At 74.3% G+C, this 55,710-nt stretch carries 51 protein-coding genes and 1 pseudogene (1 of these 52 only partly in view); 19 read left to right on the top strand and 33 right to left on the bottom strand.

What is annotated here, in order from left to right:
* Positions 1–409, top strand: the 3' portion of a protein-coding gene (locus BM237_RS22670) for a dioxygenase family protein (RefSeq protein ID WP_093851569.1). Its footprint begins 407 nt before the window's first position; the window shows 409 of its 816 coding nt (coding positions 408–816); its start codon lies beyond the left edge, outside the window; its stop codon occupies positions 407–409.
* 79 nt (positions 410–488) lie between these two features.
* Here the strand turns inward: BM237_RS22670 and BM237_RS22665 are convergent.
* The 3 genes and pseudogenes from BM237_RS22665 to BM237_RS22655 all read right to left on the bottom strand — a co-directional run.
* Positions 489–986: pseudogene (locus BM237_RS22665) on the bottom strand (NUDIX hydrolase); the annotation flags it as partial.
* Between the two features lie 140 nt (positions 987–1,126).
* Positions 1,127–2,275: an acyl-CoA dehydrogenase family protein gene (locus BM237_RS22660; RefSeq protein WP_093851567.1), complete on the bottom strand. Its 1,149-nt coding sequence runs from the start codon at positions 2,273–2,275 to the stop codon at positions 1,127–1,129.
* Positions 2,272–3,453 carry an acyl-CoA dehydrogenase family protein gene (locus tag BM237_RS22655; protein ID WP_093851566.1) on the bottom strand — a complete coding sequence of 394 codons (1,182 nt, stop codon included), beginning with the start codon at positions 3,451–3,453 and terminating at the stop codon, positions 2,272–2,274. The genes BM237_RS22660 and BM237_RS22655 overlap by 4 nt, the downstream gene beginning before the upstream one ends.
* Before the next feature lie 242 nt (positions 3,454–3,695).
* Between BM237_RS22655 and bdeA the strand changes: the two genes are divergently transcribed.
* Positions 3,696–4,655, top strand: coding sequence for a bis(hydroxyethyl) terephthalate hydrolase (bdeA, locus tag BM237_RS22650; protein WP_093851565.1), 960 nt, complete (start codon positions 3,696–3,698; stop codon positions 4,653–4,655).
* 183 nt (positions 4,656–4,838) lie between these two features.
* Entirely contained in the window at positions 4,839–5,867 is a 1,029-nt protein-coding gene (locus BM237_RS22645) for an aspartate-semialdehyde dehydrogenase (protein WP_093851564.1), read from the top strand.
* A gap of 119 nt (positions 5,868–5,986) precedes the next feature.
* Here the strand turns inward: BM237_RS22645 and BM237_RS22640 are convergent, their stop codons facing one another.
* The 3 genes from BM237_RS22640 to BM237_RS22630 form a co-directional block, all read right to left on the bottom strand.
* Complete coding sequence (locus BM237_RS22640) at positions 5,987–7,060, bottom strand: S1 family peptidase (RefSeq protein WP_093851627.1); 1,074 nt, start codon at positions 7,058–7,060, stop codon at positions 5,987–5,989.
* 258 nt (positions 7,061–7,318) lie between these two features.
* On the bottom strand, positions 7,319–8,218 hold the full coding sequence (locus BM237_RS22635) for a S1 family peptidase (RefSeq protein WP_093851563.1): 900 nt from the start codon (positions 8,216–8,218) through the stop codon (positions 7,319–7,321).
* A 206-nt stretch (positions 8,219–8,424) separates the two neighbouring features.
* Positions 8,425–9,648: a DUF5685 family protein gene (locus BM237_RS22630; RefSeq protein WP_245793935.1), complete on the bottom strand. Its 1,224-nt coding sequence runs from the start codon at positions 9,646–9,648 to the stop codon at positions 8,425–8,427.
* Positions 9,649–9,956: 308 nt separating this feature from the next.
* Between BM237_RS22630 and BM237_RS22625 the strand changes: the two genes are divergently transcribed.
* Positions 9,957–10,397 (top strand): cell division protein SepF, encoded by a 441-nt coding sequence (locus BM237_RS22625; protein WP_093851562.1) that lies wholly within the window; start codon positions 9,957–9,959, stop codon positions 10,395–10,397.
* A 37-nt stretch (positions 10,398–10,434) separates the two neighbouring features.
* On the opposite strand, the gene BM237_RS22620 is transcribed toward BM237_RS22625, so the two are convergent.
* Positions 10,435–11,622, bottom strand: coding sequence for an acyl-CoA dehydrogenase family protein (locus tag BM237_RS22620; RefSeq protein WP_093851561.1), 1,188 nt, complete (start codon positions 11,620–11,622; stop codon positions 10,435–10,437).
* Between the two features lie 41 nt (positions 11,623–11,663).
* On the bottom strand, positions 11,664–13,514 hold the full coding sequence (locus BM237_RS22615) for an MFS transporter (protein WP_093851560.1): 1,851 nt from the start codon (positions 13,512–13,514) through the stop codon (positions 11,664–11,666).
* Positions 13,515–14,116: 602 nt separating this feature from the next.
* Between BM237_RS22615 and BM237_RS22610 the strand changes: the two genes are divergently transcribed.
* The gene (locus tag BM237_RS22610) at positions 14,117–15,148 is read left to right on the top strand and encodes a phosphatase PAP2 family protein (RefSeq protein ID WP_245793933.1); all 1,032 of its coding nucleotides are present in this window, start codon (positions 14,117–14,119) and stop codon (positions 15,146–15,148) included.
* A gap of 132 nt (positions 15,149–15,280) precedes the next feature.
* On the opposite strand, the gene BM237_RS22605 is transcribed toward BM237_RS22610, so the two are convergent.
* Entirely contained in the window at positions 15,281–15,496 is a 216-nt protein-coding gene (locus tag BM237_RS22605) for a proteinase inhibitor I78 (protein WP_093851558.1), read from the bottom strand.
* Between the two features lie 307 nt (positions 15,497–15,803).
* On the opposite strand from BM237_RS22605, the gene BM237_RS22600 reads away from it, so the two are divergent.
* From BM237_RS22600 to BM237_RS29410, 6 genes are read left to right on the top strand one after another with little or no spacing between them, the layout of a single operon-like run.
* Positions 15,804–16,127, top strand: coding sequence for a gas vesicle protein GvpO (locus tag BM237_RS22600; RefSeq protein WP_093851557.1), 324 nt, complete (start codon positions 15,804–15,806; stop codon positions 16,125–16,127).
* 31 nt (positions 16,128–16,158) lie between these two features.
* Complete coding sequence (locus BM237_RS22595; RefSeq protein ID WP_093851556.1) at positions 16,159–16,584, top strand: gas vesicle structural protein GvpA; 426 nt, start codon at positions 16,159–16,161, stop codon at positions 16,582–16,584.
* The gene (locus BM237_RS22590) at positions 16,581–17,348 is read left to right on the top strand and encodes a GvpL/GvpF family gas vesicle protein (protein WP_093851555.1); all 768 of its coding nucleotides are present in this window, start codon (positions 16,581–16,583) and stop codon (positions 17,346–17,348) included. The genes BM237_RS22595 and BM237_RS22590 overlap by 4 nt, the downstream gene beginning before the upstream one ends.
* Positions 17,349–17,354: 6 nt before the next feature.
* On the top strand, positions 17,355–17,612 hold the full coding sequence (locus tag BM237_RS22585) for a gas vesicle protein GvpG (protein ID WP_093851554.1): 258 nt from the start codon (positions 17,355–17,357) through the stop codon (positions 17,610–17,612).
* A gap of 1 nt (position 17,613) precedes the next feature.
* Positions 17,614–18,327 carry a hypothetical protein gene (locus BM237_RS22580; protein ID WP_093851553.1) on the top strand — a complete coding sequence of 238 codons (714 nt, stop codon included), beginning with the start codon at positions 17,614–17,616 and terminating at the stop codon, positions 18,325–18,327.
* Positions 18,320–19,000: an SRPBCC family protein gene (locus tag BM237_RS29410; RefSeq protein WP_093851552.1), complete on the top strand. Its 681-nt coding sequence runs from the start codon at positions 18,320–18,322 to the stop codon at positions 18,998–19,000. The genes BM237_RS22580 and BM237_RS29410 overlap by 8 nt, the downstream gene beginning before the upstream one ends.
* A gap of 25 nt (positions 19,001–19,025) precedes the next feature.
* On the opposite strand, the gene BM237_RS22570 is transcribed toward BM237_RS29410, so the two are convergent.
* The 3 genes from BM237_RS22570 to BM237_RS22560 all read right to left on the bottom strand — a co-directional run bounded on the left by BM237_RS22570 (position 19,026) and on the right by BM237_RS22560 (position 22,326).
* Positions 19,026–20,018, bottom strand: a complete 993-nt coding sequence (locus BM237_RS22570) for a helix-turn-helix transcriptional regulator (protein ID WP_093851551.1) — start codon at positions 20,016–20,018, stop codon at positions 19,026–19,028.
* Between the two features lie 110 nt (positions 20,019–20,128).
* On the bottom strand, positions 20,129–21,049 hold the full coding sequence (locus BM237_RS22565; protein WP_093851550.1) for a hypothetical protein: 921 nt from the start codon (positions 21,047–21,049) through the stop codon (positions 20,129–20,131).
* Positions 21,046–22,326, bottom strand: a complete 1,281-nt coding sequence (locus BM237_RS22560; protein ID WP_093851549.1) for a glycosyltransferase family 4 protein — start codon at positions 22,324–22,326, stop codon at positions 21,046–21,048. Before BM237_RS22560 ends, BM237_RS22565 begins: the two co-directional genes overlap by 4 nt.
* A 675-nt stretch (positions 22,327–23,001) precedes the next feature.
* Between BM237_RS22560 and BM237_RS22555 the strand changes: the two genes are divergently transcribed.
* Positions 23,002–23,814, top strand: coding sequence for a DUF8842 C-terminal domain-containing protein (locus BM237_RS22555; protein ID WP_093851548.1), 813 nt, complete (start codon positions 23,002–23,004; stop codon positions 23,812–23,814).
* A 147-nt stretch (positions 23,815–23,961) separates the two neighbouring features.
* Positions 23,962–24,219: a hypothetical protein gene (locus BM237_RS22550; RefSeq protein WP_093851547.1), complete on the top strand. Its 258-nt coding sequence runs from the start codon at positions 23,962–23,964 to the stop codon at positions 24,217–24,219.
* An 83-nt stretch (positions 24,220–24,302) separates the two neighbouring features.
* Here the strand turns inward: BM237_RS22550 and der are convergent, their stop codons facing one another.
* From der to BM237_RS22530, 4 genes are all read right to left on the bottom strand, one after another.
* Positions 24,303–25,769 (bottom strand): ribosome biogenesis GTPase Der, encoded by a 1,467-nt coding sequence (der, locus tag BM237_RS22545; protein WP_093851546.1) that lies wholly within the window; start codon positions 25,767–25,769, stop codon positions 24,303–24,305.
* 130 nt (positions 25,770–25,899) lie between these two features.
* Positions 25,900–26,613 carry a lysophospholipid acyltransferase family protein gene (locus BM237_RS22540; RefSeq protein WP_245793932.1) on the bottom strand — a complete coding sequence of 238 codons (714 nt, stop codon included), beginning with the start codon at positions 26,611–26,613 and terminating at the stop codon, positions 25,900–25,902.
* The gene (gene cmk, locus BM237_RS22535; protein WP_175541099.1) at positions 26,571–27,302 is read right to left on the bottom strand and encodes a (d)CMP kinase; all 732 of its coding nucleotides are present in this window, start codon (positions 27,300–27,302) and stop codon (positions 26,571–26,573) included. Before cmk ends, BM237_RS22540 begins: the two co-directional genes overlap by 43 nt.
* Before the next feature lie 124 nt (positions 27,303–27,426).
* A complete protein-coding gene (locus BM237_RS22530; protein WP_093851545.1) occupies positions 27,427–28,515 on the bottom strand; it encodes a prephenate dehydrogenase in 1,089 nt (362 codons plus the stop codon).
* 310 nt (positions 28,516–28,825) lie between these two features.
* Between BM237_RS22530 and BM237_RS22520 the strand changes: the two genes are divergently transcribed.
* Positions 28,826–29,554 carry a nucleotidyltransferase domain-containing protein gene (locus BM237_RS22520; protein ID WP_093851543.1) on the top strand — a complete coding sequence of 243 codons (729 nt, stop codon included), beginning with the start codon at positions 28,826–28,828 and terminating at the stop codon, positions 29,552–29,554.
* On the opposite strand, the gene BM237_RS22515 is transcribed toward BM237_RS22520, so the two are convergent.
* The 10 genes from BM237_RS22515 to BM237_RS22470 all read right to left on the bottom strand — a co-directional run bounded on the left by BM237_RS22515 (position 29,545) and on the right by BM237_RS22470 (position 41,861).
* Positions 29,545–30,333 (bottom strand): nucleotidyltransferase domain-containing protein, encoded by a 789-nt coding sequence (locus BM237_RS22515; RefSeq protein WP_093851542.1) that lies wholly within the window; start codon positions 30,331–30,333, stop codon positions 29,545–29,547. The genes BM237_RS22520 and BM237_RS22515 overlap by 10 nt on opposite strands.
* A gap of 74 nt (positions 30,334–30,407) precedes the next feature.
* Positions 30,408–31,580: a pseudouridine synthase gene (locus BM237_RS22510; RefSeq protein WP_093851541.1), complete on the bottom strand. Its 1,173-nt coding sequence runs from the start codon at positions 31,578–31,580 to the stop codon at positions 30,408–30,410.
* A gap of 22 nt (positions 31,581–31,602) precedes the next feature.
* Positions 31,603–32,304: an SMC-Scp complex subunit ScpB gene (gene scpB, locus BM237_RS22505; RefSeq protein WP_245793930.1), complete on the bottom strand. Its 702-nt coding sequence runs from the start codon at positions 32,302–32,304 to the stop codon at positions 31,603–31,605.
* Positions 32,301–33,539 carry a segregation and condensation protein A gene (locus BM237_RS22500; RefSeq protein WP_093851540.1) on the bottom strand — a complete coding sequence of 413 codons (1,239 nt, stop codon included), beginning with the start codon at positions 33,537–33,539 and terminating at the stop codon, positions 32,301–32,303. Before BM237_RS22500 ends, scpB begins: the two co-directional genes overlap by 4 nt.
* A 26-nt stretch (positions 33,540–33,565) precedes the next feature.
* Positions 33,566–34,198: a hypothetical protein gene (locus BM237_RS22495; protein WP_093851539.1), complete on the bottom strand. Its 633-nt coding sequence runs from the start codon at positions 34,196–34,198 to the stop codon at positions 33,566–33,568.
* On the bottom strand, positions 34,195–35,334 hold the full coding sequence (locus BM237_RS22490) for a ParA family protein (protein WP_093851538.1): 1,140 nt from the start codon (positions 35,332–35,334) through the stop codon (positions 34,195–34,197). Before BM237_RS22490 ends, BM237_RS22495 begins: the two co-directional genes overlap by 4 nt.
* A 522-nt stretch (positions 35,335–35,856) precedes the next feature.
* Positions 35,857–36,972: an alanine dehydrogenase gene (gene ald, locus BM237_RS22485; RefSeq protein WP_093851623.1), complete on the bottom strand. Its 1,116-nt coding sequence runs from the start codon at positions 36,970–36,972 to the stop codon at positions 35,857–35,859.
* A 182-nt stretch (positions 36,973–37,154) separates the two neighbouring features.
* A complete protein-coding gene (locus BM237_RS22480; RefSeq protein ID WP_093851537.1) occupies positions 37,155–39,371 on the bottom strand; it encodes an AAA family ATPase in 2,217 nt (738 codons plus the stop codon).
* Positions 39,372–39,485: 114 nt separating this feature from the next.
* Complete coding sequence (locus BM237_RS22475; RefSeq protein WP_093851622.1) at positions 39,486–40,109, bottom strand: NUDIX domain-containing protein; 624 nt, start codon at positions 40,107–40,109, stop codon at positions 39,486–39,488.
* Positions 40,110–40,157: 48 nt separating this feature from the next.
* Positions 40,158–41,861, bottom strand: a complete 1,704-nt coding sequence (locus BM237_RS22470) for a CTP synthase (protein ID WP_093851536.1) — start codon at positions 41,859–41,861, stop codon at positions 40,158–40,160.
* Positions 41,862–42,298: 437 nt separating this feature from the next.
* Between BM237_RS22470 and BM237_RS22465 the strand changes: the two genes are divergently transcribed.
* Positions 42,299–44,110 carry a glycoside hydrolase family 15 protein gene (locus tag BM237_RS22465; protein ID WP_093851535.1) on the top strand — a complete coding sequence of 604 codons (1,812 nt, stop codon included), beginning with the start codon at positions 42,299–42,301 and terminating at the stop codon, positions 44,108–44,110.
* Positions 44,111–44,312: 202 nt separating this feature from the next.
* A complete protein-coding gene (locus tag BM237_RS22460) occupies positions 44,313–45,347 on the top strand; it encodes a LacI family DNA-binding transcriptional regulator (RefSeq protein WP_093851534.1) in 1,035 nt (344 codons plus the stop codon).
* Between the two features lie 88 nt (positions 45,348–45,435).
* Here the strand turns inward: BM237_RS22460 and BM237_RS22455 are convergent, their stop codons facing one another.
* From BM237_RS22455 to BM237_RS22435, 5 genes are all read right to left on the bottom strand, one after another.
* Complete coding sequence (locus BM237_RS22455) at positions 45,436–46,581, bottom strand: glycosyltransferase family 4 protein (RefSeq protein WP_093851533.1); 1,146 nt, start codon at positions 46,579–46,581, stop codon at positions 45,436–45,438.
* A gap of 206 nt (positions 46,582–46,787) precedes the next feature.
* Entirely contained in the window at positions 46,788–48,539 is a 1,752-nt protein-coding gene (recN, locus tag BM237_RS22450) for a DNA repair protein RecN (protein ID WP_093851532.1), read from the bottom strand.
* A gap of 124 nt (positions 48,540–48,663) precedes the next feature.
* Entirely contained in the window at positions 48,664–49,551 is an 888-nt protein-coding gene (locus tag BM237_RS22445) for an NAD kinase (RefSeq protein WP_093851621.1), read from the bottom strand.
* 77 nt (positions 49,552–49,628) lie between these two features.
* Positions 49,629–50,459: a TlyA family RNA methyltransferase gene (locus tag BM237_RS22440; protein ID WP_093851531.1), complete on the bottom strand. Its 831-nt coding sequence runs from the start codon at positions 50,457–50,459 to the stop codon at positions 49,629–49,631.
* A 7-nt stretch (positions 50,460–50,466) separates the two neighbouring features.
* A complete protein-coding gene (locus BM237_RS22435) occupies positions 50,467–50,784 on the bottom strand; it encodes a hypothetical protein (RefSeq protein ID WP_093851620.1) in 318 nt (105 codons plus the stop codon).
* A gap of 71 nt (positions 50,785–50,855) precedes the next feature.
* Here BM237_RS22435 and BM237_RS22430 point away from each other — a divergent pair, with 71 nt between their 5' ends.
* Complete coding sequence (locus tag BM237_RS22430; RefSeq protein WP_093851530.1) at positions 50,856–51,203, top strand: sterol-binding protein; 348 nt, start codon at positions 50,856–50,858, stop codon at positions 51,201–51,203.
* Positions 51,204–51,279: 76 nt separating this feature from the next.
* Positions 51,280–52,047, top strand: a complete 768-nt coding sequence (locus tag BM237_RS22425) for a class I SAM-dependent methyltransferase (RefSeq protein WP_093851619.1) — start codon at positions 51,280–51,282, stop codon at positions 52,045–52,047.
* 52 nt (positions 52,048–52,099) lie between these two features.
* Here BM237_RS22425 and BM237_RS22420 read toward each other — a convergent pair whose 3' ends face one another.
* Positions 52,100–53,167, bottom strand: a complete 1,068-nt coding sequence (locus tag BM237_RS22420; RefSeq protein WP_093851529.1) for an HAD hydrolase-like protein — start codon at positions 53,165–53,167, stop codon at positions 52,100–52,102.
* Between the two features lie 77 nt (positions 53,168–53,244).
* Between BM237_RS22420 and BM237_RS22415 the strand changes: the two genes are divergently transcribed.
* Positions 53,245–54,555, top strand: coding sequence for a DUF1015 family protein (locus tag BM237_RS22415; RefSeq protein ID WP_093851528.1), 1,311 nt, complete (start codon positions 53,245–53,247; stop codon positions 54,553–54,555).
* A 69-nt stretch (positions 54,556–54,624) separates the two neighbouring features.
* Here BM237_RS22415 and BM237_RS22410 read toward each other — a convergent pair whose 3' ends face one another.
* Entirely contained in the window at positions 54,625–55,458 is an 834-nt protein-coding gene (locus tag BM237_RS22410; protein WP_217655912.1) for a tetratricopeptide repeat protein, read from the bottom strand.
* Positions 55,459–55,710: the final 252 nt, after the last annotated feature.

The following is a 55,710-nucleotide window of genomic DNA, read 5'->3' as shown; positions in this document are numbered from 1 at the left end:
CGACGTCCCCGTGCTCCAGCTCTCGATGCCCACCCTGGACCCGGGGGAGCTGCTGCGGCTGGGCCGCAGGCTGGCCCCGCTGCGCGACGAGGGCGTGCTGATCGTCGGCAGCGGCTTCTTCACCCACAACCTGCGCGGTCTGATGTGGGGCGCCGGGCCCGACGAGGCTCCGTCCTGGTCGAAGGAGTTCGACGCGTGGGGCGGCGAGGCCCTGGGGAGGGCGGACCTCGACGCCCTGCTCGACTTCGAGCACCGGGCCCCGGCGGGCCGGATCGCCCACCCGCGCACCGATCACTTCGCGCCGCTGTTCGTCTCCCTGGGAGCGGGCGAGGCCGACCTGGGCTCCCAGCGCACGGTCGTCGACGGCTTCTGGGGCGGGCTGGCCAAGCGCTCGGTGCAGTTCGGCTGAGCCCGGTCGGCCGAACCCGTCCGGTCCGGCCGCCGCGACAGCCCTCCGCGACAGCCCCCCGCGGCCGCCTCCGCACCGGTCAGGTGGCCGGAAGCACCACGACCCGGTCGGGAGCGTCCGGGTCGTAGGCGATGGAGTCCCCCGGCCGGTGCCAGTGCAGCGCGAAGCGGTGGCCCGCCCGGTACGCCTCCAGTCCGGCCCGGCAGTAGGCGACCATGTCGCCGGGCAGCGCCGCCAGCGGGAACCAGCCCAGCTCCGAGCACTTGTCGGGCTCCGCGTTGACCGGCTCGCGCCCCTGATCCGCCCACGCTTCGAAGAACCAGCCCATCCGGGGGTCCCCGGCCGGGGAGCGGTGCTGCATCACGAGGGCGACCTTCAGCTCCCCGGGCGCCAGGCACAGCCCGATCTCCTCGTACGCCTCCCGGATCACCGCCTCCCGCACGTCCTCACCGTCCTCGGCGTGGCCGGACGGCGCGTTCAGCAGGCCGTCCGCGTAACCGGTGCCCGCCCGGCGCGCGAGCAGCACCTCCTCGCCGCGCCGCAGCACGAGGTGGACGTCGACGATCTCCCTGTGCCGCCTTCTGTTCCGCAGGCTCCTCATGGTGCGCGATCATCGCATCCCCCTCCGACACCGGCCCCCTCGTTCGAACGCGGGGGCCGGAGGCGAAGAGGCCGGGAGTCCCCCTCCCGCTCCCGGCCCCCGTGCGGCCGCCGGGCTCAGCCCACCGGCGCCGGCAGGTCCACCAGCGCGGCGAGCGCGGCACGGTGGCGGTCGGGGGTGCCCAGCGCGATCTGGTCGGCCTTGGCGCGCTTGAGGTACAGATGCGCCGGGTGCTCCCAGGTCATGCCGATGCCGCCGTGGAGCTGGACGCACTCCTCGGCCGCCCGTACCGCCAGCTCCCCGCAGTGGGAGGCGGCCACCGCGACGGCCACGGGGGCGTCCGGGTCGCCGGTGGCCAGCGTGTCGGCGGCGTACCGGGCGGCGGCCCGCGCCCCGACCACCTCCAGCCAGAGGTCGGCCAGCCGGTGCTTGAGCGCCTGGAAGGAGCCGAGCTGCCGCCCGAACTGCCGCCGGTCCTTCAGATACGCGACGGTGGCGGTCAGGCACCACTCGGCGATGCCGAGCTGCTCGGAGGCGAGCAGTCCGGCGCCGGTCAGCAGCGCCCGCTCCAGTGCGGCGGGGGCCTGCTCGGCGCCGGCCAGCCGCCGGGCGGCGGTGCCGGTGAGCGTCACGTCGGCCACCGGGCGGGTGAGGTCGAGGGAGGTGCGCGGTACGACGGCCAGTGCGGCGGCGGTGGTCTCCACCGCGTACAGCCCCGGCCCGTCCCGGCCCTCGGCCGGGACGATCAGGAGGTCGGCGGCCGCGGCGTCGGCGACCGAGGTGACCGTGCCGGTCAGGGTGCCCGCGCTGTCGGCCCGTACGGCCAAGGGGAAGGCCCCGGTACCCGGCATCGCGGAGAGCGGCACCGCCAGTGCGGCGGTGCGCTCGCCCGCGGCGAGGGACGCGAGCAGCTTCGAGGCCTCGCCGCCGTCGCCGCCGTCGCCGTCCGTGCCCTCCAGGGCGAGCAGTGCTGTGGTGGCCAGGACGGCGCTGCCCAGGTACGGCGTCGGCGCCGCCGCCCGGCCCAGCTCCTCCAGCACCACGGCGGCCTCGCGCACCGAGGCTCCGGCGCCTCCCGCCTCCTCCGGTACCGCCAGGGAGGCCGCGCCCAGGTCGCGGGCGAGGGTCTGCCACAGCCCGCGGTCGTAGGGCTCGCCCGTCTCGCAGCGGGCCAGGGTGCTCTCGGGCGGGCAGCGGTCGGACAGCAGCGCGCGGACGCTGGCGCGCAGCTCCTCCTCGATCTCCGAGTAGAGAAGGTCCGTCATCGGGCCAGCTCCTTCCAGGGGAGGTCCTTGTCGGTGCGGGGCTCGGCGGGCAGTCCCAGCACCCGCTCGGCGATGATGTTGCGCAGGACCTCCGAGGTGCCGCCCTCGATGGAGTTGCCCTTGGCGCGCAGATAGCGGTAGCCGGCCTCGCGGCCGGTGAAGTCCACGGTCTCGGGCCGACGCAGGGTCCAGTCGTCGTAGGACAGTCCCTCCTCGCCCAGCAGCTCGACCTCCAGGCCGCTGAGTTCCTGCGCCAGCCGGGCGAAGGCGAGCTTCGTCCCGGCCCCCTCGGGCCCGGGGTGGCCCGCGGTGAGCTGCTGGCGCAGCCGCTCCCCGGTGAGCCGGGCGACCTCGGCGCCGACCCAGCCCGACAGCAGTCGCTGGTGGAGGCCGTGGGTGCGCAGCTCGGGGCGCTCGCGCCAGGTGGCGGCGGCCTTGCCGATCATGCCGCTCTCGCGCGGCATGCGCCGGCCGCCGATGGCGACGCGCTCGTTGTTGAGGGTGGTCTGGGCGACCTTCCACCCCTCCCCCACCCCGCCGAGCCGGTGGGCGTCGGGGACGCGGACGCCGGTGAGGAAGACCTCGTTGAACTCCGCCTCGCCGGTGATCTGGCGCAGCGGCCGCACCTCGACCCCGGGGTCGGTCATGTCGCAGACGAAGTAGGTGATGCCGCGGTGCTTGGGGACGTCCGGGTCGGTGCGGGCGATCAGGATGGCCCAGCGGGCGTTGTGCGCGCTGGAGGTCCACACCTTCTGGCCGTCCACCACCCAGGAGTCGCCGTCGCGTACCGCCCGGGTGGCCAGTGCCGCCAGGTCGGAGCCGGCTCCGGGTTCGCTGAACAGCTGGCACCACACCTCCTCGCCGGTCCACAGCGGACGCAGGAAGCGCTCCTTCTGCTCCTCGGTGCCGTAGCGCAGGATCGTCGGCGCGGCCATGCCCAGGCCGATGCCGTTGCGGCCGGGGTCGTTGTCGGGGGCGCCGGCGGCGGCCAGCTCGGCGTCGACGACGGCCTGGAGGGCGCGGGGCGCGTCGAGCCCGCCGTGGCCGTGGGGGAAGTGCACCCAGGCCAGGCCCGCGTCGTAGCGGGCGCGGAGGAAGTCGAGCGGTTCGGTGACGGCCGGATCGTGCTCCGCGAGCAGGGCCTGGGTACGTCGGCGCAGTTCGTCCGGGTCGGTCACGGGGGTGTTCGCAGGGGGCACGGGATCTCCTTCACGGGCCACGACTAAGCGCTTGCTTATCCTCGCGGCATACCGGCCGGTACGTCAATGGCCCCGCAGCCGCGCCCGCGATGCCCGCCGCGCCCACACCCGGTCCCGGCGGGAACCGGCGGTTTCACCGATGCGGAGCCGCGTGCTCCGGCACCACGATGCATCCGTCCGACCCCAGAAGGTCACCCCTCACACACCTGGAAAGGGTCAGCATGGAGCCGCAGCAGCACGACACGACCCCGGGCACGGCCACCAGACACCGCCGCGCCCCCCACCGCCTGACGAAGCTGGGCGTGGCCCTGGCCATGGTCCTGGGCGGTGTGGGCGTCGCCCTTCCCACCGCCCAGGCCACCCAGGACTCCGGTGCCGCGCCGGCCGCCGTCCAGGCCGCCGAGAACCCCTACGAGCGCGGTCCGGACCCGACCGAGCGGAGCATCGAGGCCGTCCGCGGCCCCTACTCCGTCTCCGAGGACCGGGTGTCCTCCCTGGTGTCCGGCTTCGGCGGCGGGACGATCTACTACCCGACCACCACCAGCGACGGCACCTTCGGCGCGGTCGCGATCTCGCCCGGTTACACCGCCGACCAGTCCACCATGGCCTGGTACGGGCCCCGCCTGGCCTCGCAGGGCTTCGTGGTCTTCACCATCGACACCAACACCCGGTTCGACCAGCCCGGCAGCCGCGGCGACCAGCTGCTGGCCGCGCTGGACTACCTGACCCAGCGCAGCTCGGTCCGCGGCCGCGTCGACAGCAGCCGCCTGGCCGTCATGGGGCACTCCATGGGCGGCGGAGGCAGCCTGGAGGCCGCCAAGGAACGGCCCTCCCTGAAGGCCGCGATCCCGCTCACCCCCTGGAACCTCGACAAGACCTGGCGCGAGATCACCGTCCCGACCTTCATCGTCGGCGCCGACGGCGACAGCATCGCCCCGGTGCGCTCCCACGCCGAGCCCTTCTACGAGAGCCTGCCGTCCACCACCAACCGGGCGTACATGGAGCTCAACAACGCCACGCACTTCGCGCCGAACACCTCGGACACCGAGATCGCGAAGTACAGCATCTCCTGGCTCAAGCGGTTCGTGGACAACGACACCCGTTACGAGCAGTTCCTGTGCCCGCTGCCGCGGCCCGACTTCCAGATCGAGGAGTACCGCGGCAGCTGCCCGCTGCGCTGACCCGCGCCCCGGGCATCCGACGATCTCGCACAGTGAAGGTGGCGGTCGCCGTGAGGCGGCCGCCACCGCCGTGTGCGCCCACCGCCACGAGCGTGAGGTGGACCACAGAAATTGGCACCCTCCCGTCCGGCAGGGCAGGGTAGAGGGTTGACGCAGCGGGACACGCACGACAGAAGGAGCCCCATGAGAATCGGCATCGTCGGAGCCACCGGCCAGGTCGGTGCAGTGATGCGCGAGATCCTGGCCGAGCGCGACTTCCCGGTGGAGCAGCTGCGGCTGTTCGCCTCGGCTCGCTCGGCCGGACGGACTCTGCCCTGGAAGGGCGGCGAGATCACCGTCGAGGACGCCGCCACGGCCGACTACACGGGGCTGGACGTCGTGCTGTTCTCCGCGGGCGGCTCGACCTCGAAGGCCCTGGCCCCGAAGGTGGCCGCGGCCGGACCCGTGGTCATCGACAACTCCTCCGCCTGGCGGCTGGACCCCGAGGTCCCGCTGGTGGTCTCCGAGGTGAACCCGCAGGCCGCCGCCGAGCGCCCCAAGGGCATCATCGCCAACCCCAACTGCACCACCATGGCCGCCATGCCGGTGCTGCGGCCGCTGCACGCCGAGGCCGGGCTGACCGCCCTGGTCGTGGCCACCTACCAGGCGGTGTCCGGCAGCGGTCTGGCCGGCGTGGCCGAGCTGGACGAGCAGACCCGCAAGGCGGTCGAGGGCGACGCCACCCGCCTGACCTTCGACGGCTCCGCGGTGGAGTTCCCCGAGCCCGACAAGTACGTGCGGCCCATCGCCTTCAACGTGCTGCCGATGGCGGGCTCCATCGTGGACGACGGGCTGGGCGAGACCGACGAGGAGCACAAGCTCCGCAACGAGAGCCGCAAGATCCTGGGCATCCCGGAGCTGAAGGTCTCGGGCACCTGTGTGCGCGTGCCGGTCTTCACCGGCCACTCCCTCCAGATCAACGCCCGCTTCGAGCGGCCGATCAGCCCCGAGCGCGCCCGGGAGCTGCTGGAGGGCGCCCCCGGCGTGGTCCTCTCCGACGTGCCCACCCCGCAGCAGGCGGCCGGCCAGGACCCGACCTACGTGGGCCGCATCCGCGCCGACGAGACCGCCGAGCACGGCCTGGCCCTGTTCTGCGCCGGCGACAACCTCCGCAAGGGCGCGGCGCTCAACGCCGTCCAGATCGCGGAGCTGGTCGCGGCCGAGTCCCGCTGATCCGGCGGGCCGCTTCGACAGGTACCGGCCGGCGTCGCCCGGTACGCGGCCCCGCACTCCACCGCCCGGCCCCGTCTCCCTTCGGAGGCGGGGCCGGGCGGTTGCCGCGGGCGGGGCGGTCAGCCGATCCGGGCGCCGTGGTCGCGCAGCGCCTCGGCCAGCGGCTGGTAGAAGGTCTCGCCTCCCCGCGAGCAGTCCCCGCGTCCGCCGGAGGTCAGGCCGTGGCCGGTGGTGCCGGAGAACAGCGGGCCGCCGCTGTCGCCGGGCTCGGCGCAGACGTCGGTCTGGATCAGCCCGTCGACCCTGCCCTGCGGATAGGTCACGGAGACGTTCACCGCCGTGACCTCGCCCTCGTGGACCTTCGTGGTGCTGCCGCTGCGCCGCACCTGCTGGCCGACGATGGGGTCGGCGGCCCGGGTGATGGCGTGGCTGGACCCGTTGTACAGGTTCACCCGGCTCCGGTGGTCCGTACGGGTGGTGTACCGCACCAGTGCGTGGTCGTCACCGGGGAACTCGCTCGCCACGGTGATCCCGACGCTCCGCCCGGACCGGGTGGCGGACCAGCGGTCGAAGAGCCGGGCGCAGTGGCCCGCGGTGAGGAAGTACGGCATGCCGTTCCTGACCACGTTGAAGCCGAGTGAGCAGCGGGCGCCGTCTCCGCGCCAGATCGCGTCGCCGCCCAGGGCCAGGGGGGCGAATTCCCCCTCGGCCTGCCTGAGGACCGCCATTCCGCCCTGCGCCGCCACCCGCTTCTCCAGATCGGCCAGCTCCTCTCCCCCGACCGTGCTGTCCGCGGTGACGACGACCTTGTTGAGCCGGTGGTCGACGGCGCGCGCGGTGCCGGGGACGCTCTTGGCCGTGAGGTCCTTCCGCACGGCGTCGAGCCGGGCGAGGGAGTGTTTGACGATCCGGGGCTCGGCACCGGCCTGCCGGACCTTCTCCGCGCCCGCCCCGCTGAGGACGTTGACCACCAGTTTGCGCCCCTCGGCGTCGTAGTAGGCGCCCGCCATGTCGTCCTTGAGGTCGCCGGCGAGGGTCGAGGCCAGCTGCCCCGCGGCGGTGGGGGTGAGCGGTCTGGGCGCGACGGGGGCCGGGGTGTCCGCGCTCGCCGGGGCGAGGGGGGCGGAGAGCATCGCCGCCACGCCCACGCCCGCGATGGCGATGCGCCGCGTGAGTGTCCGTCGGTGTTTCAGCACAGTGCCTCCCGTGGGGGGTGGGGCCGCCTGTGGGGGCGCGGCCCCGGAGGAATGTCCGGCTCGGTCATCCTTTCCTCGGCCGGCGGGGCTACACACGCACAGTGCGCACTCCGCACCGGAGGGTGACGACCGGCTCCGTCATCATCTCCGCACCGGCGCCGTCCGGCACGCCGGGCCGGCCCGTCCAGTGGGTATGCCGGGCACGGCGGAGCCCCCGCCCGGCGCGGCCGGACGGGGGCTCTTGAGGCGGTGGGGTCAGTAGACGCTCACGCCGTACGCGTTCAGCGCCTCCACGACCGGCTGGAAGAAGGTCGTGCCGCCGTAGGTGCAGTTGCCGCTGCCGCCGGAGGTCAGGCCGTAGGCGGTGGTGCCGTAGTACAGCGGGCCGCCGCTGTCGCCGGGCTCGGCGCAGACGTTGGTCTGGATCATGCCGTAGACGACGTCGCCGCCGCCGTAGTTGACCGTGGCGTTCAGACCGGTGACGCTGCCGCTGTGGGTGCCGGTGGTGCTGCCGCGGCGGTAAACGCGCTGGCCCACGGACGGGTTGGCGGCACGGGTGATGTCCTGGTTGCCGACCGTTCCCGGCTTGGACTGCGAGTTGTCGTGCCGGACGATGCCGTAGTCGTTGCCCGGGAAGCTGGAGCCGGCCGTCGGCCCGAGGTAGCCGGCGCTGGAGGACCAGGACGGGTAGCCGTCGGTGCAGTGGCCGGCGGTCAGGAAGTACTGCGTTCCGTTGCTGCTGCGGACGTTGAAGCCCAGCGAGCAGCGCCCGCCGCCGCTGCGGTAGATGGCGTCACCACCGGAGGCCAGCTTGTTGAACTTGCCCGGGGTGCGCTCGATGCGGATGGCGTCCGCGCCCGCGCCGGCGGTCTTCTTGATCTTGGCTATCTCGGCCTTGCTGACGGTGCTGTCCACCGTGACGACCAGGGTGTTGGTCTCCTTGTCGGTGTACCAGGCGGTACCGCCGACGTCCGCGGTCTTCATCGCCTTGTCCGCCATGGCGACCTGGGCCGCGGGCGAGGGGGTGGGGGCGGCGCTCGCCGAGGTCGGCAGGGCCATGGCCGCGGCGGCGACGACGGCGGAGGCCGCGGCGATCAGGCGGATGCGGCCTCGTCTGGCGGAAGCGCCGTGGGGGGAGGTGCGCTCGGTCTTCACTGGCTGTTCCTCCTGTGAAGGAAATGGGGGGAACCCGCGATGGGGCGCGGGCACGCGGAGCCGCCGGGGACCCGCTGTGCGACGCGTCCCTGACAAGCACCGGGAGGGAGTATTCACATGTTCGATCCGTGCGCGCAAGGGTGCCGTTGCGCCAAGTTGCATCGCTCAGCGCACCGGTCACCCCGCATAACGGACGTGAAACGCCGTCAGTCGCAGCCTCCGCAACCGCAGTTGCAGTCGCATCCCCCGTCGCCACCGCCCGAGCCGCCGGAACCCCCCGATCCCCCCGAACCGTTGCAGCACCTGCCACAGTCACCGCAGCACTCGCAGCAGTCGGAGCAGTCGCAGCAGTCGCAGGACCGACACAGGCCCTCGCGCCTGTGTCCCGACCAGGGGTCCTCGTACTCCTCGCGGCAGCAAATCTGACCGGTGCACAGCAGCCCCGTCCACACCATGCATCCGGCCACCGCGCCCCGGCGGCGCGACGGGCCGGGAAACGGCCCTCCGGGACGCCCCGGAGGGCCGGGGTGCCCAGGACGCGGCGGATGGACGCGCGCCGCCGCGAAGGCCCGGTCCACCGCGTGCCCCGCCTCACGGCCCAGCAGCACCCGCACCAGTTCGGCGCCCTCCTCGTCCGCGAACTCCACGTCCCGCAGAGCCAGTCGTACGCCGTGCACGGCGTCGTCGCACAGCCTGCGCACCTCCGGCAGGGGGGTGCCGGTGACGGCGATCGGATTCCACGCACCCGCCTCCTCGTCGGCGGCCAGGTCCTCGACGGCGTCCAGCAGATGCGCCAGCCGTCCGAAGAGCCGCCCGGCCTCGGCAAGCGGCTCCACGTTGCCGGGCCGGCCGGCGAGACGGGCGGTGTGGGCGAAGGCCGCGGCGGTGGCGGCCTCGGTCGGCTCGGTGACCGCCACCAGCGAACCGCCCGGGCCCGTCGCGGCCTCCACCAGCGGCTGCCGCAGGGCGGCCTCGGTCAGCACCGCGGTGTCGAAGCCCAGTTCGGCGCCGGTACGCGCCCCCGCCCGGTCCCAGCCGGCCGCGATCCTACGGGCCGCCGCGGCGACCGGACGGCGCGCCATCGCCCCGTCCCCGTCGGCGACATGGTCGCGCACCTTGACGGAGGCCAGCACCAGGGACACCGTCGCGGCCAGCCGGGCGCCCTCGCCGCGGGCCACGGAGGCGGTGCGCATACCGCGCAGCGGGCACGGGCCGGCGGTACGCCGCAGGACGCCGGAGCCGTTCGCCGGGCGCGGTGTCTGCGCCTCGGTCAGCGCGGAGACGACGATCCCGTCGTAGTTGGTGACGACGCGCGCGAACTGGCCGTGGTCGCCGCGCAGCGCGAGGCAGAGCCCGCACAGATGCGCGGTCCAGGCGGTCAGCAGCCGCTCGCCCAGCCGGTGACGGCATGGCCTGATGATGCCGAACAAGTTTCCCCCCGTTACCCCTGACGTATGAGTGGGTGTCACGATACCGGGCACTTCACCCGTATGCCCTTGGTGACCACTCGTCCGGCGGGGCCGCCCGGTTCGGCGCCGTGTCACCGCCCCTACAGGCTCCCGGCCCTCGCCGCGGGGGCGCGCCACGCGCGTCCTGTGCACCAGAACCGTCACGAATCCCGTGCGGAACGGGTAACTGTTTGGCGCGTTGTCAGCATCATGGACGACGATAGGGGTGCGGGCCCCGCGGCGGAGGCGCTGCCAGACACGGTGGACCGTGCATGTGAGAGGAGGCGTCCATGGGATCGGTGCGCAAGGCGAGTGCCTGGCTGGGCCTCGTCGACGACAGCGAGATGCGTTACTACGACGACGAGTACGCCGAGGGTTCCGAGCCCGAGGACGCCCGTGACGCCTGGGTCACCGACCCTCGGGTGCGCGTGACCGCCGAGACCGCCCAGGACCAGGGCACCCGGATCGCGACGGTCACCCCCGACGGCTTCCGGGACGCCCGGGGCATCGGCGAGCTCTTCCGGGAGGGCGTCCCGGTGATCGTGAACCTCACGGCCATGGAGTCCGCCGACGCCAAGCGGGTCGTCGACTTCGCCGCCGGCCTGACCTTCGGCCTGCGCGGTTCGATCGAGCGGGTGGCCACGCGCGTCTTCCTGCTGACCCCTCCCGACTACCAGGTGATCAGCGGCCAGGAGCGCCGCAGCCCCGACGGCTTCTTCAACCAGAGCTGACCTGTGCCGGCGCCGGCACCGGCACAGGTCAAGGCGCTCACCGGAACGCGTCGACGCCGGTGAGCGCCTTGCCCAGCACCAGTTGGTGCATCTCCACGGTGCCCTCGTAGGTCAGCACCGACTCCAGGTTCGTGGCGTGCCGCATCACCGGGTACTCCAGGGAGATCCCGTTGGCGCCCAGGATCGTGCGGGAAGTGCGGCAGATCTCGATCGCCTCGCGCACGTTGTTGAGCTTGCCGAAGCTGACCTGCTCGGGGCGCAGCCTGCCCGCGTCCATCCGCCGCCCCAGGTGGTGGGCGAGCAGGATGCCCTTGTGCAGCTCCAGCGCCATGTCGGCGAGCTTGGCCTGGGTGAGCTGGAAGCCGCCGATCGGCCGGCCGAACTGCTCGCGGGTGCGCGCGTAACCGAGGGCCGCCTCGAAACTGGAGCGGGCCGCGCCCATCGCGCCCCAGACGATGCCGTAGCGGGCGTGGTTCAGGCAGCTCAGCGGGCCGCGCAGCCCGGTGACCTCCGGCAGCACCGCGTCGGCGGGCAGCCGTACGCCGTCCATGACCAGTTCGCTGGTGACCGAGGCGCGCAGGGACCACTTGTGCCTGATCTCGGGCGCGGAGAAGCCGGGGGTGTCGGTGGGCACGACGAAGCCGCGCACGCCCTCGTCGGTGCGGGCCCAGACGACGGCGACCGAGGCCACCGAACCGTTGGTGATCCACATCTTGCGGCCGCTGAGCACCCAGTCGCCCCCGTCCCGCTTGGCGTGGGTGCGCATCCCGGCCGGGTCGGAGCCGTGGTCGGGCTCGGTGAGTCCGAAGCAGCCGATGGCCTCACCGGACGCCATGCGCGGCAGCCACCGCTGCTTCTGCTCCTCGGAGCCGTAGCGGTGGATGGCGTACATGGCCAGCGAGCCCTGCACCGAGACCAGTGAGCGGATGCCGGAGTCTGCGGCCTCCAACTCCAGACAGGCCAGCCCGTACTGGACGGCGGACGCGCCCGCGCAGCCGTAGCCCTCCAGCGACATGCCCAGGGCGCCGATCGAGCCGAGTTCGCGGGCCAGCTCCCGGATGCCGGGCAGCTCGCCACGCTCGTACCACTCGGCGATGTGCGGCATCACCCGGTCGGCGGCCCAGGAGCGGACGGTGTCGCGGACCGCCTTCTCCTCGGGGGCGAGCAGATCGTCCAGGCCGAGGGGGTCGGCGGGATCGAAGGGGGGCGGGGCGGAGCTGGACACGGTGGCCTCCGGCTGGGGATCTTCGAGGGTCGCGCCCGACGTTACGGCCGGGTAATCCCGCTGGACAAGAGGGGGCCGCCCGGCCGGCCGGGCAGTTCGGCGGGGTCGGGGGACGCACAGGCCCGTGCGGGGACGGCGCCGTCCAGGTCCGCCCGGCCCGGTTCCTCCACCGGCCTCTCCCCACAGCCCCCGCCCGGGCCCCTGCCCCTGCCCTGCCCCTGAGCCCGGTCCTGAGCCCGCTCCTTGTCCTGAGCCTTGTCATCAGCCTTGTCCGGGCCCCCGTCCGGCTCCCCGCCCTGTCCCGGGCTCCCCATCGCGCGCGGCAACCGCAGCGCGGCCAGCGCGCCGAGCAGCAGGAGGCCCGCGCTGACCAGCAGCGCCACATGCAGTCCGTGGACGAACGACTCCCGCGCCGCCTCGCGCAGCGCCTCGCCCGCCGGCCCGCCGAGCCGCTCGGCGACCTCGTACGCGGCGCCCAGCGAGTGGGCGGCGTCCTCCCCGGCCGCCTCCGGCACACCGGCCGCTCCCCGCACCCCCGGGGCGTAGGCGGCGTTCATGACGGTTCCCAGGACCGCGATGCCCATCCCCGCGCCGAGCTGGTAGGCGGTCTCGCCGATCGCCGCGGCGCCGCCCGCCTGGTGGGCCGGGGCCTCGCTGAGCATCGACTCGTACGCGCCGAACAGCGTCGTCTCCAGCCCGAAGCCCAGCACGACGAAGCCGCAGACGAGCAGGGCGGGCTCGTCCCGCAGGCCGACGCCGGTCAGCGCCAGCACCGCGGCGGCGGTGAGCAGGAAACCCACCAGCACCATGACGCGCGGCCCCAGCCGGCGCAGCATCCGGGAGCCGGCCAGCCCGGCGGCGATCGCGGCGAGGCTGAGCGGCAGCAGCCGCAGTCCGGTCTGCAGGGGGGAGAGCCCGAGGACGAGCTGGAGGTACTGGGCCGCGATCAGCGCCAGGCCCACCAGCGCCAGCACCGTCAGCACGATGCAGGCCACCGCCGTGCCGAAGGCGGGCCGGGCCAGGGTGGCGCAGTCCACCAGGGGGTGGCGGCGGCGCAGCTGGCGGCGTACGAAGAAGGCGAGCAGCACCGCGCCCAGCACCAGCGGCACCAGGGTGCCCGGGTGGAGCGCCTCGCCGCCGCCCGCCCGCTTCACGCCCAGGATCAGCGCGCCCAGCCCCGCGGCGGCCATCAGGGCGCCGACCACGTCCCAGGGACCGTCGCGGTCGCCGGTGGACTCCGGCAGCAGGCGGCGCCCGAGCGGGATGCACAGCAGCATCAGCGGGATGTTGACCAGGAAGACCGAGCCCCACCAGAAATGCTCCAGCAGCAGGCCGCCGACCAGCGGTCCCACCGCGGCGCCGACCGCGGCGACCGCGCTCCACACGCCGATGGCCAGCGCCCGCTCGCGGCGGTCGGGGAAGACCTGGCGCAGTATCGACAGAGTCGCGGGCATGATCATCGCACCGCCGATCCCCAGCAGCGCGCGCGCCGCGATCAGCATCTCGGGGGCGTGCGCGTACGCCGCCAGCGCCGAGGCCGCGCCGAAGACGGCGTAGCCGCACAGCAGCACCCTGCGCCGCCCGACCCGGTCGCCGAGGGTGCCGAAGAGGATCAGCAGGGAGGCGCAGACCAGCGGGTAGGCGTCGACGATCCACAGCAGCTCGATGGCGCCGGGCCGCAGCGCCTGGGAGACCGCGGGGACGGCGACGTGCAGCACCGTCGCGTCGACGGCCACCAGGAGCAGGCTGGCACACAGCACGACCAGCACGGTCCAGCGGCTCGCGCCCGGTGCGGGGGGACCGCCGCCGGGGCCGGCCGGTCCCGTCCGTCGCGGTCTCTGCCGGGGGACGTCCGCCGCCCTGGTGACTTTGGCCGTGGTCGTCCCGGACATGTACGCACCTCCTGTAGCGCTCGCACCGCCGCCGGGGGGAATGCCGGGACGCCGGGGGAGCGTCCGGCCCGGTGTGGAGGGTCGAGTAGTGCGTCAGCGTACGCGAGTCCTCCGCACGGTCACGTGGCGCGCCTCACGTTGACGCCGGTCCGAAACCCATCTCATCACTTCGCCCCGGCCCTATGGCCTCCTCGTTCGTGCCCGCGTTCATGCCCGCGAGCGATCTGCTGCCGACCTGCGCCGGGGGCGGGCGCCGGGCCTGCTGGTACTGGCCGGGTGGGCGGTGCCCGCCGTGCCGACCGGCCCGGCGGGAGCCGCGGTGTACGGGGCGGTGCGGCCGCACGGCTCCGGCCCGCCCTGAGCCGGCCCGGCGGCACACCGGTTAACGGCCGGTGGACCATACCCGTCTTCCGGGAAAAGGAACATACGACGCAACTTCGATAACAGCTCGGGGCACTTCGGTCGGAAAATCCGCCGACTTCTCCCGGACGTGGGAAAACAGCCTCTCCGTGTACGGATGGAAGCCCGTTGCACATCACATAGGCATTACGAAGCAGGTGGCCGGTTCGGTGCAGCCGGTCACCGCCTGTAATCTCGCTTGAGTGCGTACCGACCAGATCTTCGCCCGCCTGGAACAGGAGCCAGCGCGGCCGCTCACCCCCCCGCCGGGGATGAGCGGCACCCGCAGGGCGCTCTTCTTCACCACGCTGGGCCTCTATGCGGCCATCGTGGCGGCGGTGCTGACCACCTCCCGGCTGGTCCGGCTGGACTGGCGGGTCATGCTCTTCCGCCCGTACAAGCAGTGGCCGGAGCTCCACGCCTTCCTCGACTACTTCGTGGTCCTCGGCCAGCGCGGCCCCACCGCGGTGCTGGTCGCCGCCTGGCTCGGCTGGCGCTCCTGGCGGCAGCGGACGCTGCGCCCGCTGCTGGCCCTGGGCGCCTCCCTGCTGTTGCTGAACGTGACGGTGGGTGCGGCGAAACTCGGCATGGGGCGCGAGGGTCCGCACTACGCCAACCGTATAGGCGCCAACGAGATGTTCCTGACGGGCGACATATTCCCCTCCGGCCACACGGCGAACGCGGTGGTCACCTGGGGAATCCTGGCCTATCTGGCCACCACGCCGCGGGCCCGGCGCCGGCTGTCGGTCGTCGCGGCGGTCTTCGCGCTCGGCGTCGGCACCACCACCGTCTACATCGGCACCCACTGGGTCAGCGACGTGCTCCTGGGCTGGGCCTCGGGACTGCTCATCCTGCTGGCGCTGCCCTGGTTCGAGCCCCTCATCGCCCGCGTCGAGGCGTATCTGCTGAGCCACTGGTACCGCTTCCGGGAGGGTGTCGCGCCCCTGTCGGCGCGTCTGCGCCCCGCCGGGGCCGGCATCCCGCCGGTCGCCGCCCGGCTCGGCGCGGGCGGGGCGTACCCGGCCTCCGGTCCCGAACCGGCCCTGGCCGAAGCCCTGCTGACCGAAGCGGTGCTGCCCGCCGACCTGCCGCCCCGGGCCGGGGAGCCGCGCACCCACCACCCCGCACACGCGCGGCAGCACGCGGCCCGCTCGGAGCGCTCCCCCGCCGGCAGCCGCCGGCCGTACGGCGAGCGCACGGTGTCACGGACCGCACCGATGGGACCGCGCAAGTGAAGGCGCCGTAGCGCCGGTCAGGCTTCTCGGGACAGGACGGTACGCACCCTCTTCCCCGCTCCGCGGAGCCGGACACATGCGGCGGCCCTGTCCCCCTCGGCCGAGGGGGACAGGGCCGCCGCATGTGTCCTGTCAGCCCTTCCAGCAGCGGGCCACGGCGCCGTCCTCCACCGTGAAGTTCAGCCGTCCTGACAGGTACTCCATGGTGATGACCGCGTCCGGCGGAAGGGACCGCACGGTGGTCCAGCCGCGTTCGCGGGCCTGCCGTTCGGCGGTGGCCACGTCGAGTCCGACGTAGGTCTCGGGGTCGTCGTCCGGTGTGTGCGGGTTCGTGGGTGCCGGTGCCATGGCAGCACCGTACGGCGTCGGCGGCGCAGCCGGAAGTTCCGGACGGATCATGGCGGCGTCACATCTGTGTCACAACTCTCCGCGGTTCGGGCGCCGTCCGGGCGCGCCGTTCGCGAGACCCGCGCCCACCGCTTCGGATTCCGTCCGAGCCGTTCTCCGGACGCCTTGTGAGGGATTTTCCGGAAAGAACATCCGACTCGCCGCGCGGGACAGCCGGAACAGAAATTCAAAGGGCCCGTCAAATTCCCTCGAAAAGAGGCATGTTTACGGAAATCCTCTCGCGGTATCCGGGGTTGAGAGGAGCCCCATGACAGAGAAGAAGACAAGCGACGACAACAAGCGGACGGCGGAGGAAGAAGGCCGTCCCATACCGCTCGGCGAGGCGATGCGCACGGCCCGGTCGGAGTTCACCGACCTCACCGGTCTGCACGCCGAGAGCGTCTCCCGGTTCGAACGGACCGGGGACGGCTGGGCCCTGGAGGTGGAGGTCATGGAACTCGAGCGGGTTCCGGACACGATGAGCCTGATGGCCTCGTACGAGGTGACCCTCGACGAGGCCGGCCACCTCACCGGTTACCGCCGCGTCCGCCGTTACGAGCGCGGCCGGGCCGATTCGTCCCGCCGCGGCTGAGAGCCGCGACACCCGAGAGGAGTGGCCGTACATGACCACGGCAGTCCCCGCACAGCGTTCCACCGGAGGTGGAGGCGGCAGCAGCGGTCTCTACGACGTCCTGGAACTCATCCTGGACCGCGGACTGGTGATCGACGCGTTCGTCCGCGTCTCGCTGGTCGGCATCGAGATCCTGAAGATCGACGTACGCGTGGTGGTCGCCAGCGTCGACACGTATCTGCGTTTCGCCGAGGCGTGCAACCGCCTCGATCTGGAGTCCGGGCCCAGGAAGTCGCCCGGTCTGCCCGAGGTGCTGGAGAACGCCACCGAGAGCGGCGCCAGCAGCAAGACCAAGGGCGCCCTGGCCGGGGCGGCCGAGAGCATATCCGACGCCTTCCGCCAGGGCGATTCCGACGAGGAGGAGTCGGCACCCCGCAGGCGTCGGGCCTCCGCCCGGCGCAAGGAGGAGACGGAGTGAGCGTCTACGTCTACGGAATCACGCGCTCGGACCATCCGGCACTGCCCGATAAGGCGCCCGGCGTCGGCCGGCCGCCGCGCGAGGTCCGGATCTTCCGCGAGGGGGACCTCGCCGCGATCGTCAGCGACTGCCCGGACGACCTGCGGCCCAAGCGCCGCGATCTCCTGGCGCACCAGCAGGTGCTGACCGAGGCCGGCGCCAAGGGGCCGGTCCTGCCGCTGCGTTTCGGCAGCCTCTCCGAGGACGAGGAGGCCGTGCGCCGGGTCCTCGCCGACCACGCCGCCCACTACATCCGGCAGTTGGAGGAGCTGGACGGCCGCTCCGAGTACAACGTGAAGGCCGTGCACCGCGAGGACGAGGTGCTGCGCCTGGTGCTCTCGCAGGACAACGAGGCGCGGAGCCTGGCGGAGCGCAACCGCACCGCCGGCGGCGGCTCCCACGAGGACAAGCTGCGCCTGGGCGAGCTCGTGGCGAGCGCCGTGCGCGAGCGCGAGGCGGAGGACGCCCGGCTGATCGAGGAGACGCTCGCGCCCCTGGCCCAGCGGTACGTGCCGGGCCCGGAGGGCTCCGGCTGGCTGGCGAACCTCTCCTTCCTCCTCGGCCGGGACAGGTCCGAGGAGTTCACCGCCGCCGTCGAGGAGCTGGGGCGCGCCAACCCCCACCTGGACATCCGTGCCACGGGTCCGCTTCCGCCGTACAGCTTCGTGGGCCGGCCCGACGAGGCCGGGCGGACCGCCCAGGCCGCGGGCTCGCCCGCGGGGTGAGCCGGCGTGGGGCTGATCGGCGGGCTCCTGAAGCTGCCCGCGGCACCGTTCCACGGCGCCGGCTGGGTGCTGCGGCAGGTGGTCGCCGAGGCGGAACGGCAGTACTACGACCCGTCGGCGATCCAGCGTGAACTCCACGAACTGTCCAGACAGCTGGACGACGGCCTGATCGACGAGGAGGAGTTCGACCGCCGGGAGGACGAACTGCTCGACCGGCTGGAGGCCGTGCGGGAGCACAGACGGCGCAACCAAGGAGACTACTGAGATGACGAACCGGTCGGCACTGGCGCTGGCCTTCGCCACGGGTTACGTGGCGGGGCGCAGCAGGATCAAAATACCCCTCGGCATGGGCGGGGCACTGCTGGCCAGGCGGCTCGGGGTGGACCCCGGCCGCATCGGCGAGCAGTTCAAGGAGAGGACCCCGCAGCTCGCGGAGGCCACCGGCCGGCTGCGGAACAACGTCAGGCAGGCCGGCAGGGCCGCCACCGGCGCACTGCCGACCGAGCGCCTGGAGTCGCTGACCGGCGGCGTACGGGGGCAGCTCGGCAGGGCGCCGTGGAAGAGCGGCGGCAGGGACGGCTCCGAGCCGGCCGGTTCCGGATCCGAGGACTCCCGAGCGTCGGAGCCGTCAAACGCCTCCGGCGACTCCGACGGCTCCGACGCTCGGGAGAAGCGGGAGGAGAAGCGGGAGGAGAAGCCCGGGAAGGACGCGAACGGCTCGCGGGGCAACGGTGGTTCCCGCGGGGAGTCCGCGGGCTCCGGGAAGTCGGAGGGCAGCGGGCGGGCCGCCTCCCGGCGTGCCCCGGCGAAGAAGACCGCGTCGCGGACCGCCGGGAAGACTGCCTCCGCGTCCCGCAAGCCGGCCGGAGCCGCCAAGAAGGCCACGGGTTCGGTCGGCAAGCAGACCGGCAAGTCTTCCGGGAGCACCCGGAAGACGACCGGTACGGCCAAGCGCACGGGAGGCTCCGAGCGTGGCTGACGCTGCCGACGGCCGCCGGCGGACCGCCGTGGCCACCGTCGCCACCGCCGTTCCGGCCGCCGGACGCCTCCTGGAGGCGTCCGGCGGCCGGGCCGCGGCGTCGGCCCGGCACCTGCTGCTCGCCGCCGCCCGCGGGCTGGGCGAGGTGAGGGAACGGGCCGGCGCCGCGGCCCGGCCGCTGACGGTCGGCGAGTGTGTCGAGGTCGGCGTACCCGTTCGCGAGGCGTACGACCGGTGGCTGGAGTTCCTGGAGGACGGAGCGGGTGACGAGGCCTCACACGGCGCGAGGGTCCTGTGGCCCGGGCGCGGCCGGACGGTGCGCGTCACCGACCGGATCCCGGGCGACCTCGTCGTATGGGACGCCCACGACTCCAGGGCAGCGGTCCGGGGTGTGGCCACCTTCCACCAGCCGGCCGGGAATCTGACCCGGGTGCTGGTCGTACTGGAGTACCGTCCGCGGAGCCTGCCGGAGAGGGCCGCGGGCCTCTGGCACGCCCAGGCCCGCCGCGTACGGCTGGATCTCGCGGATTTCCAGCGCTCGGTGAGCCTGGGCATCGAGGTCGACGACGGCGGCGCGGCACTCGACGGTGACGGTGGCTCCGGAGACCCGGCGGACGCGGCGGACGAGGCGGGCGAAGTGAACGAGGCGGGCGAGGTGGAGGAGGTCAGGTGACCTCACGGCCCTCACGGTCCCGCGCTCACCCCTCCCCCCGGCCCTCCCCGTCCGTCCGCCATGCCCGCGCCGCCCGGCCGAGGCGCTCCGCCAGCTCGGCTATCCGCTCTCCCAGCCCGGCCGGTTCGCGCACCTCGAACTCGAAGCCCAGCATCAGGACGTGGAGGGCCATCTCGTCCAGGGAGAGGGCGCCGGTGCGCAGCAGGCAGGTGCGCCCGTCCACCGGTTCCAGCACGCCGGCCGTGGGCGCGATCCGCTCCGCGACCCGGTCCGCCGGGGCGTGCAGCAGCACGGTCGCCCGCTCCGGGTACGCCGCTGTGGAGATGCCCTCGGAGACATAGGCGGCCCAGTCCTCGGCGGGTGGTTCCCGGGGAGTGAAGCGAGGACCGTGCGGCGGGGTGAGGGCGAGCCGGTCGACGCGGAACGTACGCCAGTCGGCGCGGCCTGCGTCCCAGCCCACCAGATACCAGCGGTGGCTGCTGCACACCAGGCGGTAGGGGTCGACGGTCCGGCGCGAGTCCGAACCGTCGTGCCCCCGGTAGGTGAAGCGCAGTCGCCGGCGGTCGCGGCAGGCGTTCACCAGCTCGGTGATGGTCCCCACCTCGACCGCCGGGCCGCGCCGTCCGCCGAGCGGGTCGGTGAAGGCGGCCAGCGCACTCACCCTGCGGCGCAGCCGGTCCGGCAGCACCTGTTCCAGCTTGGCCAGGGCCCGCACCGAGGACTCCTCCATCCCCTGCACCGCGTTGTGCGCGGCCGTGCGCAGCCCGACCGCGACGGCCACCGCCTCGTCGTCGTCCAGGAGCAACGGCGGCAGTTCGGCGCCCGCGCCGAGCCGGTAGCCGCCGGCGGTCCCGGTGGTGGAGTGGACGGGGTAGCCCAGTGTCCGCAGCCGTTCCACGTCGCGGCGCACCGTCCGCGAGGTCACCCGGAGACGCTCGGCCAACTCGGCACCGGACCACTCTCGGTGGGCCTGGAGCAGGGACAACAGACGCAGCAGTCGTGCCGATGTCTCCATCATGCGGCCGATTCTGCCACCCCTTGAGGACAGGGACCGTCCGCGTTGTCCGCCGGGTACGCCCGGCCCGTCCGGAGAAGCTCCGGGCGGGCCGGGTCCTGCGGGCCGGAAGGTCAGGAGCCGGCCGGCTCCGTGTCCTCCAGCCGCACGGACAGATCGTTGGCGCCGGTGTAGTACGGGCGGGCCGTCATCCCCCCGCTCTCGCCCGCCTCGTCCGCGGTGACCGGCCGCGCCGGGTAGCGCAGGATCCCGTGCTTGTCGACGATGTCGTCCAGGATCCGGGCCACGCGCACCGGCTCGGCGTCCTCGCCGGGGCGCAGCCACAGTTGCCAGTCGCCCGCCGCGCCCGCCTCCCGGGCCAGATCGCCGTACGCCAGCCTCGCCGTGAAGCCGTGCCCCTCGGCAGGCGCGTCGACCGGGGTGACCGGTGCGGTGACGGGCCGCTCCTGCCCACCGTCCGGAGCGGCCGCGCGGCGGGGCCGGGCCTCCAGCCGCGCGGTGGGGGTCAGCTCGGCCCCGTACAGCCTCCCGTGGACGGTCAGTCCGCCGTCGGCGGGCCAGATGTCGCCCGCCTCGGCGTGCGGCCAGCGCAGCCAGGAACGCACCGAGAGGTTGCCGTACTTGGTGGCGTACGGAATGCGCACGCCCAGCCAGGTCCGGTCGGTGCGCGGCACCCGGTCGACCAGCGGGCGCAGGTCGCTGCACCCGGGCAGCAGCCGCCGCGCCTCGCCCTCGCCGATCACCAGATAGGCGTCCCAGCGCCCTTCCTCCAGCGGAACCGTACTGGGCAGGGTGGCGCGCAGCACGGAGCCGTCCGGGTCGCCGGAGAGCGGTTCCAGCGGCAGGCGCACCGACTCCTCGGGGTCGCGGTCGCGCAGCCGCAGCAGCAGGGCGGCGTCCCACCGCTCCGCGACGCCGGGCAGCGCGATGTCGAAGCTGAGGCCGCCCGCACTGTCCGCCGTGCAGTCGGCCCGCGGTGCCGTCTCCCCGGGGACGTCGGGGGCGTCGGCGGGCCTGCGGGTGGTCGCGGTCATGCGGTCCTTCCTCTTCTCAGCGCGCCCCGACGGGCGCGGACCAGGGCGTCCTTGGTGGCGTACGCCCCGCCGAGCAGGGCTCCCCGGCTCCGGTGCAGGGAGGAGCGCAGCCGGCCGATCCCGCCGCGCCCGCCGCGTGCGACGAGTTCCGTGCACAGCGAGGAGTACATCTCGCCGATCCGCGCGGGGTCGTAGCGGGCGGCGTCCGCGACCGCGGCGCGGCCCATCCTCCGGCGCAGCTCGTCGTCGTTGATCAGTTCCAGCAGTGCCCCGGCGATGGCGTCGACGTCGCCGGTGGGCACCAGCCGCCCGTCCACCCCGTCGGCGATGATCTCCCCCGGCCCGTGCGGGCAGGTGGTGGCCACCACCGGCAGACCGCAGCGCATCGCCTCCACGATCGTCATTCCGAAGGACTCCAGACTCGACGTCACGGCCGCGACCGATCCCTTGACCCACTCGGCCTCGATGGGATGGGCCGGTCCCATGAGGAACGCGTGGTTGTACAGGCCGAGTTCCTCCACCATGGCCCGCAGCTTCGCCTCCTCGCGTCCGGCCCCGTAGAGCCTCAGCCGCCAGTCGGGCCGCTGCTCGACCACCTTGGCGAAGGCCCTCAGCAGCACGTCGTAGCGTTTGGCCGGAGCCAGCCGGCCGGCGGCGACCACCCACTTCCCGGTACCGTCGGAGGGGGCCACCGCCGGCTCGGGGACTCCGTTGGGCACCGCCCTCACGTGTACCCCGGGCAGGCGCATCATGCGCCGGTAGTCGCGCGCGTCGGCCTCGGTGACGGTGGTGAGTGCGTCCAGGCGCGGGTAGGCGCCGCGCAGGGTCGCCCGCAGAGCCCGCGAGTGGGTGGAAAGAGTGAGGTGCTCCTGCCCCATGCGCACCGGACCGGGCCTGGTGTGCAGGGCGAGCATGGTGTTGAGGCCGGGGCGGGTGCCGATCACGACGTCCGCCTCGACGCCTGCCAGGTGTTCGGTGATCCGGCGGTCGGTGAGCGCGCTGTACTTGCGGTGGTTGCCGTCGGCGCGCGGGAACAGCTTGGACGGCCGGGCGTGCTCAGGGTCGCCTCCGTCGTAGTCCGGGCTGTGCTTGCGCATGTCCACCAGATGGCGCAGGCGCACCGCGGGGTCCAGGTCGAAGACGGGACGGTCGCGGTGCCGGAAGACCGAGACGATCTCGACGTCGTGCTGCTGCGCGAGCGCGCACGCGAGGTTGAAGGTGGTCCGGATCGTCCCGCCCATGCCGTACCCGTGATGCAGCAGAAAAGAGATATGCATCCGTCTCCATGTCCCACAAAAGCGCACGGGTAAGCATCCCGGCGCCGTGTTTTCCGGTGTCGCGCTCCTGTTGATGCCGTGTCTCCGGTGGAGGAGACCTCGGAAGGCCGCCGCGGGTTGGCCCCCTTGATCGCCTCGTACCCGAAAAGTTCGCCTGTTGTGAGCCTTTTTCAGGAACCGGACGGATCGTTCCGCCGTCCACGCGCGGCCCCGGGGGTTCCTGTCCGGCGGCCGCCGGCACGGGAGCCCCGGGGGCGTCGGACGGTACCGCGCCCGCCCGGCCCGAGACGGCCGCGCGACCGGCACGGCGCGGCGGCCGGGGCCGGTGGAGCGGCGCGGGGCGAAGCGGTGGCGGGGGCGGCCCGGAGGCCGAGACGTGTGTGCGGCACCTCTCCACGCTAGGGCCCCGCAAGCGCGCGACCGGCGCAAACGCGCCAGTGCGGGGCCGAGGCCCCACCCGGTCGGCGGACCGCGCACCGGGCGCCGGGCACTCCTCGCCGCCGCTCCCCCGCTTCCCCCCGGTTCTCCGGGGGGAAGCGGAACGAACCGGCGCGCGTAGCGCACCGCGCATCCGCCCGTGCGACCTGCGCTCCCCCCGGCGCGTTACCACGGCACTCGGTCCCCCGTTGTGCATGTGAACCAGAACCGAACGCCAGGAGTTTCCCCGTGTCCCCCATGCTCGATGTCAGCGACGACGTCCGCGCCGAGATCGGCGAGGAGGAAGCCGCCCGGCTGATCGCCGGTGACAGCGCCCCCGGCAGCTACGACTGCACCTCCTGCCGCGCCCCCGGCGACCCCGAGCAGGAGCGCACCAGCACCGTGCTCTTCCTCGGCGAGGAGACGGCCGTGCTCGCCTTCGCTCACGCGACCTGCATCCCGTCCCAAGTCGTCCCGGTCTCCGAGGAGCAGCTCAAGGACGCCGTGCGCACCATCACCGGCGGGCAGGCCGCCGGCGCCCCCGCACCGGCCGGCGCGCCCCCCGCCGGTCCCGGGCCCGACCCCGCCTCCGCCCCTCGCCAGGCCGTGCTGGGCGTGACCTGCGGCCAGGTGCTCATCGACGACCAGCTCCACCCCGCCCTCGTCGTCGAGCCCACCGCGCCCATCACCCGTCCAGGCTCCGACGGCCTGGGCGACGACTTCCTGCCGCTCCTCATCGAGCAGGGCTTCATGCCGGTGAACGACGTGGCCCGGGCTCCCGCGCCGGTCGGCGGCTGGTCCGTCCTGCTGGCCATGGGCCGGCTCCACGCCATCCTCCAGCCGGGCCCCGCCGGCGGACAGCCCACCTCCTGGTGGCAGGCGCACCAGCCGCTGCCCGTCACCGACGACTGGCGGACGGCGGCCAACCGGAGCCGGACGGTCCACGTCTACGCCGCACCGGTCGGCACCATCGGCCAGCAGCCGCGCGAGGACCTGCTGCGCGAGGCGCTGGAGAAGGCCGCGGCGGGTGGTCTCCTGGTGGCCGCGGCCATGCCGCTGGCGGGCACCTGAGGATTCCGCGGCCCCGCGTCCCCCTACCGGGGTTTCCCCCTGCCGGGCCCGCATCCGCCGGGCGGCGTGATCGTTGGCACTGACGTGCAGCCTTACGAACCTTCCCGCCCCCACGACGCGCATATCGACCGCGGCCGGATCCCGGGGATGCGCGCCCCCCACGAGCCCGTGTCGGGCCACTTCCCGGCCACTCCGATCTACGACGCGCTGTACGCCGAGTACCGGCGCCTGTTCCGGGCCCTGCCCGGGGACCGGAGCGGCGAGGAGGAGCTGCGGTTCACGGGCTTCGGCACCGGGACGGCCCACTGGCACGGCGGGCGCCGGATCGGCGGCTTCCTCCCCGCCGGCCCGGCGCCCGCCGTCCTGCCGCCCGCTCCGCGGGACGGCCGCCCCTACGACCGGTGAGGACCGTGCCCCGCGGCGGGGCACGGTCCTCACCGGTCCTTTCGACGGGCGGGGCGGACACCGGCGTCCGCCCCGCCCTCACCTCACTTCTTGCGCCCGCGCTTCTCGCGCACCCGCACCGAGATGTGGACGGGCGTGCCCTCGAAACCGAACTCCTCGCGCAGCCTCCGCTCGATGAACCGGCGGTAGCCGGCCTCCAGGAAGCCGGAGGCGAACAGGACGAAGCGCGGCGGACGGGTGCCCGCCTGGGTGCCGAAGAGGATGCGGGGCTGCTTGCCGCCCCGGATCGGGTGGGGATGGGCGGCGACCAGTTCGCCGAGGAAGGCGTTGAGCCGCCCGGTCGGCACCCGGGTCTCCCAGCCGGCCAGTGCGGTCTCGATCGCCGGCACCAGCTTCTCCATGTGGCGGCCGGTGCGCGCCGAGACGTTCACCCGCGGCGCCCACTTCACCTGGCCCAGATCGGTCTCGATCTCGCGCTCCAGGTAGTAGCGGCGCTCCTCGTCCAGGGTGTCCCACTTGTTGTACGCGAGGACCAGCGCGCGCCCGGCGTCGACCGCCATGGTGATGATGCGGGTGTCCTGCACGCTGACCGGCTCGCTGACGTCGATGAGGACGACCGCGACCTCGGCCTTCTCCAGGGCGGCGGCCGTGCGCAGCGAGGCGTAGTAGTCGGCGCCCTCGGTCAGGTGCACCCGGCGCCGGATGCCTGCGGTGTCGACGAACTTCCAGGTCTTGCCGCCGAGTTCGATCAGCTCGTCGACCGGGTCGCGGGTGGTGCCCGCCAGCTGGTCCACGACCACCCGGTCCTCCCCCGCCACCTTGTTCAGCAGCGAGGACTTGCCGACGTTGGGGCGGCCGATCAGCGCCACCCGGCGCGGCCCGCCGATCCCGCCGCCGAAGGTCTGCGGCGGCGCCTCGGGCAGCGCCTTGAGCACCTCGTCCAGCATGTCGCCGGTGCCCCGGCCGTGCAGGGCGGAGACCGGGTGGGGCTCGCCGAGGCCGAGCGACCACAGCATCGCGGCGTCCGCCTCGCCGGAGGGGCCGTCGACCTTGTTGGCGCACAGCACCACGGGCTTGCCCGCCTTGCGCAGCAGCCTGACGACCGCCTCGTCGGTGTCGGTCGCGCCGACCGTGGCGTCCACCACGAAGACCACCGCGTCGGCGGCCTCGATCGCGAACTCCGCCTGGGCCGCCACCGAGGCGTCGATGCCCAGGACGTCCTGCTCCCAGCCGCCGGTGTCGACCACCTTGAAGCGGCGGCCCGCCCACTCGGCCTCGTAGGTGACCCGGTCCCGGGTGACGCCGGGGCGGTCCTCCACGACGGCCTCGCGGCGGCCGAGGATGCGGTTGACCAGGGTCGACTTGCCGACGTTCGGACGGCCGACCACGGCCAGCACCGGCAGCGGCCCGTGCCCGGCCTCGCCGAGCGCCCCCTCGACGTCCTCGGCGTCGAACCCCTCCTGCGCGGCGAGCTCCATGAACTCCGCGTACTCGGCGTCGCCGAGCTCACCGTGCCCGTGCTCGTCGCCGACGTGGGTCTGCTCGTTCATGAAGTCCTGTCCTCGTGTGTACGTGTTGTCCGTGGCCCTGCGTGCCCCCGTGGGCGCGTCCCCCGTTTCGGGACCGCGGCGCCCCGCGCGGTGGGCGCGGGGTGCCACGGGTGCAGAGGTCCAGTGTCGCCTAACCGCGCCCGGTGATGCGCCGGGCGTCGGCCAGGTGGGCCGTCAGCCGCTTGCCGATGCGCACCGTCGCCTCGTCCAGCGCCGACCGGGTGCGCCTGCCGCTGCCGTCGCCCGCCTCGAAGGGCTCGCCGAACACGATGTCGACACGGGCCCGCAGCGGCGGCAGCGCGGATATCGCACGCCCCCGCCTCCCGGCCGTCCCCAGTACCGCGACGGGTACGACGGGCGCTCCCGACCGCAGGGCGAAGTAGGCCAGGCCCGAGCGGAGCGAGGCGAAGTCGCCCTCGCCCCGGGTGCCCTCCGGGAAGATCCCCAGCACGCCGCCGGCGCCCAGCACTCCCAGCGCCCTGGTGATCGCGACGCGGTCGGCGGCCTTCCGGTCCACCTCGATCTGGCCGATGCCGGTCAGGAAGGGGTCGAGGGGGCCGGTGAACGCCTCCTTCTTGATCAGGAAGTGCACCGGCCGGGGCGCGGTCCCCATCAGCAGCGGGCCGTCCACGGCGTGCGTGTGGTTGACGGCGAGGATCACCGGCCCGGACGCCGGGACCCGCCAGGCGCCGAGCACCCTGGGCCGCCACAGCCCGTACATCAGGCCGATCCCGATGCGGCGCCCGACCGCGGCGCCCCGTGCGCTGGGCAGACCCGGGCCGCGGCCCCCGTTCGCCGCGCTCACCTGGCCTGCTGCTTGTCTTCGACCAGGGTGACGACGCACTCGATGACCTGCTCCAGGGTCAGTTCCGTGGTGTCCACCTCGACCGCGTCGTCCGCCTTGCGCAGCGGGGAGGTCTTGCGGCCGGCGTCGGCGGCGTCCCTCTTCAGGAGGGCCTCGCGGGTGGCGTCCAGGTCGACCGGGCGGCCGCCGCTGCCCTTCAGCTCGCCGCCGCGCCGGGCCGCGCGGGCCTCGGGCGAGGCGGTGAGGAAGATCTTCAGGTCCGCGTCGGGCAGGACGGTGGTGCCGATGTCGCGGCCCTCGACGACGATGCCGGTGGGGGCTCCCTCGGCGATGGCGCGCTGGAGCTCGGTGATCCTGGTGCGCACCGCGGGCACCGCGCTGACCGCGCTGACCGCGCCGGTGACCTCCTGGGTGCGGATCGGGCCGGAGGCGTCCGCGCCGTCCACGGTGATGGTCGGCTCGGCCGGGTCGGTGCCGGAGAGGATCTCGGGACGGTCCGCGGCGGCGGCGACGGCCTCGGCGTCCTTCACGTCGATGTCGTGGGTCAGCATCCACCAGGTGATCGCGCGGTACTGCGCGCCGGTGTCCAGGTAGCTCAGACCGAGCTTGGCCGCGACGGCCCGGGAGGTGCTCGACTTGCCCGTGCCGGAGGGGCCGTCGATGGCGACGATGACGGGGGCCGGGGCGTCCGGGGACACGGAGGACGCCTGCCGGGAGGTTGCTGCCACGGTGTCGGGCACCTTTCTCGAACTGCTCGGAGCACGGGTCGGAACGCGGGCGCGGGGGCGCCGGCGAGGGGAACGCCGGCACGCCCTCCCCGTCCGGCACAAGGCTACCGCCGGCCGGGAACCCCTACTGCTGCCGGATGGCCCAGCCCCGCTCGCGCAGCGCCGCCGTCAGTACGGGGACGCTGCCCGGCTCGACCATGAGCTGGACATGGCCGGCCTGCTGGCCGGTGGCGTGCTCGATCCGGACGTCCTCGATGTTGACGCCGACCCGTCCGGCGTCGGCGAAGATGCCGGCCAGCTCGCCCGGCCGGTCGCTGATGAGCACCGCCACCGTCTCGTAGGCGGCCGGGGCCTGCCCGTGCTTGCCCGGGATCCGGGCCCGCCCGCTGTTGCCGCGGCGCAGCACGTCCTCGATGCCCACCGCCCCGCCGGTGCGCTCGGTCTCGTCGGCGGACTGCAGTGCGCGCAGCGACCGCACCGTCTCCTCCAGATCGCCGGCCACCGCGGCCAGGACGTCGGCCACGGGGCCGGGGTTGGCGGAGAGGATGTCGATCCACATGCCCGGGTCGGAGGCGGCGATCCGCGTCACGTCGCGGATGCCCTGGCCGCACAGGCGCACGGCCGTCTCGTCGGCGCCCTCCAGACGGGCCGCGACCAGGCTGGACAGCAGCTGCGGGGTGTGCGAGACCAGGGCGACGGCCCGGTCGTGGGCGTCGGCGTCCATCACCACGGGAACGGCGCGGCAGAGCGAGACCAGCTCCAGTGCGAGGTTGAGCACCTCGGTGTCGGTCTCCGGTGTCGGGGTCAGGACCCAGGGCCGTCCCTCGAAGAGGTCGGCGGTGGCGGCCAGCGGGCCGGAGATCTCGCGTCCGGACATCGGATGCGTGCCCAGGTAGGTGACCGGATCGCAGCCCAGCGCCTCGGCCTCCCGGCGCGGGCCGCCCTTGACGCTGCCGACGTCCAGGTAGCCGCGTGCCGCCTTCCGGCGCTGGGCCTCGGCGAGGACGGCGGGGATGTGGGCGGGCGGCACGGCCACCACGGCGAGGTCCACCGGTCCCTCCGGCGGCCGGTCGGTCCCCGCGCCCAGGGACGCGGCGGTGCGGGCCTGGTCGGCGTCGTGGTCCTCCAGGTGCACCCGCACCCCGCGCCCGGCCAGCGCCAGGGCGATGGAGGTGCCGATCAGTCCGGTGCCGATGACGAGCGCGGTCCTCACCGCGCGACGCCCCTGCGCGGGGCGGCGGGGAAGCCGCCGCGCGGACCTGCCGCGAACCGGATTCCGGAGCGCGGCGCGCCGCGCTCCGGAATCCCGGTGAGCGGTCGCGGGGCCCGCTCGTCCGCGCGCCCGGCCTCCCGCCCGGCCACGTCCCGGTCCAACCGCACGGCGCCCCGCACCGCTCGTACCGTCACCTGCTCGCTCCCCTGCGTCCGCGGCCGTACTGCTGTCCCGACCAGCGTAGAGGCGCCGCTCCGGCTCCCGCCTCCGCGCCCGCCCTGCGAGACGGCCGCGTGCCACAATCGCGGCCATGTCCTCCGCGCCCGGCATACCCGTCCCGCACGCTCAGGCACCGCGCGGCCCCGCACCGCACGATCTGGTGCGCGACCACACCGTCTACTCGTGTGTGATGGGCTCGCGCGCCTTCGGTCTGGCGACCGAGGGCAGCGACACCGACCGGCGCGGCGTGTACGCCGCGCCGACCCCGCTCTTCTGGCGCCTGGACAAGCCACCGACCCATGTGGAGGGCCCCCGCCCGGAGGAGTTCTCCTGGGAGCTGGAGCGCTTCTGCGCGCTGGGACTGGCCTCGAACCCGAACATCCTGGAGTGCCTGCACTCCCCCCTCGTCGAGCGCCTGGACGGAACCGGCCGGGAGCTTCTGGCCCTGCGCGGCGCGTTCCTCTCCCGGGAGGCGCACCGCACCTTCGCCGGATACGCCGAGGGGCAGCACCGCAGGCTGCGGGCACGGCTGCGCAGCCACGGCGAGATCCGCTGGAAACAGGCCATGCACCTGGCGCGGCTGCTGCTGTCCTGCCGCGACCTGCTGCGCACCGGGGAACTCGTCCTGGACGCCGGTCCGCACCGCGACCGGCTGCTGGCCGTCCGGCACGGCGAGGTGCCCTGGCCCGAGGTGGAGTCCTGGCTGGCCCGCCTCCGCGAGGAGGTGGACGGGGCCGCCGTCGGCACCCCGCTGCCCGCCGGGCCGGACCGCGCCCGGGTGGAGGACTTCCTGGTCCGCGTCCGCCGCGCCTACCTCTGAGCCGGCCACCCGGTCCCCGTGCGGACCCGGACGACCAGGTCGTGGAGGGCGTCCCGGCCCGAGGGCTCGTCCGGGAGCCGGGAGGCGTCCCGGGCCTCGGCCAGTACGGCGTGCAGCGCCTCGACGTCCGCGCTCAGGCGCTCGGCGTCCCCGCCATCCAGCGGGGCCGGCCCGTGCTCGGCCTCGGCCTTGGCCTCGATCAGTCCGGTGAGGTGACCCGGGGCCTCCTCCACCTCCTGGGCGAGGGTGGGCAGACGGGCGCAGACCTCGCCGGTGCGCATCAGATGGATGCCGGTGAGCAACGCGCGGAAGGTGTAGAGCAGCGGCTTGAGCTCACCGGTCCTGCCGTACAGCCGCCACTGGGTACCGGCGAAACCCCGGTAGTGGTGGGCGTGGTGCCGGGTGAGCACGGCGGGCGCGAGGGCGGCCAGCTCGGCGTGCGCCTCGGTGGTGTGCACCACCAGCGGGGACAGCAGCTGCTCCAGGACATAGCCGTTACGGCGGAGCATCAGCCGGGCGAACTTGCGCAGGTCGTGGGTGACCAGGTCCAGTTCGGTGCCGTCCCGGTCCCACATCCGGCTCACGGTCTCCTCGCCCTCCCGCAGCCCGATCAGCTCCTCCACCGGCAGCAGGTGGACCCCGCGCAGGTCGATGTCGGAGTCGCGGGAGGGGAAGCCGTACAGGTGCGCTCCGGAGACGGTCGCGAAGACCAGGGGGTGACGCTGCTGGGCGAGTACGGGGCGCAGGTCGGGCAGACCGGCGGCGGTCGGGGTGGTCATGCGCCCATCCTGGCGTCCGCGCGCCGGCCCCGGCCAGGGGTTTTCCCCGGCCGGGGCCGGCGTCGGGCGGCGCTCTAGAGGTCGACCTCCCGCATCAGCATGCCGACCTCCGTGTTGGTCAGCCGGCGCAGCCAGCCGGACTTCTGGTCGCCCAGCGCGATGGGGCCGAAGCGGGTGCGCACCAGCTTGTCGACGGGGAAGCCGGCCTCGGCGAGCATGCGGCGGACGATGTGCTTGCGGCCCTCGTGGAGGGTGACCTCGACGAGGTAGTTCTTGCCGGTGTTCTCCACGACCTTGAAGTGGTCGGCGCGTGCGTAGCCGTCCTCCAGCTTGACGCCGTCCTTGAGCCGCTTGCCAAGGTCGCGCGGGATGGGCCCCTGGATCGCGGCGAGGTAGCTCTTCGCCACTCCGTAGCGGGGGTGGGTGAGGCGGTGGGCCAGCTCGCCGTGGTTGGTGAGCAGGATCAGGCCCTCGGTCTCGGTGTCGAGGCGGCCGACGTGGAACAGCCGGGTCTCCCGGTTGGTGACGTAGTCGCCCAGGCACTGGCGGCCCTCCGGGTCCTCCATGGAGGAGACGACGCCGGCGGGCTTGTTGAGCGCGAAGAACAGGTAGGACTGCGTGGCGATCGTCAGGCCGTCGACCTTGATCTCGTCCTTCTCCGGATCCACCCGCAGACCCTGCTCGACCACGATCTCGCCGTTGACCTCGACCCGGCGCTGGTCGATCAGCTCCTCGCAGGCCCGGCGCGAGCCCATGCCGGCGCGGGCCAGGACCTTCTGCAGCCTCTCGCCCTCCGCCTCGCCGAAGGTCTTGGGGAGCTTGAGCGCCGGCTTGGCGTGCCGTGCGCGGTTGCGCTCCTCGATCTGGGCTTCGTACTCGCGGGGACGCGCCGGGACCGAACGCCCGCGGGCACCGCTCTTGCCGCCCTGCCTGGGGCCGGCCTTGGGGCCCTTGGGACCTCCCGTCCCGGCGCCCGCCTTCGGACCGCCCCGGGAGGCGCCCCCGGGTCCCTGCCCCTGCCTGCCCTCCTGGCCCTGGCCCTGCCGCCGGTCCTGGCCCTTGGCACCGCCGGGCTTGGCGGACTTGCCCGGCCCGCCCGGCCTGCCCGGCTTGTCGGGCCTTCCGCCGGAGCCGGCGTCGTAACGGCGCTCCTCCGGGCGGGGGCGGCCCGCGCGCTTCTGCCTGTCGTCGCGGCTGTTGCCCGCGCCCCGGTGGTTCCGGTTGCTGTTCCTGCCGCTGCTTCGCATCAAGGTTTCCGTCTAACTGTCTCTAAGTCTGGGAATCGCCGCTGTCGTCCACGTCGAACGACGGCACGCCCTCCTGGCTCTCGGCCTCGACCGTGTCCGCCTCGGGGAGGAAGGGCGCCAGCTCCGGAAGCTCGTCCAGACCGCGCAGGCCCATCCGCTCCAGGAAGTAGTTCGTCGTCCTGTACAGGATCGCACCTGTTTCGGGTTCCGTGCCCGCCTCCTCGATCAGCCCGCGCTGGAGGAGGGTGCGCATGACCCCGTCGCAGTTCACGCCGCGCACGGCCGAGACCCGCGAGCGGCTGACCGGTTGACGGTACGCGACCACGGCCAGGGTCTCCAGCGCGGCCTGGGTCAGCCGGGCCTGCCGGCCGTCCAGGACGAAGCTCTCGACGGCGTCGGCGTACTCGGGGCGGGTGTAGTACCGCCAGCCGCCGGCGACCAGCCGCAGGTCGAAGCCGCGGCCCTGCCGGGCGTACTCGTCGGACAGCTCGCGCAGCGCCACGGCGATCGAGCGTCGGGGGCGCTGGAGCACCTTGGCCAGGTGCTCCTCGGTGGCCGGCTCGTCGACGACCATCAGCACCGCCTCCAGGGCGGGCTTGAGGTCGAGCTCGGCGATGGCAGAGGCGCCGGCCGGCGGCCGTGGCTCCTCGCCCGCTCCCGCGCCCACGCCCGTCCCGGCCGCGCCCGTGTCCGTGTCCGTGTCCGCGCCTGTTTCCGCGCTCATCCGAGGCCGTCCTTCCCATCGTCGCCTGTGCCCCTGCCCGCGCCGTCGCCGGCGTCGAACTCGTCGGTGACCCGCGGTCGCGTCCCCTCCCCGCCGCTCCAGCGCACGGTGAGGCCGCCGAGTGCCTCCTCCTGCTCGAGGACGACCGCGCGCTCGCGGTAGAGCTCCAGCAGCGCCAGGAATCGGGCGACGACGGTGAGGGTGTCGGCCGCGTCCTCGGTGAGCGACGCGAAGCTCGCCTCGCCCAGCTCCCGCAGCCTGGCGACCAGGATCTCCGCCTGCTCGCGCACGCTGACCAGCGGGGCGTGGATGTGGTCGACGTAGACCTGCGGTTCCGGTCTGGGCTGCATCGCCTTGACCGCGAGCCGGGCGAAGCCCTCGGGACCGATGCTGATGACCACCTCGGGCAGCAGCTCGGCGTGGTGCGGCTCCAGTCCCACCGTACGGGGGTGGCGGCGGGCCTCGGCGGCCAGGCGGCCGTCGAAGATCTCGGCGACCCGCTTGTACGCGCGGTACTGCAGCAGCCGGGCGAAGAGCAGGTCGCGTGCCTCCAGCAGGGCGAGGTCCGCCTCGTCCTCGACCTCGGCGGCGGGCAGCAGCCGCGCGGCCTTCAGGTCGAGCAGGGTGGCGGCGACGACCAGGAACTCGGTGGTCTGGTCGAGGTCCCAGTCGGGGCCCATGGCGCGGATGTGCGCCATGAACTCGTCGGTGACCTTCGACAGGGCGACCTCGGTGACGTCCAGCTTGTGCCGGGAGATGAGCTGGAGGAGGAGGTCGAAGGGGCCTTCGAAGTTGTCCAGGACCACCTTGAAGCGGCCGTCGCCGGGCCCGGCGCCCCCGTCCTCCTCACCCTCCCCGGGCTCTTCGCCCTTCCCCGGCCACGGGTCCTTCCCGGACGGCGGCTGCGGTACCCGTTCCGGCTCGGGCCCGCGTACCGGAGCCGGTTCCCGTACGGGCCCGGGTTCGGGTACGTGCTCGGAGCCGCGCGGCGGCCCGGACCCGGGCCCGGGTTCGGGTACGTGCTCGGAGCCGCGCGGCGGCCCGGACCCGGGCCCGGGTCCGGGTCCGGGTCCGGCGGTGGCCGGACCGGCCGGTTCCGGTTCCCCGGAGGACTCGGGTCCGGAGGCCGCCGGGAGTCCCGGCGGCCTCGGAGCGGCCGGCGCCGCCCCCGGTCCCCGGCCCAGCGGGCGGCGGGAGCGCCGGGGGTTCGGCGGGGGGTCGTCGGCGGTCGGCATCGCGGGGCAGGCTACCGCCCCGCGGGTCAGCGACCACGCAGGCGGCGCACCAGGATGCTCGCGTCGCCGCGCGCCTCCAGGTCCGCGAGGACCACGGCGACCGCCTCGCGGACGATCCGGCCGCGGTCCACGGCCAGGCCGTGCTCGCCGCGGAGCACCAGCCGGGCGTGCTCGAGGTCCATCAGCTCCTCGGCGGAGACGTAGACCGTGATCTTCTCGTCGTGGCGCTCCCGTCCGCTGGGGCGCCGTGCCGCGGGCCTGCCGCGCCGGGGCGCCGCCGCGCCCACGGCCGTACGGCCTCTGCCCTGGCCCCGGGCCGCGCCCGCGGCGGGCTGGGCGGGGGGCTGGCCCACGCCCCGGCGGGCCTCCGCCGTGTCGCGGTCGCCGCGCCCGGCGTTCTGGCCGGGCACCGGGGTCTGCCGTGGTTCGCGGCCGCCGTGTCCGCCGGCCTCCCGGGCTCCGGCGGCGCCCGCCGCACGCTCCGGGCCGTCGCCGTCGTCCGCGGGAACGCGCTCTCCCGCGGCGCCCTGCTCGCCCGCCGGGGCGGGGAGCCGGGTGGCGGCGGAGGCGTCGCCGCCGGTGTGCTGCTGGGGGGTCGACGGCTGGACCGGGGACCCTCCGGTGGAACGGAACAGTTCGTCGGCTGCCGGGAGACTCACTCGGCGTGGCACCGGGCGAGCACCTCCCTGGCGAGCTGGCGGTAGGCGGCCGCGCCGACGGAGTTGGAGGCGTAGGTGGTGATCGGCTCGCCGGCGACCGTGGTCTCCGGGAAGCGGACCGTGCGCCCGATGACGGTGTGGTACACGTTGTCGTCGAACGCCTCGACCACGCGCGCGAGCACCTCCCTGCTGTGCACGGTGCGCGAGTCGTACATCGTCGCCAGGATGCCGTCGAGCTCCAGTTCCGGGTTGAGCCGCTCCTGGACCTTCTCGATCGTCTCGGTCAGCAGCGCCACCCCGCGCAGCGCGAAGAACTCGCACTCCAGCGGCACGATCACCTTGTGTGCGGCGGTCAGCGCGTTGACGGTGAGCAGGCCGAGGGACGGCTGGCAGTCGATGACGATGAAGTCGTAGTCGGGCAGCAGCGGCGTCAGGGCGCGCTGGAGTGTCGACTCACGGGCGACCTCGCTGACGAGCTGCACCTCGGCCGCGGACAGGTCGATGTTGCTGGGCAGCAGGTCCATACCCGCCACGGCCGTCTTCAGCAGCACCTCGTCCGCCGACATGCCCCGCTCCATGAGCAGGTTGTAGACGGTCAGGTCCAGCTCCATCGGGTTGACGCCGAGGCCGACGGAGAGCGCGCCCTGGGGGTCGAAGTCCACCAGCAGCACCCGGCGGCCGTACTCGGCGAGCGCGGCGCCCAGGTTGATGGTCGAGGTGGTCTTGCCCACCCCGCCCTTCTGGTTGCACATCGCGATGATCTTCGCCGGGCCGTGCTCGGCGACCGGGCCGGGGATCGGGAAGTACGGCAGCGGCCGGCCCGTGGGCCCGATGCGCTCACGGCGCTGGCGGGCGGCGTCGGGCGCGAGGGTGGCCGCGTACTCGGGGTCGGGTTCGTACTCCGCGTCGGGGTCGTAGAAGTGCCCCTCGGGGAGTTCCTCGTAGTGGGGGTCCGCGTGGTCGGCCGGCCGGCCGGTCTCGCCGCCCCTGCGGTCGGCGGCCATGGCGTTCGCTCGGTGGCCGTCCATGCTCTGATGGGCTGTCATGCTCGCCTGGTTCTGGTGGGCTGCGAAAGTCTGGACAGCGACGGAGCCGACGGCTTTGAGTCCCGAGGGGGCTTCGCCCCGCGAAGGCATTCCCGGTCGAGCACCTGGGGGAGTAAATGTCGACTCATTCACAAGTCGTCCTACCTCCTTGGTGACCAGGAAACTTCTAGACAGGTCAGCGTGGCACCATGCCGATGATTGGCGACTCTATGGCGTGTCGGCCGTCCACAGCAACACAATCCGCCGCAGACGGCCGGATGTGTCGGCAACCATGTACCCGTCTGTCAAGGGTGTAACAGCCGCGCGGACGGGGTCTTCCGGGGGCGCGAAAGGTGCGAAGTGCGACGATCGCGGCGAGTTGACGCCGCGTCGGCCCGGCGCCGGCCCCGCCTCGGGGTCAACCCCCGGCCGCACGAGGGAAACCGCCGGCCGGAACCCGGAGGGCCCGGGTTCCGGCCGGCGGAACGGCGGTAACGGTGTTGACGGGTGATGTTGACGCACACCGTTGACCGTCACCGGCGCTTCATATGACGACTTGTCTACTCCGTCGGCAACTCACCGGCCGAACACCGAACGGCCACCGTCGGCCGTCCGCGGCCCGCCGGCGGGCCGTCAGCCGAGCAGCGCGGCCGGCTCGCGCACCGGCAGCCCGTGCGCCTCGGCGACCGGGCCGTAGGTGACCTCTCCGTCGTGGACGTTGAGCCCCCTGGCGAGCACCGGGTCGCGGCGCAGGGCGTCGCGCCAGCCGTGGTTGGCCAGCTCGACGATGTACGGCAGCGTGGCGTTGGTCAGCGCGTACGTCGAGGTGCTCGGCACCGCGCCGGGCATGTTGGCGACGCAGTAGAAGACCGAGTCGTGGACGGTGAAGGTCGGCTCCGCGTGGGTGGTGGGTCGCGAGTCCTCGAAACAGCCGCCCTGGTCGATCGCGATGTCCACCAGGACGCTGCCCGGCTTCATCCGCGACACCAGCTCGTTGGTGACCAGCTTCGGCGCCTTGGCCCCCGGGATCAGCACGGCGCCGACGACCAGGTCGGCGTCGAGGACGGCCTTCTCCAGCTCGTACGCGTTGGAGGTGATCGTCCGCACCCGGGTGCCGAAGATCCGGTCGGCCTCGCGCAGCTTGCGCACGTCCTTGTCGAGCAGGGTGACGTGGAAGCCCATCCCGACGGCGATCTGGGTGGCGTTCCAGCCCGAGACGCCGCCGCCTATGACCACGGCCCGGCTCGGCGCGACGCCCGGCACACCGCCGGGCAGCACTCCGCGGCCGCCGGCCGAGCGCATCAGGTGGTACGCGCCCACCTGCGGGGCGATCCGGCCCGCGACCTCCGACATCGGCGCCAGCAGCGGCAGCGCGTGGTCGGCACTCTCCACCGTCTCGTAGGCGATGGCGGTGGTGCCCGAGCGCAGCAGCGCGTCGGTGCACTCGCGGGACGCGGCCAGGTGGAGGTAGGTGAACAGCGTCTGGTCCTTGCGCAGCCGGTGGTACTCCTCGGCGACCGGCTCCTTGACCTTCAGCAGCAGTTCGGCGGTGGCCCACACCTCGTCGGCGCTGTCCAGGATGACGGCGCCGGCCTCGGCGTACTCCCGGTCGGGGATGGAGGAGCCCTCACCGGCGCTCCGCTCCACGTGGACCCGGTGCCCGTTGCGTACGAGCTCGTGCACACCGGCCGGGGTGATGGCCACGCGGAACTCGTTGTTCTTGACTTCGCGGGGGATGCCGACCTTCACGTCGATCACGGTCCTTGTCTCATGGGGGTGTCATGGTTGCGGAATGGACCGGGGCCCACCCCACCGCACCGGTACATGGGGTAAATGTCGGATGCGGTCGAGCGGCCGCAGCTCGGCCAGTTTAATGAAGGGTTTCTCCCTGTCCAGCCTTGCAAAGGGTCAATTTTTGCGAGGATCGCTGTCTATTTCGCAGGCCGACTGCCGCTCTCGGCGGTGCGTGGGGCTTCTTCCAGCATCCATCGCGCCACCGCGGGACGCGAACGGGCGCCCTCTCCTCCGCCCCTCTTCCCGGCCGTCTCCCCGCTCCGGTCCCCGTCCCCGCGCCCCGCTCCCGGGCGCCCCCACCGCAGGGCCCGACGGCGGGTGCGCCGCGCCTCCTCGGCGCGGCCCGCGTACTCCTGGACCCTGGCCACCTCCTCCAGCGCCCGCGCGTACGCCTCGCCGTCCCGCAGCCGCCGACAGGCCGCGGCACAGGCCCGCCAGGCCCGCAGGGCCTCCTCCCAGCGCCCCTCCCTCAAAAACGCGGCCCCGATCCGCCCGTGCAGGCGGGCCTCGCCGGCCGGCTCGCCGCGGGTCTGGCACAGCGCCAGCGCCCGGCCGTACCAGTCGCCGGCGCGCCGGTCGTCGCCCAGGTGCGCATAGGTGTCGCCCAGGGACTCCAGTGCCCGCGCGGCCGCCGCGGCGCTCCGGTCGCCACCGCGCCCGCCGTCGGCCCGGGCCGCCTCCAGCGCGGCGCGGTAGCGCGCCAGCGCCCGGTGCGGGCGGCCGCAGAGGGCGTCGAGGTCTCCGAGGTCGAGCAGGATCGCGGCGCGCTCGCCGTGCAGCCCGCGCCGCTCGGTGACGGGCAGCAGCAGTTCGTGGAGCCGGTACAGCTCGGGGGCGGCCGGAGAGGGTCCCAGGTGCGCGGTCAGCGCCCCGGCGAGGGCGGCGGCCAGCCGCCGGGCCAGGGTGTCCAGTTCCCCGTCCGCCACGGCGGTGCGGGCGGCAGCGCGCAGGCCCGGGAGCCGGGGGCCGAGCCAGTCGGCAGCGGCGGCGCGGCTTTCGAAACGCAGGGCGCGCGGCAGCTCGGCCGCCGCCCGGCGTGCCGGTGAACCGGGCGGCTCGGCCGCGGCCCGGCAGGACCGCAGCAGCCGCACCGACCGCTCCAGCACCCTGGCCCGGGCCAGTCTCACGTCCTCCGGGGACTCCCGCTCCTCCAGCACGGCCGCCAGGACGGGGGCGAGGCAGCCCGGGACGGCGTACAGCCCCGGGATGGCGGTGGTGCGCAGCAGGCCGAGCCCGGTGAAGGCCTCCAGCGTGGCCGCGGCCTCGTCCGCCCGGCACCCGGCGAGGGCGGCGGCGGTGTGGGCGTCGGCGAGTCCGGCCGGGGCGAGCGCCAGCAGGCGCAGGAAGCGCGCGGCAAAGGGCGGCAGCGAGCCGTGGACCAGGTGGAAGGCACGGACCAGTGGCCGGGCCACCGGAGCCGGACGGGCGCGGGGGCCGGGGACGGCGGCTCGCGCGGCGCCGGGCAGTCCGCCGGGAAGACGGCCGGGACGGCCGCCGGGCACACGCCCCGACGCGTCCTCGGGCGCGTGGGCGTCGTCCGCCGCACCGCCGGGGAGGTCGTCGGGGAGAGCGGCGAACCGCCGGACCGCCTCGGCCACGGACGCCATGGGGTGGGCCGCCAGCCAGCCTCCGACCAGGACGAGCGCCGCGGGGCGCCCGCCGCAGGCCTCGGCCAGGGACTCCGCCGCACGCGGGTCGACGGTGACGCGTGGGGTGTCTCCGGCCCGCCGCTCCAGCAGCGCGACGGCCGCGGCCGTGTCCAGACCCTCCAGCGGGCAGGGCCGCACATCCGGAATGCCGGTCAGCGGTCCGCGGGAGACGGCCAGCACGAGGCAGCCTTGGCTGTCGGGCAGCAGGCCGTGAAGCTGTTCGGGAGCGGCCACGTCGTCCAGTAGGAGCAGGGCGCGGCGGTCCGCCAGGGCGTCGCGCAGCGCCTCGGCGAGCTCCGCGTCCCCCGCCCCGGCGGGGGGCGCGGCCGCGGACCCCCCGGCCGCGCCGCGGGCGGCGGCGAGAGCGCGGAGCAGATCACGGGCGGTGCGTTCGGTGGGGACCGGGGTGCCGTCCGGGTCGCTGAGCCGGGCGCGCAGGATCCCGTCGGGGTAGTCGGCGGCCGCCCGCCGCGCGAACTCCTCCGCCAGCGCGGTGCGGCCCGAACCGGGCCGGCCCACGACGAGCAGGACGCGGCAGCGGGGGGAGGCGCGGCCGGAGAGGGTGTCGAGGCCGGAGCCTGCGAGGTCGGCGCGCAACCGGTCCAGTTCGCGCCGCCGTCCGAGGAGACCGCCCGCTGCCCCGCCTCCGTCCACGGCTCCGGCGGACGGGGCCGGTCCGCCGGTGTGCACCGCCTGATCCGTCACGGCTGGAAGGGTAGTTCACCGCGGACGGTCCGCACCGGCGCCGCGCGCCCCGGGCGCGGAGCGGCCGCTCCGCGCCCGGGGCGCGTTCACACTCCGGCCGTCACGGCCGGCGCCTCATGCCTCGAAGGGCCTGGCGGGCCAGGGCGCCTCGGCCGGACGCAGGGCGTCCAGGCCGCCCTCGGTCCGTGCGGCGGTCAGCGCCATGACGGCGGTTACCAGGCAGTTGTTGTGCAGGTCCCCCGCCAGCGCGCCACGCACCAGCTGCGCCAGGGGCACGCGGGCCACCTCCATGTCGGCCTCCTCGTCGCTGACCTCGAAGCGCTCGCCCTCGGCGTCGGACAGACCGCGGGCCAGGAAGATGCGCACCGCCTCGTCGCTGCCGCCGGGCGAGGTGTAGATGTCGATCAGCACCCGCCAGTCCCCGGCCTCGACGTGCGCCTCCTCGTGCAGCTCGCGCCTGGCGGCGCTCAGCGGGTTCTCGCCGGGGACGTCGAGCAGGCCGGCGGGGATCTCCCACAGCTTGTGCCGCACCGGGTGCCGGTACTGGCTGATCACCAGCACCCGGTCCTGCTCGTCGAGGGCGAGGACGGCCACCGAGCCGGGGTGGACCTGGTAGTCGCGGGCGGCGACGGAGCCGTCCGGCATCACCACACGGTCGGTGCGCACGCTGGTCTTGGCGCCCTCGAAGGGCGTCTCGGAGGCGGTGATCCGCCACTGCTGCGGGACGTCCCGCAGCACCTGTCCGTCCGCGGGCCCGCCGGCCCGCCCGTCCCTGTCCGCCACGGCTCAGGCCTCCCGGCCCGCCGCGGCGGGGGCGGGGGCGGCCTGGGCGGCGCCGGGGTCCTGCTGCCGCTTCACGGCCGCCTCGACCAGACCGGCGAAGAGCGGGTGCGGTCGGGTGGGCCGGGAGCGCAGCTCGGGGTGGGCCTGGGTGGCGACCAGATAAGGGTGGATCTCACGCGGGTACTCCACGTACTCCACCAGCTTGTTGTCCGGGGAGGTGCCGGAGAACACCAGGCCGGTCTTCTCCAGCTCGGCCCGGTAGGCGTTGTTGACCTCGTAGCGGTGGCGGTGGCGCTCCTCGACGTACGGCTCGCCGCCGTAGACCTCGCGCACGATCGAGCCCTCGGCGAGCTTGGCCGGGTACATCCCCAGCCGCATGGTGCCGCCCATGTCGCCCTCGCCGGCGACGATGTCGAGCTGCTCCTCCATGGTGGAGACCACCGGGTGGGGCGCGGCCCGGTCGAACTCGGTGGAGTTGGCGCCCTCGATACCGGCCAGGTTGCGGGCGGCCTCGACGACGATGCACTGCAGCCCCAGGCACAGGCCCAGCAGCGGAACGCCGTTCTCGCGGGCGTAGGTGATCGCGGCGACCTTGCCCTCCACGCCGCGCTCACCGAAGCCGCCGGGGATGCAGATCGCGTCCACGTCTCCGAGCTGCCTCTTCGCCCCGCCGGGGACGCGGCAGTCGTCGGAGGTGACCCACTTGATCTTCACGCGGGCGTTGTTGGCGAAGCCTCCGGCGCGCAGCGCCTCGGTGACCGACAGATAGGCGTCGGGCAGGTCGATGTACTTGCCGACCAGTGCGACGGTCACCTCGTGGTCGGGCTGGTGGACACGGCGCAGCAGGTCGTCCCACTGGGTCCAGTCCACGTCGCGGAAGGGCAGGCCCATCCGGCGCACCACGTAGGCGTCCAGGCCCTCGGTGTGCAGCACCTTGGGGATGTCGTAGATCGACGGGGCGTCCTTGCAGGCCACCACCGCCTCCTCGTCCACGTCGCACATCAGCGAGATCTTGCGCTTGATGGAGACGGGCACGTCGCGGTCGGCGCGCAGCACGATGGCGTCGGGCTGGATGCCGATGTTGCGCAGGGCGGCGACCGAGTGCTGGGTGGGCTTGGTCTTCAGCTCCCCGGAGGGCCCGATGTAGGGCAGCAGCGAGATGTGGACGACGAAGACGTTGTCGCGGCCGACCTCGTGCCGCACCTGGCGCACGGCCTCCAGGAACGGCAGCGACTCGATATCGCCGACGGTGCCGCCGACCTCGGTGATCACCACGTCGACGTCGTCGGTGGCCATCCGGCGGATGCGGTGCTTGATCTCGTTGGTGATGTGCGGGATGACCTGCACGGTGTCGCCCAGGTACTCACCGCGCCGCTCCTTGGCGATGACCGTGGAGTAGATCTGGCCGGTGGTGACGTTGGCGGAACCGTCGAGGTCGACGTCGAGGAACCGCTCGTAGTGGCCGATGTCCAGGTCGGTCTCGGCGCCGTCGTTGGTGACGAACACCTCGCCGTGCTGGAAGGGGTTCATCGTGCCGGGGTCGACGTTGAGGTACGGGTCGAGCTTCTGCATGGTGACCCGCAGTCCCCGCGCCTTGAGCAGGGCGCCCAGGCTGGAGGCGGTCAGGCCCTTGCCGAGCGAGGAGGCGACACCCCCGGTGACGAAGAGGTGCTTGGTCGTCATGGATGTCGAGGATCGAGTCGGCATGGCCAAGAGGGGGCTCCCGTGGTCGCGAGGTGACGTGCGCTGCGGCCGCCCCGGCCGGATCGGCTCGACCGGCGGGGGTGCCGTCGCTGCGGTTCGGGGGTTGTTGTGCCCTCCGCTCCACGGGCTACCAGGGTATCAGCGGCTCGTCCGGGGTGCCGAGGCGCGGCCCGCCGCCGCCCGGACCATGGCACAGTTACCGGGGCGGCCGCCGGGCCGGCCGGCCCGGCGGCGGTCCCGGCGATCGTCACCGGAGCCGTCCACCGAGGTTGTCAATCACCGAATTGTTGTCACCCGGAGGGCCCCGTCACCCCTAAGGTGACCTCGGCGCGGAACATCTGGCCGCGTCGTATCCTGCTCAGACTGTCCGCGCGGGCCCTCCCGTGCGGCAGGACGGAAAACCGCACGTCCCACGGGGCGTAGCCACTGTTCGACTGGAGATGCTCGTGGCCGGGCGCATCGAGGATTACGCACTCATCGGGGACATGCAGACCGCCGCCCTGGTATGCCGGGACGGTTCGGTGGACTGGCTGTGCCTGCCCCGGTTCGACTCGCACGCCGTCTTCGCCGGGCTCCTGGGCACCGAGGAGCACGGCTTCTGGCGCCTGGGCCCCGCCCACCCCGCCGACCAGGAGCCGCCGGTGGCCAGCCGCCGCCGCTACCGGGGCGACTCCCTGATCCTGGAGTCCGAGTGGGACACCCCGCGCGGAACGGTGCGGGTCATCGACTTCATGCCGCCCCGTGAGCACCACGCGCCGCAGCTCATCCGCGTCGTGGAGGGCGTCAGCGGCCGTGTGCCGATGCGCTCGGCGCTGCGGATGCGGTTCTCCTACGGCTGGGTGGTGCCGTGGGTGCACAAGGTGGACGGCCGCACCGTCGCCGTCGCCGGCCCCGACTCCGTGTGGGTGGACTCCGAGGCCGACACCTACGGCAAGGACCTGACCACCTACGCCGACTTCACCGTCGCGCCGGGCGACCGGGTGGCGATGACCATCAGCTGGCAGCCCTCGCACAAGGAGCCCCCGGCGCCGGCGGATCCGGAGACGTCCCTGGCGGCGACCGAGGACTTCTGGCGCGACTGGGTGCGCCAGTGCACGTACCACGGCCCGTACCGCGAGGCGGTGGTCCGCTCCCTGATCACGCTCAAGGCCCTCACCTACGCCCCGACCGGCGGCATCGTCGCGGCCCCCACCACCTCACTGCCCGAGCACATCGGCGGCGTGCGCAACTGGGACTACCGCTTCACCTGGCTGCGCGACGCGGCGATCACGCTGTCGTCGCTGCTGCGCACCGGCTACCGCAGCGAGGCGCTCGCCTGGCGCGAGTGGCTGCTGCGCGCGGTCGCCGGCGATCCGGAGAACCTGCAGATCATGTACGGCATCGCCGGCGAGCGCGAGCTGGGCGAGACGGAGCTCTCCTGGCTGCCCGGCTACGAGAACTCCCAGCCGGTGCGGGTCGGCAACGGCGCCGCCTCCCAGCTCCAGCTCGACGTCTACGGCGAGGTCATCGAGGCCCTGCACCTGGCGCACATGACCGGCCTGGCACGCAACGACTACGCCAGCCTCCTGCAGATCAAGCTGATCACCTACCTGGAGGACCACTGGAACGAGCCGGACGAGGGGATATGGGAGGTGCGCGGCCCGCGCCGCCACTTCGTGCACTCCAAGGTCATGGCCTGGACGGCGGTGGACCGCACCATCCGCCTGATCGAGTCCGGTGAGGCGGACGGCCCGCTGGAGCGGTGGCGCGCGCTGCGCGACGAGATACACCGCGACGTGTGCGAGAAGGGCTACGACCCCGAGCGCAACACCTTCACCCAGTCCTACGGGTCGAAGGAGCTGGACGCCTCCCTGCTGCTGATCCCGCAGGTGGGCTTCCTGCCGCCGGACGACAAGCGGGTCATCGGCACCATCGAGGCCATCCAGCGCGAGCTGTCCACGCCGGACGGCTTCGTACTGCGCTACCCGACCTCGGGCGAGCACGCGGGCCTGGACGGGCTGGAGGGCGACGAGGGAGCGTTCCTGGCCTGCTCCTTCTGGCTGGCGGACGACCTGGCGATGATCGGCCGGGTGGAGGAGGCGCGCAGGCTCTTCGAGAAGCTGCTCTCGCTCCGCAACGACCTGGGGCTGCTCGCGGAGGAGTGGGACTCCCGTCTGGGACGCCAGGTGGGCAACTTCCCGCAGGCGTTCAGCCACGTTCCGCTGATCGACACCGCCCTGCGGCTGACGGCCTCGGGCGCCTACGGCGGCTGACGGCCCCGGCTCCGCGGCCCGGTCCGGCACCGCCCGGCACCGCCCGGTGGCGTCCCGTTTCCCGGACGCGCCGGGCGGTGCCGCGCCACGGTGCTGTACAACGTACGACGGGGCCGTGAAAGCGCTCTCACCAGCAGAGTGAGCCGGCCTCCCGCGTCCGGCGGTAGCGTCGGGATTCCGCGAGAGAAGGAGTTGTTCGCCCGTGCACGGTCCCAGACCCACCCTCGAAGCGGTCGCCGCCCACGCCGGGGTCTCCCGCGCCACCGTCTCGCGCGTGGTCAACGGGGGCGCCGGTGTCCGCAAGTCCCTGCGGGACCGGGTCCAGGCGTCCGTGGCCGAGCTGGGCTACGTCCCCAACAGCGCGGCGCGCAGCCTGGTCACCCGCCGCACCGGAGCCGTCGCCGTGGTGATCGCCGAGCCCGAGACCCGGGTGTTCTCCGACCCCTTCTTCGCCCAGCAGCTGCGCGGCATCAGCCGCGAGCTGGCGGCGTGCGACACGCAACTGCTGCTCATGCTGCTGGAGGGCCGCACGGACTACGACCGCATCGGCCGCTATCTGGCGGGCGGGCACGTGGACGGCGCGCTGATGTTCTCGCTGCACCGCGACGACCCGCTGCCGTCCATGGCGAACGCCTCCGGCCTGCCCACGGTCTTCGGCGGCCGGCCGGGCTGGCCCGGCGCCGAGGACGACCCCGAGCTGCTGTACGTGGACACCGACAACCGGGGCGGCGCCCGGCAGGCGGTGGAGCACCTGCTGCGGCGGGGACGGCGGCGGATCGCGGTGATCACCGGCCCGCTGGACCAGACCTCCGCCCTGGACCGGCTCGACGGCTACCTCGACGCCCTGGGCGTGGCCGAGCCCGATCCCGCCCTGGTCGCCCACGGCGACTTCACGGCCGAGGGCGGCGAGCGGGCCATGGCCGAACTGCTGGACCGCTCGCCCGGCCCCGACGCGGTCTTCGCGGGCAACGACCTGACGGCCACGGGCGCACTGCGGACGCTGCGCGCCCGCGGACTGCGGGTGCCGCAGGACGTGGCGGTGGTCGGCTACGACGATCTGGAGCAGGCCGCCTGGGCCGAACCGGCGCTGACCACCGTGCGCCAGGACATCCAGGGAATGGGACGGATGATGGCGGAGCTGCTGCTGCGGCGGCTCGGGCTGGGCGACGCCTCCGGCGGCGAGCGGCCGGCCCCGGTCGTCACCCCCGCGCACCTGGTCGTCCGCGACTCCAGCTGACCCGGCCGGGCCCGGAGTCCGGCCGGGTCGTCGGGCGCGGAGGCCCGGCAGGGCTGAGGAAGCCCCGGCACCGAGCAGGCCCGGGCGGTCAGCCTCCCTGCGCCAGCTCGTCGTACACGCTCAGCACCTGGGTCACCGTGTCGTCCTCGCTCGGCCAGGTCGCGGCCTGGGCGCGGCCGGCCGCGGCCAGCCCGCGGCGCCGGGCGGGGTCGCCGAGCAGCCCGCCGACCGCCTCCGCCAGCGCTTCCGCGTCGCCGTAGGGCACCAGCAGCGCGGCGTCGCCGACCAGCTCGGGCAGACCGCCCACCGCGCTCGCCACCAGCGGCACCCCGGCCCGCAGCGCCTCCTGCGCCACCACCGCCCGGCCCTCCCAGCGCGCGGGCAGCACGGCGACATCGGCGGCCGCGAGCAGCTCCAGGGCGTCCTCACGCCGCCCCAGCAGCCGTACCGGCAGCTCCTCGGCCTCGATGCGGCGCTGCAGCGCGGGGCGCGCCGGCCCCTCCCCGGCGATGGCCAGCAGCGGCTGCGGTTCCAGCCGGCGCCAGGCCCGGGAGGCGGTCAGCAAGGTGGTGTGCCCCTGGCGGGGGGTGAGCCGGCCCACGGAGAGGACCAGCGGGCGGCCGGTGACGCCCAGTTCGGCCCGGGTCTTCTCCCGCGCCGCGTCGTCCGTCCCGTCCGGCGGGCCCGGGCGCCCCTCGTACCCGCCACACGGTACGGACACGGTCACCGGAGCCAGCCGGGCGTCGCGGGCGCCGTGGCGGCGGGCCCGGTCCACCAGGTCCGAGGTGGTGCCGAACACCACCCGCGCGGCCCGCACCACCCGCCGCTCCAGCAGCCGCATCAGCCGGGCCCGCACACCCACCGTCTGAGCCCGGGCGTGCCAGGTGACCACCAGCGGTGTCCGGCGCCGCCCGCACAGCGCCAGGGCGGCCGGCACACCGGCGCGCAGCCCGTGGGCGTGCACCACCGCGGCGTCCGCGCACACCACCCGCAGCACCGCGGCCGCCTCGGGGCCGGTGCCGCAGGTCAGGGGCACGAAGTGGGCGCCGAGGCCGGTGAAGCCGTAATCCGGCTCGGTGCCCGGCGGCGCGCAGACGGTCACCCGCACCCCCCGCGCCACCAGTCCGGCGGTCAGGGAGCGCACATGTGCGCAGACGCGGGCGCTGCCGCCGCCGATCACCTGCACGACGTGCAGCGGCGTCCTGCCGCGCGGTGGAACCGGGGTGGTCTTCACAAGAGGCCGGGACTCCTGGGGTGGGGGCTCAAAGGGCTGGGACGGCTCGGACTCGCGGATCCGCCCCGCCGGGGTCGCGGATCACGCACAGCAGCGTACGGCGTACAGGCGGTGCGGCACCTCCAGGATGCCACCCCGGCCCCGGCGGGAGGCCACGCCGTACGGGTGAAACACCGGCGGCCGGAACGGATGCCCGAAGCCCGGGCTCAGATGCCGGAGCGGGCCGCCTCCAGCAGTTCCTCGGCATGGGCACGGGCGAGTTGCGAGTCCTCCTGCCCGGCCAGCATCCGGGACAGCTCGCGCACCCGGTCCTCGCCCCGGAGGGTCTTCACACCGCTGCGCGTCACCGAGCCGTCGGAGGTCTTCTCCACCACCAGATGCCGGTCGGCGAACGCCGCGACCTGCGGAAGGTGGGTGACGACCACGACCTGCGCCGACTTCGCCAGCCTCGCCAGCCGCCGCCCGACCTCCACTGCCGCCCGGCCGCCCACACCGGCGTCCACCTCGTCGAAGAGATAGGTCGGCACCGGGGCGGTGCCCGCGAAGACGACCTCGACCGCGAGCATCACCCGCGACAACTCGCCGCCCGAGGCGCCCTTGGCGATGGGGCGGGGCGGGGCGCCGGGGTGCGGGGCCAGCAGCAGCTCCACCTCGTCCACGCCGTGGGGGCCGAAGGCGACCGACCGACCGTCCACCTCGATCCCCGACTCCTCGTCGGCCGTCTCGTGCTGCCTCAGCTCCACGGTGACGCGGGCGTGCGGCATGGCGAGTTCGGCCAGCTCGGCGGTGACCGCGTCGGCGAACCGCTTGGCGGCCTCCGTCCGCGCCTGTGTCAACCGCTGCGCGAGAGCGCCCAGTTCGGCACGGAGTGCGTCGCGCTCGGCGGCCAGTTCCCCGATCCGGTCGTCGTCCCCCTCGAGTTCGGCCAGCCGGGCGGCGCTCTCCTCGGCCCAGGCCAGGACGGCGGCGGTGTCCTCGCCGTACTTGCGGGTCAGATGGGACAGGACGGCCCGGCGCTCCTCGACGGCGGCCAGCCGCGCCGGATCGGCGTCCAGGTCGTCGGCGTACCCGGCCAGTTCCCCCGCGACGTCCGTCAGCAGGATGCCCACCTCGCCCAGCCGGTCGGCCAGCGCCGCCAGCGCCGGATCGTGCGACCGCACGGCCTCCAGCGCGCGCTGGGCGCCCGCGACCAGCGCGCCCGCGTCCACCGACTCCGGGTCGGCGGGATCGCCGGCCAGCGCGCCGTGGGCGGTGGCCGCCGCCGACGCCAGGGCCTCGGCATGGCCGAGCCGCTCGGCCTCGGCGGCCAGCTCGGCGTCCTCCCCCGCCCGGGGCTCGGCGGCGGCGATCTCCTCCAGACCGAAGCGCAGCAGATCGGCCTCCTGGGCACGCTCACGGGCGCGCGTGGTCAGCTCGGCCAGCTCGGCGGAGACCGCGCGCAGCCGCCGGTAGGCCTGGCCGTACTCGGCCAGGCCCGCGGAGACCGCCTCGCCCGCGTACCGGTCCAGGGCCTCACGCTGCCGGGCCGGCCTCAGCAGGCCCTGCTGGTCCGTCTGGCCGTGCACCGCGACCAGGTCCTCGCCCAGTTCCGACAGCAGCCCGACGGGCGCCGAGCGCCCGCCGACATGGGCGCGCGAGCGCCCCTCGGCCGAGATCGTCCGGCTGACCAGCAGAGCGCCCTCGTCCAGCTCCGCGCCCGCCTCCTCGGCGCGCCGCGCCGCGGGTGCGCCGGGCGGCAGCACGATCCGGCCCTCCACCACGGCGGCCTTGGCCCCCACCCGCACCAGGGCGGCGTCAGCCCGTCCGCCGAGCAGCAGTCCCAGACTGGTGACGACCATGGTCTTGCCCGCGCCGGTCTCGCCGGTCACCGCGGTGAAGCCGGGGGACAGCTCGACGACGGCGTCATCGATCACGCCCAGGGCCCGAATCCGCATCTCCTCCAACACGGATACGACCATACGAGGTTCCACGGCGGGATCCCCACTCACGGTCCGCACCACACGCCCCGCGCGCCCCTTCCTCCCCGCCACGCGCACGCACGGGCGGTGCGGCCGGTGCGGCCGACGGGCCGGCGCGGCGCGGTCAGTGCGGCGCCCCGCGCCACCCGGCCACCGGCAGGGCGAACTTCGCCACCAGGCGGTCGGTGAAGGAGGCGTGGTGCAGCCGCGCCAGCCGCACCGGCACCGCGCCGCGCCGCACCTCCACCCGGGCCCCGGCGGGCAGCTCCGCGGTGCGCCTCCCGTCGCACCACAGGACGCCCCCCTGTGTCTGCGGCTGCACCTCGACGGCCAGCACCGAATCGGGTGTGGTCACCAGGGGCTTGGCGAACAGCGCGTGGGCGCTGATGGGCACCAGCAGCAGCGCTTCGACCTCCGGCCAGACCACCGGCCCGCCCGCGGAGAAGGCGTAGGCCGTCGAACCGGTGGGCGTGGCGCACACCACACCGTCGCAGCCGAAGCGGGAGACCGGCCGGCCGTCGACCTCCGCGACGACCTCCAGCATCCGCTCGCGGGCGGCCTTCTCCACCGAGGCCTCGTTCAGCGCCCAGTCGCGGTGGACGACGTCCCCGTCGCCCAGGACGAGTACGTCGAGAGTCATCCGCTCCTCCACCTCGTAGGAGCGCGCGACCACCCGCCGCACGACCTTGTCCAGGTCGTCGCGCTCGGCCTCGGCGAGGAAGCCGACCCGGCCGAGGTTGACCCCCAGCATCGGCACCCCCGAGGCGCGGGCGAACTCCGCGCCGCGCAGCAGTGTCCCGTCCCCGCCGAGGACGACGATCAGCTCGCAGCCCTCCACGGCCTTCTCGCAGATCTCGCCGTCCGCCACCGTCTGCACGGACGGCGGAAGCGTCAGATCGGCCGCCTCCTGGGCCAGGACACGCGCGCCGATACCGTTGCGCAGCAGCCCCTGGACGACGAGCTCGGCGCTGCGGACGGCGGCCGGGCGGCCGGTGTGGGCGATCAGGAACACCGTCCGCGCGGCGCCCTCCGCGCTCCCGGCGGCCTCGGCGGTCTGCGCGGTCGTGCTCTGCTTCGTGCTCTGCGTGGTCACTGGGGGCCCTCCGCCACGGCTCGGTCGACATCGGCCGGGTCCAGTTCGGGTGCCCCGGCACGCAGCCACAGGAAGTACTCGACGTTACCGGAGGGCCCCGGCAGAGGACTGGCGGTCACTCCGAGCACTCCGAAACCCAGTTCCGCGGCCTGGCCCGCGACGGTGCGGACCGCCTCGGCCCGCAGGGCCGGGCTGCGCACCACGCCTCCGCTACCCAGCCGCTCCCGGCCCACCTCGAACTGCGGCTTGACCATCAGCACCAGATCGGCCCCGGGCGCCGCGCAGCGTGCCAGGGCGGGCAGCACCAGACCGAGCGGGATGAAGGACAGATCGCCGACGACGAGGTCCACCGGCTCACCGCCGATCTGCTCCAGGGTCAGCTCGCGGACGTTGGTGCGGTCGCGCACCAGCACCCGCTCGTCGCTCTGCAGCGACCAGGCGAGCTGCCCGTAACCGACGTCCACGGCCACCACCCGCGCGGCGCCGGCGCGCAGCAGCACGTCGGTGAAGCCACCGGTGGACGCCCCGGCGTCCAGCGCCCGCCGCCCGGCCACGGTCAGCCCGCGCGGGGTGAACGCCTCCAGAGCGCCGGCCAGCTTGTGGCCGCCGCGCGAGACGTAGTCGGGGTCGGCCGCGTCCTCGCCCACGACGACGGCCGCCCCGGTCTCCACCTGGGTGGCGGGTTTGGTCGCGGTGGCGCCGCCGACGGCGACCCGGCCGGCGGCGATGAGCCGGCCGGCGTGCTCGCGCGAGCGGGCCAGGCCGCGGCGCACCAGCTCCGCGTCGAGCCGGTTGCGCCGGCCACGCTGGTTTCGTGACGCTGCCACGTGCGGTTCAGCTCCCGGTGTTGTGCGGCGCGCCCGGTGCGGGCGGCCCGGGTCGCTGGTCGAGCGCGGTCAGCGTGTCACGCAGTCCGCGGTGCACATCCTCGTACACCTCCAGATGGCCGGAGACGGCGAGGTGGTCGGCGTCCGCCAGGCGACGCAGCCGGGCGTCGACACCGGCGTTCCCGGTGGGGGCCATCCGCACCCCCAGGGGCCGCGGCCCGCCGTCCCCGGCCGGGTGCTCCTCCCCCGGCGCCGCTCCCGCGCCCACCGGGTCCTGTACTGCTGGTTCCGTCTCCGGCGCGGTGCCGGACATCGGCTCGTCCATGGTCACGACGCTACCGCGCGCGGCATCCTCCACGACGGCGGGCACTCCCCCTGCGGTACCGTCGTGAGGCGATGGCGACCACACAGCAGTGCCGGACCGCGCTGGAGCGGCTGGCGAGGAACCTCGCGGACGCGGACGACGACGTGCGCAGCGCCGCCGCCCTGGAGCGCTCGGTCAGCTGCCATCTCACCGATCTGGACACCACCTTCACCGGCAGGCTCGTCCACGGCCGCATCGAGGACATGACCACCGTCCACGGCCCGCCCTCCGAGCGCGCCCAGATCAGACTGGCCATGACCGGCGACGATCTGGTCTCGCTGGTGGACGGACGGCTGAACTTCGCCCGGGCCTGGGCCCGGGGCCGCGTCAGGCTGGAGGCGGGTCTGCGGGACCTGCTGCGGCTGCGGTCGCTGCTCTGAGCGGCCCGGAGACCTCCCGGCCGGGAGGGCGCGGAAACCGGGGGTGGGCGGGGTCCCGGGCGGCGATGATGACCGCATGACCACCGCCTCCCACGCCCGCTCCTTCGACTCCGCGGCGGCCCTGTACGCCGCGGGTCGCCCCTCCTACCCGCCCGCCCTCCTGGACGCCGTTGAGGAGCTCTGGGGCCGTCCCCTCGCCGGCGCCCGCGCCGCCGACGTCGGAGCCGGCACCGGGATACTCACCACGCTCCTGGCCGCCCGCGGCGCCCGCGCCGTGGCCGTCGAGCCCGGCGGCGGCATGGCGGCCGAGTTCCGCCGCGCCCTCCCCGGCGTCCTCCTGGTGCGCGGCGACGGAGACCGCCTGCCGCTGGCCTCCGGCCGCTTCGACCTGGTCACCTACGCCACCGCCTGGCACTGGACCGACCCGGGGCGGTCGGTGCCCGAGGCCATGCGTGTCCTGCGCCCCGGCGGCGCCCTCGCCGTCCTGCGCAACGACTCCGACGAGTCCGTCGGCTGGATCGCCGGCCAGGCCGCCCGGGTGCGCCGCTTCTTCGGCGCCGACCAGGAGACGGTGGAGGCGGCCCGGACCCGCTCGCTGCCGTCCGGGCCCGGCTTCACCCGCCGGCAGGTGCGCTGGTCCCGGCAGGTACCGCTGGAGACCCATCTGGCCAACCTCGCCAGCCACTCCGACTTCCTCGTCATCGGCCAGGAGCGCGCCGCCGCCTTCCTGGCCGGGGAGCGCGAGCGACTGGGCGGCCTCTTCCCCGGCGGTACGGTCGAGGAGTCCTACGTCGCCTCGGCGAGCGTCGCCCTGCGCCGACCGCACCCGACCGCGGGCTCATGAACGCGCCCCGCTCCTCCGTGCCCGCGCGGAGAAGCGGGCACGGACACGGAGGTCACAGACCGAGAGCCGCCAGCGCCCCGTCCGCACCGGCCCGGCAGACACCCTCCCCGGCCTGAGTCCACGCGACCGCGCACAGCGCCCGCAGCCCGTCCAGCGGATCGTCCCCACGGCCCTCCAGCCGCAGCGAGCCGTCCTCCGCCGAAGCGGTCCAGCCGCCGCACAGGAACCCGCTCCGTCCCCCGCCGCGCAGCTCCTCCACCTCCGGCTGCGCCCGGTGCAGCGCCCGCAGGTCGGCGGCCACATACGTCGGCCGGTGCTCGGGGGGAGCGGCCAGCAGCTGCGCCGCGTCCGTCACCCCGGTGAGCACCAGCAGCGAGTCCACACCCCCCGCGTACGCGCCCTCGATGTCGGTGTCCAGCCGGTCTCCGACCACCAGTGGCCGCTGCGCGCCCGTGCGCAGGATCGTCTCGCGGTGCATCGGCGGCAGGGGTTTGCCCGCCGTCCTCGGCTCCGGCGCCGGACGCATCCAGCGCGTCGCGATCCGCACCACCTCCACGGCCGCGCCGTTGCCCGGCGCGATGCCCCGGCCGCTGGGGATCGTCAGATCCCCGTTGGAGGCGAACCACGGCAGTCCGCGCCCCACGGCGATCGCCGCCTCCGACAGCCGCCCCCAGGGCATCTCCGGCCCGCCGTACCCCTGCACGACCGCCGCCGGGGCGTCGTCCGCCGACTCCACCGGCTCCAGACCGCGCTCGCGCAGCGCCACCCGCAGGCCCTCCGCGCCCACGCACAGCACCCGCGAACCGGCCGGCAGCTCCTCGGAGATCATCCGCGCCACCGCCTGCGCCGAGGTGACCACCTCCCCCGGTTCGGCGGGCACCCCCAACCGCGTCAGGTGCCCGGCGACGGTCTCGGGGGTGCGCGCCGCGTTGTTCGTCACGTACGCCAGCCGCATGCCGGTCTCCCGGGCCGCCGCGAGCGACTCGACCGCGTGGACGACCGCCTCGCCGCCCGCGTAGACCACACCGTCCAGGTCGAGCAGCGCGGTGTCGTACACCCGGCTCGGCGGGGCTCCGCAGCCCTCCGGCCGGGTGCGTATCGGGCGGTGGTATCCGGTCATCGTCGTCTCGCTCCTCGCGCCGGCGGTCTTCCTCCCCCGATCATCTCCCACCCGGCACACCGGCATAGCATGCATCAATGCTGCGATCCCCGGGCCCCGAACACCCCTCGGGCGGCCTCCTCCTCGCCCCCTTCCGCGGCCTGCGCTACGCCCCCGACCGGGTCGGCAGCCTGGCCGCCGTGACCTCGCCCCCCTACGACGTCGTGGTCCGGCCCGACGGCCTGCACCATCTGCAGACCGCCGACCCCCACAACATCGTGCGGCTGATCCTCCCGGAGGCCGCCGACCCGGCCGCCCGGCATCTGCAGGCCGCGCGGACCCTGCGCCGCTGGGAGGCGCAGGGCGTCCTCGTACGGGACCCGGAGCCGGCCCTGTACGTCTACGAGCAGCGCCGGGGCGACGTACTCCAGCGCGGCCTGATCGGCGCCCTGCGCCTGACCCCGCCGGAGGAGGGCGTCGTGCTGCCCCACGAGGACGTGATGCCGGAGGTCGTCGAGGACCGCGCGGCCCTGATGCGCGAGACCGCCGCCAACCTCGAACCACTGCTGCTGTCGTACCGCGGCGACGGCACCGCGACCGGCGCGACCGCCGTCATCGAGCGCACCACCGGCAGATCCCCGCTGCTCTCCACCACCACCGAGGACGGCTTCTCGCACCGGCTGTGGGCGGTCACCGACGAACAGGAGATCGCCGAGGCCGGGCGCGACCTCTCCCGCCGCCAGGCGCTCATCGCCGACGGCCACCACCGCTGGGCCACCTATCTGCGCCTGCGGTCCGAGCGCGTCGGGGGAGACGCTGGCCGGCACGGTTTCTGGGACCACGGCCTGGTGCTGCTGGTGGACACCGCCCGCTACCCACTGCGGGTGCAGGCCATCCACCGCGTGCTGCCCCGCCTTGCGGTGGCCGAGGCCCTGTCCCGGCTGGGGGACTCCTTCCGCGTCCGGACCGTCGACGGTCCCCTCCCCCGTGCCCTGCGCACTCTGGAGACCACCCCCGGCAACGCCTTCCTGCTCACCGGCGACGGCGCCTTCCACCTGCTCCACGACCCCGACCCGGCCCTGCTCGCACGCACCGTCCGCGACGGCCTTCCCGAGCAGTGGCGGCGACTGGACGCCACGGTCCTGCACTCGACCCTGCTGACCGCCGTCTGGCACCTCCCGGACGAGCCCTCCGAGATCGGTTATCTCCACGACGCGGCGGCGGCCGTGGAGCAGGCCGAGCGCCTGGGCGGCTCGGCGGTTCTGATGCGCGCGGTCGCGGAGGAAACCGTGCGCGGACTGGCCCGCCAGGGCGTGACCATGCCGCGCAAGTCCACGTCCTTCGGTCCCAAGCCCGCCACCGGCCTGGTGCTGCGCGCCCTCGGCGGCCTTCAGGAAGGACCTGCCTGACCGTACGACGGGGGCGGGATCTGTCCGGGACGATCCCGCCCCCGCCGTAGAACGCGCCTCAGAGGCCGCTCAGCGCTCGTCCTCCGCACCCCGGTCGCGGTCCCGCCCTCCGGCCCCGCCATCCCGGTCCTCCCGGCCGGTCTCGGCGGTCTCGGCGGGAAGCTCCCCGCTCGACTTCTCCCGCCCGGGCGCCCCCTCCAGATCCGCCTCCGAGTCCGCCTCCGGGTCGAGCGCGTCCAGGAACTCCACACCGTCCAGCTGGGCCAGCCGGTCCGACGCGTCGGTCATCCCGCCCTGGTCCGCCTCCAGTGCCCTGGCGAACCACTCACGAGCCTCCTCCTCACGGCCCACGGCCAGCAGCGCGTCGGCGTACGCGTAACGCAGCCGGGCCGTCCACGGCTGCACGGAGTTCGACGCCAGCTCGGGGCTCTGGAGCGTGACCACGGCTGCCTCGGCCTGTCCCATGTCGCGCCGTGCTCCCGCCGCGACCAGCCGCATCTCCACCTGCCCGGCCTTGTCGAGCTTCTGCACCTCCGGCTCACCGGCCATGGCGAGTGCCTTCTCCGGCCGGCCGAGGCCGCGCTCGCAGTCGGCCATCACGGGCCACAGGTGGGAGGAACCGGTCATCCGGCGGGCGGCCCGGAACTCGGCCAGCGCCTCGGCGTACTTCCCCACCCCATAGGCGGCGAAGCCCGCGGCCTCGCGCACCGCGGCGACACGGGAGGCCAGCCGCAGCGCGATCTTGGCGTAGCCGTACGCCTGCTCTGCGTCCTCGTCCAGCAGCTTCGCCACCATCACCAGGTTCCTGGCGACATCCTCGGCGAGTGTCTTGGGCAGGCTCATCAGCTCCTGCCGCACGTCCTTGTCCAGTTCCTGCCCGGTGACATCCTCCGGGATCGGCAACCTCCTGATGGGCTCCCGGTCCTGGCCGCGGTCACGCGGACGCTCCTCGCGCCGGTAGCCGGCGCCTCCGCCCTCCCGGCGCCCGCGGAAACCGCCCCGCTCGTCGCGGCCCCGGCCGCCGCCCTGACCGTACGGGCGCCTCCCCCGGTCGTCGTCGCGGCGGTCATCCCGCCGGAACGATGAACGCTCGTCCCGACGGAACCCACCACGGTCGTCGCGACGGTCACCACGCCCCTGCCCCTGTTCCCGGTC

Source organism: Streptomyces mangrovi (assembly GCF_900114215.1).
GTDB classification, from domain to species: Bacteria; Actinomycetota; Actinomycetes; order Streptomycetales; family Streptomycetaceae; genus Streptomyces; species Streptomyces barkulensis.
Note: the sequence above shows the minus strand (reverse complement) of the source record. Positions and strands in the feature narration are given on the sequence as shown.

What these genes read in the sequence shown, in the direction of transcription:
- BM237_RS22660 (WP_093851567.1), bottom strand. Translation starts at nt 2,275, where the DNA reads ATGACGGACCTTCTCTACTCGGAGATCGAGGAGGAGCTGCGCGCCAGC.
- bdeA (WP_093851565.1), top strand. Translation starts at nt 3,696, where the DNA reads ATGGAGCCGCAGCAGCACGACACGACCCCGGGCACGGCCACCAGACAC.
- BM237_RS22645 (WP_093851564.1), top strand. Translation starts at nt 4,839, where the DNA reads ATGAGAATCGGCATCGTCGGAGCCACCGGCCAGGTCGGTGCAGTGATG.
- BM237_RS22625 (WP_093851562.1), top strand. Translation starts at nt 9,957, where the DNA reads ATGGGATCGGTGCGCAAGGCGAGTGCCTGGCTGGGCCTCGTCGACGAC.
- BM237_RS22615 (WP_093851560.1), bottom strand. Translation starts at nt 13,514, where the DNA reads ATGTCCGGGACGACCACGGCCAAAGTCACCAGGGCGGCGGACGTCCCC.
- BM237_RS22605 (WP_093851558.1), bottom strand. Translation starts at nt 15,496, where the DNA reads ATGGCACCGGCACCCACGAACCCGCACACACCGGACGACGACCCCGAG.
- BM237_RS22600 (WP_093851557.1), top strand. Translation starts at nt 15,804, where the DNA reads ATGACAGAGAAGAAGACAAGCGACGACAACAAGCGGACGGCGGAGGAA.
- BM237_RS22595 (WP_093851556.1), top strand. Translation starts at nt 16,159, where the DNA reads ATGACCACGGCAGTCCCCGCACAGCGTTCCACCGGAGGTGGAGGCGGC.
- BM237_RS22580 (WP_093851553.1), top strand. Translation starts at nt 17,614, where the DNA reads ATGACGAACCGGTCGGCACTGGCGCTGGCCTTCGCCACGGGTTACGTG.
- BM237_RS22570 (WP_093851551.1), bottom strand. Translation starts at nt 20,018, where the DNA reads ATGATGGAGACATCGGCACGACTGCTGCGTCTGTTGTCCCTGCTCCAG.
- BM237_RS22565 (WP_093851550.1), bottom strand. Translation starts at nt 21,049, where the DNA reads ATGACCGCGACCACCCGCAGGCCCGCCGACGCCCCCGACGTCCCCGGG.
- BM237_RS22560 (WP_093851549.1), bottom strand. Translation starts at nt 22,326, where the DNA reads ATGCATATCTCTTTTCTGCTGCATCACGGGTACGGCATGGGCGGGACG.
- BM237_RS22555 (WP_093851548.1), top strand. Translation starts at nt 23,002, where the DNA reads ATGCTCGATGTCAGCGACGACGTCCGCGCCGAGATCGGCGAGGAGGAA.
- BM237_RS22550 (WP_093851547.1), top strand. Translation starts at nt 23,962, where the DNA reads ATGCGCGCCCCCCACGAGCCCGTGTCGGGCCACTTCCCGGCCACTCCG.
- der (WP_093851546.1), bottom strand. Translation starts at nt 25,769, where the DNA reads ATGAACGAGCAGACCCACGTCGGCGACGAGCACGGGCACGGTGAGCTC.
- BM237_RS22520 (WP_093851543.1), top strand. Translation starts at nt 28,826, where the DNA reads ATGTCCTCCGCGCCCGGCATACCCGTCCCGCACGCTCAGGCACCGCGC.
- BM237_RS22515 (WP_093851542.1), bottom strand. Translation starts at nt 30,333, where the DNA reads ATGACCACCCCGACCGCCGCCGGTCTGCCCGACCTGCGCCCCGTACTC.
- BM237_RS22510 (WP_093851541.1), bottom strand. Translation starts at nt 31,580, where the DNA reads ATGCGAAGCAGCGGCAGGAACAGCAACCGGAACCACCGGGGCGCGGGC.
- scpB (WP_245793930.1), bottom strand. Translation starts at nt 32,304, where the DNA reads ATGAGCGCGGAAACAGGCGCGGACACGGACACGGACACGGGCGCGGCC.
- BM237_RS22500 (WP_093851540.1), bottom strand. Translation starts at nt 33,539, where the DNA reads ATGCCGACCGCCGACGACCCCCCGCCGAACCCCCGGCGCTCCCGCCGC.
- BM237_RS22490 (WP_093851538.1), bottom strand. Translation starts at nt 35,334, where the DNA reads ATGCCTTCGCGGGGCGAAGCCCCCTCGGGACTCAAAGCCGTCGGCTCC.
- BM237_RS22470 (WP_093851536.1), bottom strand. Translation starts at nt 41,861, where the DNA reads ATGCCGACTCGATCCTCGACATCCATGACGACCAAGCACCTCTTCGTC.
- BM237_RS22465 (WP_093851535.1), top strand. Translation starts at nt 42,299, where the DNA reads ATGCTCGTGGCCGGGCGCATCGAGGATTACGCACTCATCGGGGACATG.
- recN (WP_093851532.1), bottom strand. Translation starts at nt 48,539, where the DNA reads ATGGTCGTATCCGTGTTGGAGGAGATGCGGATTCGGGCCCTGGGCGTG.
- BM237_RS22435 (WP_093851620.1), bottom strand. Translation starts at nt 50,784, where the DNA reads ATGGACGAGCCGATGTCCGGCACCGCGCCGGAGACGGAACCAGCAGTA.
- BM237_RS22430 (WP_093851530.1), top strand. Translation starts at nt 50,856, where the DNA reads ATGGCGACCACACAGCAGTGCCGGACCGCGCTGGAGCGGCTGGCGAGG.
- BM237_RS22425 (WP_093851619.1), top strand. Translation starts at nt 51,280, where the DNA reads ATGACCACCGCCTCCCACGCCCGCTCCTTCGACTCCGCGGCGGCCCTG.
- BM237_RS22420 (WP_093851529.1), bottom strand. Translation starts at nt 53,167, where the DNA reads ATGACCGGATACCACCGCCCGATACGCACCCGGCCGGAGGGCTGCGGA.
- BM237_RS22415 (WP_093851528.1), top strand. Translation starts at nt 53,245, where the DNA reads ATGCTGCGATCCCCGGGCCCCGAACACCCCTCGGGCGGCCTCCTCCTC.